Origin of the sequence: Larkinella terrae (genome assembly GCF_009668025.1) — a bacterium.
Classification (GTDB): domain Bacteria; phylum Bacteroidota; class Bacteroidia; order Cytophagales; family Spirosomataceae; genus Larkinella; species Larkinella terrae.
Map to the genome: position 1 here is coordinate 268,448 of NZ_WJXZ01000014.1, position 57,671 is coordinate 326,118.

Annotated in this window: 40 protein-coding genes and 1 riboswitch (1 of these 41 cut by a window edge); of the genes, 27 read left to right on the plus strand and 13 right to left on the minus strand. The window is 52.2% G+C overall.

The genetic code is table 11. The features are described from left to right. Window positions 1-59: 59 nt before the first annotated feature. From GJJ30_RS23145 to GJJ30_RS23165, 5 genes are all read left to right on the plus strand, one after another. Window positions 60-1,214 carry an ABC transporter permease gene (locus GJJ30_RS23145; protein WP_154177573.1) on the plus strand — a complete coding sequence of 385 codons (1,155 nt, stop codon included), beginning with the start codon at window positions 60-62 and terminating at the stop codon, window positions 1,212-1,214. Window positions 1,215-1,321: 107 nt separating this feature from the next. Continuing rightward, window positions 1,322-3,754, plus strand: a complete 2,433-nt coding sequence (locus tag GJJ30_RS23150) for an ABC transporter permease (RefSeq protein ID WP_154177574.1) — start codon at window positions 1,322-1,324, stop codon at window positions 3,752-3,754. Window positions 3,755-3,778: 24 nt separating this feature from the next. Then, entirely contained in the window at window positions 3,779-4,075 is a 297-nt protein-coding gene (locus tag GJJ30_RS23155) for a hypothetical protein (RefSeq protein WP_154177575.1), read from the plus strand. A 207-nt stretch (window positions 4,076-4,282) separates the two neighbouring features. Next, entirely contained in the window at window positions 4,283-4,783 is a 501-nt protein-coding gene (locus tag GJJ30_RS23160; protein ID WP_154177576.1) for a hypothetical protein, read from the plus strand. Window positions 4,784-5,084: 301 nt separating this feature from the next. Further along, entirely contained in the window at window positions 5,085-5,984 is a 900-nt protein-coding gene (locus GJJ30_RS23165) for a winged helix-turn-helix domain-containing protein (RefSeq protein WP_154177577.1), read from the plus strand. On the opposite strand, the gene GJJ30_RS23170 is transcribed toward GJJ30_RS23165, so the two are convergent. Then, window positions 5,977-6,453 carry a Uma2 family endonuclease gene (locus GJJ30_RS23170; RefSeq protein WP_154177578.1) on the minus strand — a complete coding sequence of 159 codons (477 nt, stop codon included), beginning with the start codon at window positions 6,451-6,453 and terminating at the stop codon, window positions 5,977-5,979. The two genes, GJJ30_RS23165 and GJJ30_RS23170, sit on opposite strands and share 8 nt — an antisense overlap. 44 nt (window positions 6,454-6,497) lie before the next feature. Here GJJ30_RS23170 and GJJ30_RS23175 point away from each other — a divergent pair, with 44 nt between their 5' ends. The 4 genes from GJJ30_RS23175 to GJJ30_RS23190 all read left to right on the plus strand — a co-directional run bounded on the left by GJJ30_RS23175 (window position 6,498) and on the right by GJJ30_RS23190 (window position 13,458). Further along, a complete protein-coding gene (locus tag GJJ30_RS23175; protein ID WP_154177579.1) occupies window positions 6,498-8,918 on the plus strand; it encodes an ABC transporter permease in 2,421 nt (806 codons plus the stop codon). A gap of 251 nt (window positions 8,919-9,169) precedes the next feature. Continuing rightward, window positions 9,170-11,578, plus strand: a complete 2,409-nt coding sequence (locus GJJ30_RS23180) for an ABC transporter permease (RefSeq protein ID WP_154177580.1) — start codon at window positions 9,170-9,172, stop codon at window positions 11,576-11,578. Window positions 11,579-11,677: 99 nt separating this feature from the next. Continuing rightward, window positions 11,678-12,847, plus strand: a complete 1,170-nt coding sequence (lepB, locus tag GJJ30_RS23185) for a signal peptidase I (protein WP_154177581.1) — start codon at window positions 11,678-11,680, stop codon at window positions 12,845-12,847. 104 nt (window positions 12,848-12,951) lie between these two features. Further along, window positions 12,952-13,458: a hypothetical protein gene (locus tag GJJ30_RS23190; protein ID WP_154177582.1), complete on the plus strand. Its 507-nt coding sequence runs from the start codon at window positions 12,952-12,954 to the stop codon at window positions 13,456-13,458. A 267-nt stretch (window positions 13,459-13,725) separates the two neighbouring features. Here the strand turns inward: GJJ30_RS23190 and GJJ30_RS23195 are convergent, their stop codons facing one another. After that, window positions 13,726-14,106 carry a DUF1573 domain-containing protein gene (locus tag GJJ30_RS23195; RefSeq protein ID WP_154177583.1) on the minus strand — a complete coding sequence of 127 codons (381 nt, stop codon included), beginning with the start codon at window positions 14,104-14,106 and terminating at the stop codon, window positions 13,726-13,728. Window positions 14,107-14,283: 177 nt separating this feature from the next. Here GJJ30_RS23195 and GJJ30_RS23200 point away from each other — a divergent pair, with 177 nt between their 5' ends. Both GJJ30_RS23200 and GJJ30_RS23205 read left to right on the plus strand, forming a co-directional pair. Continuing rightward, window positions 14,284-15,525: a sensor histidine kinase gene (locus GJJ30_RS23200; RefSeq protein ID WP_310588369.1), complete on the plus strand. Its 1,242-nt coding sequence runs from the start codon at window positions 14,284-14,286 to the stop codon at window positions 15,523-15,525. A 24-nt stretch (window positions 15,526-15,549) separates the two neighbouring features. Beyond that, the gene (locus tag GJJ30_RS23205) at window positions 15,550-16,233 is read left to right on the plus strand and encodes a response regulator transcription factor (protein WP_154177584.1); all 684 of its coding nucleotides are present in this window, start codon (window positions 15,550-15,552) and stop codon (window positions 16,231-16,233) included. A gap of 12 nt (window positions 16,234-16,245) precedes the next feature. On the opposite strand, the gene GJJ30_RS23210 is transcribed toward GJJ30_RS23205, so the two are convergent. Further along, on the minus strand, window positions 16,246-16,386 hold the full coding sequence (locus GJJ30_RS23210; protein ID WP_154177585.1) for a hypothetical protein: 141 nt from the start codon (window positions 16,384-16,386) through the stop codon (window positions 16,246-16,248). An 80-nt stretch (window positions 16,387-16,466) separates the two neighbouring features. Here GJJ30_RS23210 and GJJ30_RS23215 point away from each other — a divergent pair, with 80 nt between their 5' ends. Then, window positions 16,467-16,691 carry a hypothetical protein gene (locus GJJ30_RS23215; protein ID WP_154177586.1) on the plus strand — a complete coding sequence of 75 codons (225 nt, stop codon included), beginning with the start codon at window positions 16,467-16,469 and terminating at the stop codon, window positions 16,689-16,691. A 250-nt stretch (window positions 16,692-16,941) separates the two neighbouring features. Next, window positions 16,942-17,742: an NYN domain-containing protein gene (locus tag GJJ30_RS23220; RefSeq protein ID WP_154177587.1), complete on the plus strand. Its 801-nt coding sequence runs from the start codon at window positions 16,942-16,944 to the stop codon at window positions 17,740-17,742. Between the two features lie 30 nt (window positions 17,743-17,772). Here the strand turns inward: GJJ30_RS23220 and GJJ30_RS23225 are convergent, their stop codons facing one another. The 6 genes from GJJ30_RS23225 to GJJ30_RS23250 all read right to left on the minus strand — a co-directional run bounded on the left by GJJ30_RS23225 (window position 17,773) and on the right by GJJ30_RS23250 (window position 28,948). Beyond that, the gene (locus GJJ30_RS23225) at window positions 17,773-18,039 is read right to left on the minus strand and encodes a hypothetical protein (RefSeq protein ID WP_154177588.1); all 267 of its coding nucleotides are present in this window, start codon (window positions 18,037-18,039) and stop codon (window positions 17,773-17,775) included. A 192-nt stretch (window positions 18,040-18,231) separates the two neighbouring features. Beyond that, window positions 18,232-19,536, minus strand: coding sequence for a vanadium-dependent haloperoxidase (locus GJJ30_RS23230; protein WP_154177589.1), 1,305 nt, complete (start codon window positions 19,534-19,536; stop codon window positions 18,232-18,234). A gap of 114 nt (window positions 19,537-19,650) precedes the next feature. Further along, the gene (locus GJJ30_RS23235; protein ID WP_154177590.1) at window positions 19,651-23,073 is read right to left on the minus strand and encodes a VCBS repeat-containing protein; all 3,423 of its coding nucleotides are present in this window, start codon (window positions 23,071-23,073) and stop codon (window positions 19,651-19,653) included. A gap of 35 nt (window positions 23,074-23,108) precedes the next feature. Beyond that, window positions 23,109-23,816 carry a hypothetical protein gene (locus GJJ30_RS23240; protein ID WP_154177591.1) on the minus strand — a complete coding sequence of 236 codons (708 nt, stop codon included), beginning with the start codon at window positions 23,814-23,816 and terminating at the stop codon, window positions 23,109-23,111. Between the two features lie 86 nt (window positions 23,817-23,902). Further along, window positions 23,903-25,750: a RagB/SusD family nutrient uptake outer membrane protein gene (locus GJJ30_RS23245; protein ID WP_154177592.1), complete on the minus strand. Its 1,848-nt coding sequence runs from the start codon at window positions 25,748-25,750 to the stop codon at window positions 23,903-23,905. 21 nt (window positions 25,751-25,771) lie between these two features. After that, entirely contained in the window at window positions 25,772-28,948 is a 3,177-nt protein-coding gene (locus GJJ30_RS23250) for a SusC/RagA family TonB-linked outer membrane protein (RefSeq protein WP_438821611.1), read from the minus strand. A gap of 710 nt (window positions 28,949-29,658) precedes the next feature. Here GJJ30_RS23250 and GJJ30_RS23255 point away from each other — a divergent pair. Next, window positions 29,659-32,061 carry an ABC transporter permease gene (locus GJJ30_RS23255; RefSeq protein WP_154177594.1) on the plus strand — a complete coding sequence of 801 codons (2,403 nt, stop codon included), beginning with the start codon at window positions 29,659-29,661 and terminating at the stop codon, window positions 32,059-32,061. A 51-nt stretch (window positions 32,062-32,112) separates the two neighbouring features. Here GJJ30_RS23255 and GJJ30_RS23260 read toward each other — a convergent pair whose 3' ends face one another. After that, the gene (locus tag GJJ30_RS23260) at window positions 32,113-32,580 is read right to left on the minus strand and encodes a Uma2 family endonuclease (protein WP_154177595.1); all 468 of its coding nucleotides are present in this window, start codon (window positions 32,578-32,580) and stop codon (window positions 32,113-32,115) included. Between the two features lie 83 nt (window positions 32,581-32,663). Continuing rightward, window positions 32,664-33,134 carry a Uma2 family endonuclease gene (locus GJJ30_RS23265; protein WP_170299265.1) on the minus strand — a complete coding sequence of 157 codons (471 nt, stop codon included), beginning with the start codon at window positions 33,132-33,134 and terminating at the stop codon, window positions 32,664-32,666. A gap of 43 nt (window positions 33,135-33,177) precedes the next feature. Here GJJ30_RS23265 and GJJ30_RS23270 point away from each other — a divergent pair, with 43 nt between their 5' ends. From GJJ30_RS23270 to tenA, 6 genes are all read left to right on the plus strand, one after another. Next, a complete protein-coding gene (locus GJJ30_RS23270; RefSeq protein ID WP_154177597.1) occupies window positions 33,178-35,532 on the plus strand; it encodes an ABC transporter permease in 2,355 nt (784 codons plus the stop codon). A gap of 105 nt (window positions 35,533-35,637) precedes the next feature. Next, window positions 35,638-36,243: a hypothetical protein gene (locus GJJ30_RS23275; RefSeq protein ID WP_154177598.1), complete on the plus strand. Its 606-nt coding sequence runs from the start codon at window positions 35,638-35,640 to the stop codon at window positions 36,241-36,243. A gap of 143 nt (window positions 36,244-36,386) precedes the next feature. Further along, window positions 36,387-36,479, plus strand: a riboswitch (TPP riboswitch). Between the two features lie 83 nt (window positions 36,480-36,562). Beyond that, entirely contained in the window at window positions 36,563-37,351 is a 789-nt protein-coding gene (thiM, locus tag GJJ30_RS23280; protein ID WP_310588370.1) for a hydroxyethylthiazole kinase, read from the plus strand. A 103-nt stretch (window positions 37,352-37,454) separates the two neighbouring features. After that, window positions 37,455-38,084, plus strand: a complete 630-nt coding sequence (thiE, locus tag GJJ30_RS23285) for a thiamine phosphate synthase (protein ID WP_154177599.1) — start codon at window positions 37,455-37,457, stop codon at window positions 38,082-38,084. Beyond that, entirely contained in the window at window positions 38,081-38,902 is an 822-nt protein-coding gene (gene thiD / locus GJJ30_RS23290) for a bifunctional hydroxymethylpyrimidine kinase/phosphomethylpyrimidine kinase (RefSeq protein ID WP_154177600.1), read from the plus strand. The genes thiE and thiD overlap by 4 nt, the downstream gene beginning before the upstream one ends. After that, entirely contained in the window at window positions 38,899-39,549 is a 651-nt protein-coding gene (tenA, locus tag GJJ30_RS23295) for a thiaminase II (RefSeq protein WP_154177601.1), read from the plus strand. The genes thiD and tenA overlap by 4 nt, the downstream gene beginning before the upstream one ends. A 5-nt stretch (window positions 39,550-39,554) precedes the next feature. Here the strand turns inward: tenA and GJJ30_RS23300 are convergent, their stop codons facing one another. Next, window positions 39,555-40,769, minus strand: a complete 1,215-nt coding sequence (locus GJJ30_RS23300) for a M20/M25/M40 family metallo-hydrolase (protein WP_438821608.1) — start codon at window positions 40,767-40,769, stop codon at window positions 39,555-39,557. 314 nt (window positions 40,770-41,083) lie between these two features. Here GJJ30_RS23300 and GJJ30_RS23305 point away from each other — a divergent pair, with 314 nt between their 5' ends. From GJJ30_RS23305 to GJJ30_RS23325, 5 genes are all read left to right on the plus strand, one after another. Continuing rightward, entirely contained in the window at window positions 41,084-43,522 is a 2,439-nt protein-coding gene (locus GJJ30_RS23305) for an ABC transporter permease (RefSeq protein ID WP_154177603.1), read from the plus strand. A gap of 168 nt (window positions 43,523-43,690) precedes the next feature. Continuing rightward, window positions 43,691-46,069 (plus strand): ABC transporter permease, encoded by a 2,379-nt coding sequence (locus tag GJJ30_RS23310; protein ID WP_154177604.1) that lies wholly within the window; start codon window positions 43,691-43,693, stop codon window positions 46,067-46,069. A 159-nt stretch (window positions 46,070-46,228) separates the two neighbouring features. Beyond that, window positions 46,229-47,200, plus strand: a complete 972-nt coding sequence (locus tag GJJ30_RS23315) for an OmpA family protein (RefSeq protein ID WP_154177605.1) — start codon at window positions 46,229-46,231, stop codon at window positions 47,198-47,200. Window positions 47,201-47,351: 151 nt separating this feature from the next. Continuing rightward, complete coding sequence (locus GJJ30_RS23320; protein ID WP_154177606.1) at window positions 47,352-49,700, plus strand: ABC transporter permease; 2,349 nt, start codon at window positions 47,352-47,354, stop codon at window positions 49,698-49,700. Between the two features lie 94 nt (window positions 49,701-49,794). Then, window positions 49,795-52,212 carry an ABC transporter permease gene (locus GJJ30_RS23325; protein WP_154177607.1) on the plus strand — a complete coding sequence of 806 codons (2,418 nt, stop codon included), beginning with the start codon at window positions 49,795-49,797 and terminating at the stop codon, window positions 52,210-52,212. Between the two features lie 91 nt (window positions 52,213-52,303). Here GJJ30_RS23325 and GJJ30_RS23330 read toward each other — a convergent pair whose 3' ends face one another. Further along, complete coding sequence (locus GJJ30_RS23330; RefSeq protein WP_154177608.1) at window positions 52,304-52,750, minus strand: hypothetical protein; 447 nt, start codon at window positions 52,748-52,750, stop codon at window positions 52,304-52,306. Window positions 52,751-52,798: 48 nt separating this feature from the next. On the opposite strand from GJJ30_RS23330, the gene GJJ30_RS23335 reads away from it, so the two are divergent. Together GJJ30_RS23335 and GJJ30_RS23340 are read left to right on the plus strand one after the other, a co-directional pair. Beyond that, window positions 52,799-55,180 carry an ABC transporter permease gene (locus GJJ30_RS23335; protein WP_154177609.1) on the plus strand — a complete coding sequence of 794 codons (2,382 nt, stop codon included), beginning with the start codon at window positions 52,799-52,801 and terminating at the stop codon, window positions 55,178-55,180. An 83-nt stretch (window positions 55,181-55,263) separates the two neighbouring features. Continuing rightward, window positions 55,264-57,671, plus strand: the 5' portion of a protein-coding gene (locus tag GJJ30_RS23340; RefSeq protein ID WP_154177610.1) for an ABC transporter permease. 1 nt of this gene lie beyond the right edge of the window; 2,408 of the gene's 2,409 nt are visible here — the first part of the coding sequence; the start codon lies at window positions 55,264-55,266; its stop codon straddles the right edge of the window (only 2 of its three bases are visible, at window positions 57,670-57,671).

Genomic DNA, 57,671 nt, shown 5'->3' on the forward strand with positions numbered 1-57,671 from the left:
TTTCCTTCTTCTAGCTTGTTTCTGTTTTTTCAGGCCCCTACCCCCACCCCCCCCGCGGTATGGGACTGCGGCAGACGTTGATTGTGATCCAATTTGCGGCTTCGGTAACCCTGATCATCGGAACGCTGACGGTTTACAAACAACTCCGCTACATGCAGCAGCAGGAGTTGGGTTTTAATAAGGAACAGACGCTGGTGGTGCAGGCACCCAGCGTCACCGACGCCAGTTTCCCGACGCGCTCGGAAACGTTCAAGCAGCAGTTGATCAGCCAGAATCTGGCCGAAAGTGCAACGGGCTCGGCCTACGTGCCGGGCATCGAAATTCTGTGGACCAACAGTTTCCGGCGCAAAGACCAGAACCGCGAGAATTTCAATACCATGTTCATCACGTCGATTGACAACGATTTTCTGGACAGTTACAAAATTGGCCTGGTCGCGGGTCGCAACTTCAACCGGAGTTTCGGCACCGATTCAATGGCGGTTTTGCTGAACGAAACGGCGGTGAGTACGTTCGGGTTTAAATCGCCGGATGACGCCCTCAACAAAGAAATCGTGTCGGGCGACAACCCCCTGCACATTGTCGGTGTCGTAAAGGATTTCCACCAGCAGGGGCTGAAGATGGCCAAAGATCCGATGGTTTTTCTGTCACTCTATCGTCGGGCGGATCGGCTACGCAATCTGAGCTACTATTCATTGAAAGTTCGGACAGGCGATTTACCCGCCACGATTGCGGCCGTCGAGCGGCAGTTTGAACAGTCGTTTCCCGGCAATCCGTTCGAATATTTCTTTCTGGACGATTTCTTTAACCAGCAATACCAGTCGGATCAGCAATTTGGTACGGTTTTCGGCCTGTTTGCCGGACTCGCCATTTTCATTGCGTCGCTCGGTTTGCTGGGCCTGATTTCCTTTACCGTGGCCCGACGGACGCGCGAAATCGGCATTCGGAAAGTGCTGGGCGCTGATACCTCGACCATCGTGATGCTGCTGACGAAAGATTTTATGAAACTCGTTTTGATTGCCATTGTGCTGGCCGCTCCGGTGGCGGGATACCTGATGAACGACTGGCTGGCCGGTTTTGCCTACCGCACGTCGATGGGTGCCGGAATTTTTGCGCTGGCTGGGGTGCTGGCCACGCTGATTGCCCTGATCACCATCAGTTTCCAAAGCATCAAAGCCGCGTTGATGAATCCGGTGAAGTCGCTGCGGAGTGAATAATTAAATTCATTAACAATGAACAATTAATAATGAAAAATAGCCACTGGTATTCGGTCAGTCCCGCTCGCTTCATTCATTGTTAATTGTTCATTCTTCATTGTCAAAACATGCAAGGTAACTACTTCAAAACCACCCTGCGCCACCTTTGGCGGAACCGTTTATTTACCACCCTGAACGTGCTGGGGCTGGCCATCGGCATCAGCAGTTGCTGGGCCATTTACCGGATCGTGAACTACGAGTTCAGCTTCGATACCCAACAGCCGAACCGGAACCGGATTTACCGGGTGGTCAGTCACTTTAAATCGGATGGGGACGAACGAAAAAATGCCGGGGTGCCGATGCCGATGGCCGACGCCATCCAGGAGCAGGTGCCGGGGCTGGAGAAGGTGGTGCCGGTTTGGGACCAGTGGAAAGAAAGCGCGGTGATTCCGGGCGGAAAAGTCGGTTCGAACCGGTTTGAGGAACCGGAGAAAATCATCGCCACCAGTCCACAGTATTTCGACATGGTGCCGCACCGGTGGCTGGCCGGGAACGTGGCTACAGCTTTCGATGGCCCCAATAAAGTGGTGCTGACGCAAAGCCGGGCGGAGAAATATTTTCCGGGTGTTCCGGCGGCCAACGTGCTGGGCCGGACAATCATGTACGACGATACCGTTGCCGTCCGGGTTTCGGGCGTTGTGGCCGACCTCGATTTTCCGAGCAGCTTCGACGCCCGGGAGTTTTTTCCGGTCAAGTACAGCCAGAATTCGAATCCGAATTGGGGCGGAGTCAGTTCTCAAACGAGGCTGTACGTCCAGCTTGTACCGAATGCGTCTCCTGAGAAGGTCTTGAAGCAAATCAATGCAATTTCGGCCAAAGCGGGTGCGGAAAGTATGGAAAAATATCATTTCCAGCACTGGCATCAATTTATTCCGCTGGCTGAGGTTCATTTTTCAACGGATTACAGCGAAAACCTGCGCAAAGCCAATCCGAACGTGCTGTATGGCTTAATCGGCATTGCGGTTTTTCTGCTGCTGCTGGCCTGCATCAATTACATCAACCTGACGACGGCGCAGATGCCGCAGCGGGCCAAAGAAGTCGGGATTCGCAAAACGCTGGGCAGTTCGCGCTGGCATCTGATCCGGCAGTTTCTGGGCGAAACGCTGGTTATCACGGTGTTGGCGGTGGGGCTGTCGTTTTTCCTGTCGCGCTGGGCAATGGCTACTTTTCAGGAACTGATTCCGGAAGGGCTGGACCAATATACGGACTATGGGAAAATGGCGGTTTTTCTGCTGGTGCTGCTGCTGGGCGTTACCGGTTTTTCGGGACTGTATCCCGGCTGGCTGGTGACCCGCGTGAAGGCCGTGAGCATGATGCGCGGGCAGGTGACGACGGAAGTGGGAAAAGGTGGTTTGACGCTGCGCAAAAGCCTGATTGTCTTTCAGTTTGTGGTGGCGCAATTGTTCATTGTCGGCACGATGCTGGTTGGTCAGCAACTGCATTATCTGCTTAATAAAGACCTTGGATTCAACCGGGAAGCGGTTTTGGTTTTCAACGTACCCTGGAAACTGCAGAGCAAACCGACGTACCAGAACCGGCAGTTTACGTTGCAGCAGGAACTGGCGAAGCAGCCCGGTGTTACGACCGTTGCCCTCGGCAATCCGCCCCTGAACACCTCGTTCAACAGCAATAGTTTTCAGTACAAGCCGAAAAAAGGCGCGATCATCGAAAAGACGATGTTTATGAAGTATGTCGATACGACGCTGCTTTCGCTGTATAAAATACCGCTGCTGGCGGGCCGCAATTTAGCCGCATCCGATACTGTCCGCGAATACATCATCAACGAAACCGCCCTGCACGAATTCGGGATGAGGTCGCCCCAGGAAGCGGTTGGGAAATACATCCAGCAACTGGACGGTCGCCCGATTCAGATTGTCGGCGTCGTGAAAGATTTTCACACCGGATCATTTTACCAGAAAATAGAACCGCTGTTGCTGATGACGGCGAAAAAGCGCCTGACGACGTTCAGTGTGAAACTGGCCGCAGCGAATCCGGATCAGTGGCAGGCCACGATCAAACAGATGGAGCAAACCTGGAAGCAGTTTTACCCGACCGAACCATTCACTTACAAATTCTTCGACAGCACGCTGGAGGAGATTTATACCCGCGAGCGGAACATGTCGCGGATCATCAACCTGGCGACGGCGGTGGCTGTAGTCATCAGTTGCCTCGGGCTGTTTGGTCTGTCGACCCTGATTGCGTTTCAGCGGGTTAAAGAAGTGGGCGTCCGCAAGGTGCTGGGTGCAACGATCGTTAGTATTGTGGGCTTACTGACGCGGGATTTCCTGAAACTCGTGGTAATCGCCATCCTGATTGCTTCGCCGATTGCCTATTATTTCACCGACAAGTGGCTGCAGGCATTTGCGTACAAAGTCGATATCGAATGGTGGGTGTTTGCCGTCGGAGCGGTAATGGCCATCGGAATTGCCTTCGTAACCGTCAGTTTCCAAAGCATCAAAGCCGCTTTGACCAACCCGGTAAAAAGTCTTCGGAGTGAATAACTGAATACCCAATCTCATATAACCATGGCAGCACATATCGCTATCCCAATTCCGACGATGCCCGGTAAGCAGGACATCGAAATTGAAGTCACGATCAACGGCCAGAAACAGGCTTTGCACTACCGGGTAGAGCTGTTTTACTGGGAAGATTGCAACATTCCGAGCATCGACCGCGTGGACTGCATCCGGCAGATGCTCGCGGGCTATGATCAGGACTGGACGCTCTACTACATCGGCTCGCCCACCGATCAATTCGTCCCGATCACGTTTGTAAAACGGGAAGATCTGATCAAACAGCGCAGGTTGCTGGTTGAGTCTTAAAGTTGTTTCGCGGAGATTAGCGGAGAAAAAGGGAGCTAAGCGGAGAGGAATAAAAACCTCTGCTTAACTCCCTTTTTCTCCGCTAATCTCCGCGAAACAGCCCAAAACAACACTTTTACATTTCGTTTACAATGTTTTACCGGCCTTAATTGCCCGGTTTTTGAACACCCGATACATTTGGCCTATCACGATTTAACGAAAGCCAATATGTCACGAAAATTGATTTTCCTCGCCTTCTTTTGCTGCACGGCTTTGCTGCCGGCGCTCTACAGTAACTCCGCCCGATTGGTGGAAAACCGGGTTTCCGATTCATACGAAAACCGGAAGTCAACAGATGATAAAAAGACGAAAGCGTTTTCCGATAATCCTTTACTTTTAGATGGCATTCCGCTGGATTATTCCTTTTTCTCACTCACTAGCCGAGGCAAGTTAGCCATTGTTGCGGGTGATCCCTATTCGGCCGATGCCGTTAAAGTGCCCTTTCGGGCGTATCTGCGACGGGACGGAAAACCGCTCAACAAAGTCAAAGAAGGAACGGCCTGCGAAACGGATGAAGTGGAACTCGCCAATGTGCTGGCCTTTGCCCAGGCTGGCGATGAACTGGTGATTGAGCCGACGCGAAAAGAAGATGCTGTAGCCAGGCGCGTCATCCGGCTGAAGCTTTTCTGGTTTCTCAAATTGCCGTTCCAAAAGGGTGACGGTTGTTAAGGTGATGCCTGGGCGGTTTTTCGCAGAAAACGGAAAAGTGGATGCAAAACCGTCCAGGCACGGCCACGGATTGCGCGGGTGCGTGCGATTCGGTTCTTTATTTTGAGTATTTTAGTGAAAAAATACGATTGCAGCGTTTAACAAATGTCGTTGGCCGGAACATTGTTGCTTGTCAATCGAAAACCGGAGGTCGTTAAACGATTGAAAATCGAACTTAAAAAACGGGCAGCGATCCGTTCGTGCAAGATGAATCTGAAGAGGAATGAAGGACGTTGTTCGCAAGGAATAAAACTGAATTAAGATGGGAAAAGTAACCCGGATCATCGCACTCAGTGTTGCACTGCTAACGGCCTTGCTGTTCGTGCAGTTTGTTCGTTCGACACCTACGTCGGCACAGACCGAAAAGAACCGGTTTGCGGAGAAAGTTAACCTCGCCCTTCGCCGGACAGCCCACCAGTTGCTGGCAGCCGCCGGAGATTCCACGTCGCAGATTCCGCCCGTTCAGCAAACCGATGCCACTACTTTTCTGATTCGGTTAGACCATCCGTTCGACTACGGTAAATTGCCCGGCTTGTTGCAGCAATCCCTTCAGATTCATTCTATTAACGAGACCTACGACGTTGCCGTTCTGAACTGTGCCAACGGTAAAATTCAATTGGGGTATTCGGTTTTAGATGTTCAGAAAAAGCAGAACGTTGCCTGCAGCGGTCGGGTACAAACCAATGGCTGTTACAATCTGCAAATCAGGTTTGCAACTCCTGAAGCCGCACCCCAAACCGCCATGAACTGGTGGATGCTGGCCATCGGAAGCGTGCTGACAGCGCTGGTTTTTACGGTTTTCCGCCGGTCGTCTTCGAAGGAAGGGAACGCTTCATCGGATGCTGCACCGGTAGAAAACCCCAAGCTCCATTTCGGGAACTCCAGTCTCGATATGGCCAATCTGAAGCTGTGGTCCAATGATCTGGAACACGACCTGACGTATCGGGAAGCGAAATTACTCCGTCTTTTTGCGGGTAGCCCCAACCAGTTGCTGGAGCGCGACTTTATCCTTAAATCGGTTTGGGAAGACGAAGGAATCATTGTGGGGCGCAGTGTGGACGTATTCGTGTCCCGGCTTCGCAAACTGCTTCAGGACGACCCGACAGTAAAAATTGCCGCCGTCCACGGCGTCGGCTATCGGCTGGAAATCCGACCTATTTGAATACGGTTTTCAGATCCAGTTCAATTCCCGTTACTGGATCGTTGAAAATGCTGTCTCGAAAATATTGGACCGAATCATTCGCTAAAAAAAGCTGAACGGTTTTCACCGACGGCATCACGATCCAGGCCGACTGCACCCCCGACGGAAAATACACTTTCCGAATTTTGCTCGCCAAAACTTCATAGGCCTGCCGGGGTGACAGAATTTCGATTGTTGTAATCGGTGGTGTGGTCATTTTAATGATATCGTCATCCTCCCAATTGAATGTCAGCTTGGGATAAATGCAGATATCGGGAATGGCTGTACCATAAATTAAGTCAAGGTCAAGCTCGGTCAGGACATCAAAAGTCGACTCATATTGGTCCAGAATCAAGTGACTTAAGCGACCTTCTAAAATAGAGTGATTGCGACTGGGCATGGGTTTCCCACGTAGAATTTCGGCTTCCGTTAATTCAATGACATCATCCATAACACAGAGCGGTTTTTACAAAAATACGAAAAACAAACCAGTAAATGCTCCAAAGTTACCTCAAAATCGCCTTCCGGACGCTGTGGCAAAACCGCCTGTATTCGGTCATTAACGTCGTCGGATTGTCCGTCGGAATCGCCTGTGTGTTGCTGGCCATTCTCTACATCAAAGACGAACAAAGCTTCGACCGGTTTCACGAGCGAAATCCGCACCTCTACCGAATAACCACCACCCTGACCGAAACCAAAGGCGGGCTGGCCGAGACAAACGGTGGCACGGGGCAGGTGCAGGGCCCAACGTTTAAAGCCCAGGTGCCGGAAGTCCAGGATTACGTTCGGGTGATGGGCGGTGACATTCAGAGCACGTTTGTTGCGAACCAGAAATCCTCCATTCTACAGCCTTTTTTTGTCGATTCTACTTTTTTCAACGTATTTTCTTTCAGGTTGTTAAGTGGTAATCCCGAAACCGCTTTGCGAGGTGCAGGGACGGTGGTGGTTACCGAACGAACCGCGCGAAAACTATTCAATAGCCTTGATGTGATCGGAAAAGTGTTGCTGGAAGACGGCCCGTCGGGCCGCCGATTGGGGGCTTCCATCATCACTGGCGTGGTACAGGACCCGCCCAAAAACTCGTCCCTGCAGTTCGATCTGCTGTTTCCGTTCCGGTTTATGCAGGCTTCGTTCGATGATACGAGCTGGCTGAATTCGTACCTGAGCACGTTTGTCGTTTTACACCCCAGGGCCGATGTAGAAAAGGTTGTTAGGAAATTCGGCAAAGTATACGCCATTCACGCCCGCGATCAGGTGGCCGAAAACCGGAAAAACTACGGTTTTGATCCCGCCATCCAGTACGGTTTACAGCCCATGACCGACATTCATCTACAGCCTCTGTACCACCGCGAAAACAACCGCGAGGGCGGGGTTACCAACGGCAGTAACCCGGTTTTTTCGTACATTTTCCTTGGCATTTCAGCTTTCATTCTGCTGATGGCGACCATTAATTTCATCAATATCAGCCTTGCCAATTCGCTGAAACGGACGAAAGAAATCGGCGTTCGGAAAGTGACCGGAAGCAGCCGGAAACTCATTATTGTACAATTTCTGGGCGAGTCGGCCATTCTGTGTTTCATCGCCTTCGGAATGGCGGTTTTGCTGGTGCAACTGGCGCTGCCGGTTTTTAATCAGCTGGCCACCAAAGCAATTGTATTCCGTCAAATCCTGGACGGTTGGTTGCTGCTTTATTTTATTGTTCTGTTGATTATCAATGTATTTTTGTCGGGATTTTATCCCGCTTTCGTCCTGGCTAAATTCAAGCCCACGGAAGTACTTTACAACAAACCACGCCTTTCGGGGCGCAACGGGTTTGGCCAAACGCTGGTAATGATTCAGTTCGCGCTATCGGTTTTTCTGGTCATTGCGACTACGGTTTTTTACTATCAGATGGATTATGTAAGGACCAAAGATTTGGGTTATGATCCGTATCAGGTGATCGCAACCTACATTCCCTCCAGCAAAAACCTGAAAGGCGATCAGGCGTTTCTGCGGTCCGAACTGGCCAACGAGCCATCGATCCGGCAGGTTTCGTTTTACAGCGACCTCGGCGGGTCGTATGAGACGCGCGTGGCTGGCCGAAAAATCGAGAGCCGCTACCAGTACATCGACGAAAATTACCTGTCGGTATTGGGTATCCATCTGAAAGCGAGACGCAATCTGTTGCCCAATCTTCATTCTGATAAATCGGATGCGGTTCTTGTCAATGAAGCTTTTGTCAAGGCCGCCGGTTTGGAGAAACCCATTGGAAAACAAATCCGTCTGCACGAGAATTTTAGTCAAAAACCGCTGACCATCGTTGGCGTAATGAAGGATTTTCATGCTCGTTCATTGCGGGAGCGGATTCCGCCAATGGCGTTGTTTATTCGCGAAGACGAGGCCAGTGGAATGCTCGTGAAAATTGACAAAAACCGGCAACAGGAAGCGATTACCAGCTTGAAAAAAGTATTCGGGAGAGCCTATTCCTCGATTGAGATGGACTATGCTTTTCTGGATGAGGTGAACGCCAAAGGCTACGAGCAGGAGCAGAAATGGCTGCGAATTGTGAGCTATGCCACCGGGCTGGCCCTGTTGATTTGCGTCATTGGCGTCTTTGGACTGGCGAAGCTGGCAACCGGGCAGCGCACCAAAGAAATCGGGGTTCGGAAAGTGCTGGGCGCAACGGTACTGGACATTGTTACCCTGCTGTCGAAAGATTTTCTGAAACCGGTTCTGGCGGCCATTGCCCTGGCCTCGCCCGCTGCGGCCTGGGTGATGGGCAGCTGGCTGCAAAATTTTGTCTACCGGGTGGAGATTCAGTGGTGGATGTTTGCCGGAGCCGGTTTGCTGGCCATCGGAGTCACCCTGCTGACGGTGTCGCTCCAATCCGCCAAAACCGCTCTGCTGAACCCTGTGGAGAGCTTGAGGAGGGAGTGAGTTATTACACAGGGCTAATCAGAGGAAATCAGGGTTAATCAGGGTTTTATTTTTCTCTGATAAACTCTGATTTCCCCTGATAAACCCTGTGTAACAACCCTTGTCCGCCAGCGAACGACCAAGCGTCCGCAAACGGACAAATGACTGGGGACGGTTGTGATAAATAGTTGATAGTCATTTAATTGGGATTTGTGGTATATCGTTTGAGCATAGAAAACCGTGCCTTTTCCGGACAGTGAACGACGAACTTTATGCTGAGAAACTATCTGAAAATTGCTTTTCGCAATTTACTGAAACACAAGACATTCGGCTTTATCAATATCGTTGGTGTGGCCATCGGGCTCGCCTGCTTCCTGCTGATCGCGCTGTACGTGCGTGATGAGATCAGCTTCGATCGGTACAATGCCAAAGCCGACCGGACCTACCGGGTTTTGCGCACTTTTCTCAATTCCAACGACGGCACCGTCGAACTGAAATTAGGTACGGTGGCGCCCCCCTTCGGGCCGCTGATCAAACAGGATTTTCCGCAGGCCGAAGAGGTGGTCCGAACCCTCGGCACCAATTCGCTGCTTAAATACGGTGAGCACACCTACAACGAAAACAAGGTGCTGTTTGCTGAAGAAAATATTTTTAAAGTGCTGGATTTCAAGGTGATCAGCGGTGATCCGGCCAAAGCGCTGGCCCGGCCTTTTTCCATCATGCTGTCGCGGCCGATGGCGGAGAAATATTTCGGGAAAGAATCGCCAATGGGAAAAAGCTTGAAGAGTAACAACCAGTTTGAATTGATGGTAACGGGCGTTTTTGAACCGTTGCCGGCCCAGTCGCACATTCATCCGGATTTTCTGGTATCGTTCACTACGCTGAACGACAACCGGGTTTACGGGGCCGAGGGACTGCGGACCAACTGGGGCAACAATTCGTTTCTGACGTATGTGTTGCTGGCGCCCGGCACCGATCCGGCCAAATTGGTCAAGGCGTTTCCGGCGTTTCAAAACCGCCGGATCGAACCCAAGGCATCGACCTATTCCGTGCTGAATCTACAAAAACTGACCGATGTCCACCTGCGTTCCGACACGGATGATGCGCTGGAAGCCGATGGTGATATTCGCTACGTGTACATGTTCTCGGCGATTGGCTTGTTCATTCTCCTGATTGCCTGCATCAATTACATGAACCTGGCAACCGCCCGCTCGGCGGGTCGGGCGAAGGAGGTCGGGATGCGGAAGGTTGTTGGCGCGCACCGGGGGCAACTCGTGAGCCAGTTTCTGAGCGAATCCATTCTGCTGGTGGTTTTTGCGTTGAGCCTGGCGTTGATTCTGGTGGTTTTGTGCCTGCCATTTCTGAACGATTTTACCCAGAAACAATTGACGCTGGTCCAACTGAAGCATCCGGTTTTTCTGGGTATCGTGGCCGGTATCACCCTGTTGACAGGGCTGGTGTCGGGGAGTTACCCGGCTTTTTTCCTGACTTCATTTCAGCCGATCAGTGTTTTAAAAGGAAAAATTGCGTCGGCCATGCGGACGGGGCGGTTCCGTCAGGCGCTGGTAGTCACCCAGTTTGCCATTGCGGTGGCGCTCATTATCAGCACGATTGTGGTCTATAACCAGATGGATTTCATCCGGAATTATAAACTGGGTTATCAAAAAGATCAGATTGTTTTGCTGCGGACGGTAGACGATTCGACGACCAATTCCGAAGCGCTGAAGCAGGAGTTAAAGAGCAACAGCGCCGTGCTGGAGGTCGGGCTGTCGTCGCGGATTCCGTCGGGACGGCTGCTGGATTCCTGGGATGCGTACGTGGCCAAGGGCGACAGTATGGCACCGAGCAAGGTGATTCTGAAGGCGTTATCGATCGACCATGACTTTATTCCGGCTTACTCGATGAAAATGGCGGCCGGGCGAAACTTCTCCCGCGCTTACACCACGGACGATACGGCCGCGTTTATTATCAACGAAACCGCGGCCCGCATGCTGGGCTGGAAAAATCCCGAGCAGGCTATCGGGAAACCATTTGGCTACGGCCAACGGCGCGGTCAGGTTGTCGGCGTCACCAAAGATTTTCATTTTGAATCCCTGCGTCAGGCCATTCCGCCCATCGCCATGTTTATGCTGCCCGAGCGAAATGGCTGGATTTCGATTCGCGTGGCGGGTGGAACCGGTTTGCAAACCGCCCTGACGCACATCGAATCCGTCTGGAAGCGCCGGTTTTCAAACCAGCCTTTTTCGTATGAGTTTCTGGATCAGCGGTTTGGACGACTTTATACCACCGAGCAAACGCAGCAGAAACTGTTCGGTATTTTCGCTGGTATTGCCATTCTGATTTCCTGCCTCGGCTTGTTCGGCCTATCGATGTTCATGGCCGAACAGCGCACCAAAGAAATCGGCATCCGCAAGGTGCTGGGCGCATCGACGCCCGGTCTGGTGGCGCTGCTCTCCAAGGACCTGCTGAAGCTGGTCCTGATTGCGCTTGTGCTGGCGTCGCCCGTAGCGTGGTGGGCCATGAGTCAATGGCTGGAAGGTTTCGTGTATCGAACCAGTATCAGCCCCTGGGTGTTTATTCTAACGGCGGTTATTGCCATCGCCATCGCCTTCGCCACGGTTTCGTTCCAGAGCATCAAAGCCGCGCTGATGAATCCGGTGAAGAGTTTGAAGACGGAGTAATCCCAGTTCAAGACGATTCAGACCATTCCTGTAAAATTGATTCCCTTTAGCCCAGCGAAACGGTATTTTGCGTAGCTTAATTCGTAAATTCTGCTTCGTATGCGCAAAATCTTACCTGGTTCGGTTACAAAGCCTTCCAAACCTAAAAAATCCTTCCTGCGGGAATGGTTCGATTCGATACTGTTTGCGGTGATTGCCGCGACCCTGATTCGGTTTCTGACCTTTGAAGCCTACGCCATTCCGACGCCGGCGATGGAAAATAGCCTGCTTGTGGGCGATTTTCTATTTGTGAGCAAACTGCATTACGGTTCCAGAACACCCCAGACGCCTTTGCAAATTCCGCTGACGCACCAGAAGATTTGGGGAACCGAAATTCCATCGTACAGCGACCTCATTCAACTGCCGTCGTTTCGGCTGCCCGGTTTTACGAGCGTGAAGAACGGCGATGTCGTCGTCTTCAATTTTCCACCGCCGAAAGCCGGAGAACCGGATTATCCGATGGATTTGCGGACCAACCTCATCAAACGCTGTATCGGCATTCCGGGCGATAAAATTGAAATCCGGCAGGAGCAGGTCTACGTCAACGGCAAGGCGTTTCCGACGCCGGTGCGGGCCGAAACCAACTACTTCGTCAGGACTACGGAAGTGCTGAACGAGCGGTTTTTCCGGAAATACAACATCATCAACGACTTCAAATCCGCCGAAGGACCGTTCATCAACTGGCAACCCATCGAGGAATACAACGAAGCCAAAAAGGCTTCGGAACTGGTTGGTTACAGTGTGACGACCACGCCGGACGTGATTGCTAAATTCAAGGAATTGGATTGGGTGAAAGGCATCGAACGGATGACAGAACCGGCCGGACAACCCGCGCAGGGCATTTACGGTGGCTCAGCCTACGCCTGGAACCGCGACAATTTCGGTCCGCTGATGGTGCCGAAAAAGGGCCAGACCGTACCGATCAATCCGCAAACCATTGCGGTTTACGGCACGCTGATCAGCCGCCACGAAGACAATAAAAAGGTCGAAATAACGCCAACGAGCGTCAAAATCGACGGAAAGCCGATTACGTCGTACACCTTCAAGCAGGATTATTACTTCATGATGGGCGACAACCGCCACAATTCCGACGACTCCCGCTACTGGGGTTTCGTGCCGGAAAACCACATTGTCGGCAAGGCGGTTTTTGTCTGGATGTCGCTCGACCCCGATCCGGCTACGGTTTGGGCCAAAATCCGCTGGAACCGGCTGTTTCGGGTGATTGAGTAAAGGCGCGTCGGTAGTCAGTTGATTCGGAGGTAAACGTGTTACCGCTGATTGGTTTTTAGCGACTAATGCAGTAAAAACACAGCTAAGTACGTGGCTGACTACCGATGATAACCCCTTTTTTCTACCGGGAACTGAGCCTGAATTCCGCGATCAGCCGGAAGCAGGCCGTTGAAGCCCTTGCTGAGGTGACCGACTCCAGTTCGTTCACCCTGCGGCTATTTGAGACCAGAACGGAATTATTTCAGGGAAAAATAAGCGAAACCGGGTTTGAGATTTCCCGGATTATCCGGTATCGGAATTCGTTTCTACCACTTGTCAAAGGCCGTTTTGAATCGAATGGGATGGGTGGTTTAGATATCCGGATCGTGATGACATTGCCCCTGTTCGTACAGTTTTTTACCTGGTGTCTGCTGTTGGTTGCCGGTGGTTTTTTGCTGTACGTTGCCTATCAGCGAATCGCTACCGGCCACGTGCCCCCGGATTTGGTAAAACCCACGTTCCTTACCGTGGGCATTTATGTAGCCTTCAAGCTGGGATTTGAGTACGAAGTCTACGAAGCGACCAGGCTGTTGAAAAATATCCTGAAGGCTGAGAAGACAGAAATAAAGTGATTGTGCTTTTTTCCGTCTCGTAGAGACGAAATGTTTGTAGAACAATAGGCTTAATTTTCAATCGCCTGCCGTAGGCAACCGTTGCCTACCTACGGCAGGCGGCTTGATGAATATGAAATTACGGCTACAAACTTCAGATGCCTAATGGCATCGCAATGGAGTTCAATGTAGTGGTCCATCATTCATATTAAATAAAAACCGGGTACGTAAACCTTCGTTATACGCACCCGGTTTTTGAGTTCGTATTTGTTGTTTCTGGTACTAAAATCAGCGCACGACTTCGCCTTTGATGGTCAACACTTTCGTGCCACCTTCGGCATTGGATTCGACGGTAACGGTTTTGTTGAACGAACCGATCGAAGCGGCATTAAACGTGGCTTTGATCTTGCCGGATTTGCCGGGCATAATGGCTTCCTTCGGGAAATCGACGCCCGTGCAGCCGCACGAACCCTTCGCGTTGCTGATCACCAGCGGAACTCCGCCTTTGTTGGAAAAAGAAAACTCAGCGACAACGGGTTTTCCCTGCTGGATTTTACCGAAATCGTGGTCGGTTTCTTCCCAGCTGAAAACCGCCAGCAGCGAATGAGCAATCAGGGCGCCGGCCGCGAGCAGCCACAGAAAAGAGGTAATCGTCAGGATTCGTTTCATGGTGTTTTGTGTGTTAACGGGATTGATAAAAAGAACTTCACAAAGGTAAATTTCGCTGCAACGCCAGGCTGTTAACGGCTCGTCAATGGTTGTTAATGAGTTGTTAAGAAATTGGTTTTTAAGGGAAGAGAGCCGATTTTTGAGGTACGGTTTTAGTTGGATCAAAATTGAACACCTGTGTCCCGGCGCGTCATCCGTAGTTTAGTTATCCTGTCGGTCATTTCGATTATCGGCATCGTTACCGTCCAGATTGTGTGGGTCCGCAAAGCGTACGCCCTGCGGGAGCGGCAATTCCGGCAAACGGCGTTTATTGCCCTGCAGGACGTGGCCGACCGCGTGGGTCAACTGAACCGGATTCCGCAAAGCTGCGATGCGGTTTCGCAACTGTCGCCCGATTATTTCATCGTCAACACCGATTCGCCCATTGAGCCGGTGGTATTGGAACATTACATCCAGACGTCACTGCGCGAACACAACCTGATCACCGATTTTGAATACGGTATTTACAACTGCGAAAGCGACCGCATGCTGCACGGCGCCTTTGTGGGCACCAACTCCGTCCGAAAACCGGTCCGCACCAGTCCGAATCTGCCGAAGCTGGCGGGCAATCCGTATTATTTTGGCATCCGGTTTCCGAGCCAAGCGGGGTTCATTGCCGGACACCTCGACGGCTGGATCTTGTCGTCGGCAGCGGTTTTGCTCGTGGTTCTGTTTTTTGGCTACACGCTGATTGTGGTGCTGCGGCAACGGCGACTGACGGAGGTGCAGCGGGATTTTATCAACAACATCACCCACGAACTGCAAACGCCGGTGGCTACTCTGCGCATTGCCGCCGGGGTGCTGGGTTCCGACGCCATTCTCGACCAGCCCGAGCGCCATCGGCAATACGTCAAGGTGCTGGACGAAGAAAGCCAGCGGCTGCAAAAACAGATCAGCAACGTGCTGCAACTGTCGCGCTCGGAGCAGATGCGGTTTTGCCTGAATTACACCGATGTCGATTTGCACCAGTTGCTGACCGAGGCTGCGACCAATTTTCAGCCGCATGTTTCGCTGGAACTCCGGGCGGAAAAACCGCTCATCCGCGCCGACCGCTATCACCTGGAAAACAGCATTAACAACCTGATCGACAATGCGATCAAATACACCCGAAACACGCCCCACATTCTGATTCAAACCCGCAACGAAGGCAACACGCTGATCTGGTCGGTGCAGGACAACGGCATTGGGATTGCGAAAGAACACCTCGACGTGGTTTTCAGCCAGTTTTACCGCGTGCCAACCGGCAACGTCCACAATGTCAAAGGATTCGGATTGGGGTTGTACTACGTCCGGAAGGTGATCAAAGCCCACCGATGGCGCATTCAGTTGCACAGTGAATTGGGCGTTGGCAGCATTTTTACCGTGAAGCTCCGAACCTGATTTGGCTGACATTCTAAAACCGCTATGAAAGGCTGCATTTTATACGTCGAGGATGATGTCAATCTGAGCTTTGTGACGAAGGATAACCTGGAACTGGCTCACTTTCAGGTTGTTCATTGTACCAACGGGACCGACGCCTGGCAGGTATTTGGCCAACATCCGTTCGATCTGTGCATTCTGGACGTCATGCTGCCCCAAACCGACGGTTTTGCGCTGGCCCGGCAAATCCGTCAGGTCGATCCCGACATTCCGATTCTGTTTCTGAGTGCATTAGCCGACAAGGAAAACCGCCTGCACGGACTGCGGCTCGGCGCGGATGATTACCTGACGAAACCGTTCAGCATCGAAGAATTGCTATTGAAAATGGCGGTTTTTCTGCGCCGGAGCAAAAGCCAGACCTTGGTTTCGGAACCGACCAGCCAGTGGATCGGATCCTATCAATTCAATTTTCAGAATCTTACGCTGCAAAAGGACGGTCATTTTCAGACACTCACCCACCGCGAAGCCGAAGTGCTGAACTACCTGATCGCGCGGCCGAACCTGCTGATCCGGCGCGACGAAATTCTGAAAACCATCTGGGGTTCCAACGACTATTTCATGGGCCGCAGCCTCGACGTCTTTATTTCCCGGCTCCGCAAAAGGCTGAGCCAGGATGCGTCGATCAAAATCGAAAATCTGCACGGAATCGGGTTCCGGTTGCTGCTGTAAGGTATACCTGGTTCACGGTTCGGGGCGGTCAAACGCGATCAGCGCCGGAAACCGTATCCGTCGAACAGCTTCAGACCATCCCTGAAAACCGGTCGATACGCCGAAAGCCCATTCCAGGTTTTTGGCTGGACGGGGCTGGATGTATGCCGCCATAACCGCGCTGGTCCTGCTGAGTCCCGGGCTTTACCTTTGGCTTCCAGTCTGCAGCACTTGTTACCAGTTCGCTGGCGGTTTTGCCATTCACCAACCTGAGCGACGATGAACGGAGTTCGGTCTGCGAAGGCATCATGGACGAGGTTCATAGGTCGGTCTCGCAGATCAAAAACCTGAAGGTGATTTCGTGCTTGTCGTCGGATCAATACAAAGACACCAAAAAAAGTATTAGGCAAATTGGCGACGAATTGCAGGTCGCCAACATCCTGAAAGACCGTGTTCTTAAAACCGGTAACCAGCTTTAGATGACGGTTTAACTCATTGGTAACCAGCACAATCGGCAGTATGGATCCGTACGTACCGCTCGGATCTCAGGGATATTTTTACCGTAACGGATCAGATCGTCCGGGATGTGGTTAACCCGTTGCAACTAATGCTCCAGACATGACTACGAAATTCACTGCCAATCGTTCCCGGCAGATTGAGTTCTGCGTAATTTTTGGTAAAGTTGTCGGAGAATGACTCACCTATATCCCACTGCTAACTGAAAACCACATGGAAACCGTTGTTGACTTGAGACTTGCGGTATTGATCGACGCCGATAATGTGCCGTACGCCAATGTGCGGGGCATGCTGGAAGAAATTGCCAAATACGGAACGCCAACGTTTAAACGGATTTATGCCGACTGGACCAAACCGACGGTTGCCGGTTGGAAAACCGTGTTGCTCGAAAATGCCATCACGCCCATTCAGCAATACAGTTACACGACCGGCAAAAATGCGACGGATTCGGCCATGATCATCGATGCGATGGACATTCTGTATACGGGCCGGGTTGACGGCTTTTGTATCGTTTCGAGCGACAGTGATTTTACGCGACTCGCCACCCGGCTGCGCGAAGCTGGGATGAAAGTATTCGGAATTGGCGAAAAGAAAACACCAACGCCTTTTATATCAGCCTGTAACAAATTTATTTACCTGGAAATTCTGAAGAAAAACGAGGAAATTCCAACACTCGTGCCAGCGGCTGTCAAAAACCGGTCGCGGAAAAAAACAGTGACCAAACCGGTTGAGGTTCCGGTAAAACCGACGAAAGAACCCGAAGCGATTGGCAAAGTCAATGCCGACGTGATCAAGATGATTACGGACAGCATCAACGATCTGGCGGACGAATTCGGCTGGGCGTTTCTGGGCGAACTCGGCAATTTATTGCCCAAAAAACAGGCCGATTTTGACCCCCGAAATTACGGTTTTAAAAAACTGGTTCCACTCCTGAAAAACATCGAACAATTAGAAATCGACGAGCGGGAAACCGGCAAAGGCAATTTCAAGCTGGTATACGTTCGGGTGAAATAAAACCGGGGCGCTTTCTGCGCCCCGGTTTTATCAATGTCCACCGCCGTATGCTGGCTTATTGATTTGCGGTTTTCCGTCGCGGTTTCGGTTCGGATGCGTCTCGCGGACGTTGGCCGAAGTCTGATCCTCATCGCCGTCCAGGTATTTATCTTCGATATCGGTCGGCGCAATGTCCTCAATTGCCTCGTCCGGTAGCTGGCTGCCGGGTCCGCTGGTTCCTCCTGCTGATTGGTTGCCCAAACCCGCCGGTCCGATTGCCTTTTTGGCTTCTATTTCCTCTTTGCTCTTCTCTGCCATGATGTTGCTCTTTTCAGTGGAAAAAGGATTCATTTATCCCTTAGATAACCAGCCAGAACGGCGACTGTTTGGCCCTTTCAATCGGTTTTAGTGATTGGTCTTCCTAAATCGCAGGCACAACTAGGTGCCAAGTGCCTCTATTGGGAATTGCGGGCGTGGACAGGGAATGTTTACTTATTGCTTCCTTGTTACTCAATTCAATTTCTTCACCACCCATTCGCCGACTTTCAGCCCCTGGGCGCGGCCGTTGTCGATGGCGTCCATGAAGTGAATGCCGCCGTAAAACCGGGAGATTCCGGCTTCGATGGCGGCTTCGCGGAAGGATCGGAAGCTGCGGGCCTTCAGCCCGTAACGCTCTTCGACCGTGTCGGTATACGCGAAGTTATCGCCGAAATAATGGGTCAGAATGACTTCCGAAACTGACGAAATCGTGGAGTGGCCGCTCAAATACTCCGGGAAGGGGGGCGTTTGCAGAAACGGCTTCCAAGACTGGTCGATGAGCTTGCGGATGGCGGTTTCGGGACGGACGCGGTCGCTGCGGTATTTTTCGTCCCAGCAACAGATAAAACCGTCGGTCAAACCAATCGCCACGGCGGTGTAAATTTTCATGGTTTCGGCGAAGCTTTTGCTGGCTTTTGCGCACGCAATACCGGTAATACCCAGCCAGTGCGCACCGGGCGAGATCTTTTTCAATCCCACCATCATGTGGCCGTTGTTCTCGAGAGCGAAGGGGTTACAGTCCCAGAAAGCCGCAATCTGGCGGTGATTGTCCGGCAGTTTGGTGCCGTCTTCCTTGTAATTCTGTTCGAGTAACTGATAAAAAGCCGACTTTTTGTCCGTGGAATAAGGTGTTGGCGGAGCAGGCTTGAACTGGGATGCGGAGTCGAGCGTAAACGGGCGGACGGTTTTGAAGTACGGTTCTACCGGCGCAAAATACCCCGGCGGAGTCGGGTACCAGGTGCCCGGTTTTCCGGAAGGCGTGTAGCGCGGGTAATTGCTGATTCGGTTGTATTTATCGGCTTTGGCGTACTTCAAAATCTGCTTGGAAATCTCCAGCGCATAATGGGTCGAATTTTCGATCACGTCGTCGGAGAAACCCACCGTCCGGCAGGAATCCAGGATCTGTTTTTCAAGCGTTTCCAGCCGTTTCCCCGACGGCTGAATTTTCTGAGCGGTTTTCAGCATCGCCAGCACCGCACTGAGGTGGGTGGAAAAACCGCTGGCGGCCTGTGGTTTTTCGATCTCGGGGTAGTCGTTCAGAACCCCGTGCATGCTCCGGCAGGATTTGTCGTTCTGGGACACCACTTCGTAACCGGCCAGACAGGCGTAGGTGAAAAATCGGGCGGCCAGGGGCGGGTTGGTCACGTCGTGAATCATGACCTCGGTCATTTCACTGATGACTTTGGTGATTTCCCGGTTGCCAAGATCCGGTGTTTTCTCCTGCCCGCAACTGGTTACAACGAACAGGAGTAGAAGAGAGAGAAAGATTTTTTTCATTTCATTGGAAAGAGTTGTTTCGCAGAGTTGAGCGGAGAGAAAGGAGTTAAGCGGAGTTACAATACTCTCTGCTTAACTCTATTTTTCTCCGCTCAACTCCGCGAAACAACTAACTCATTTATACCCATAAGCTTTGATTCCCTGCTGATTAATTCCGACCAGAACCGTGTTTCCGACGGGCAAAAGACTCCGGACCGCGCCTTTAAGCTGAAAACCGGATTGCGACTGCGGCACGTACGTGAACCGACCTTTGCCATTGCCTTTCAGCAAAACGCCGTAGTTCGCGTCGTATTTCCCAAACCGCAACCGTGCCCGGTCGATGTTGCCGCAGACGAGCAAATCCTTGTGGCCGTCGTGGTCATAATCAAAGGACGTCAGGGCAAAAACCGGTGAAACCTGCACTTCAATGGGCAAGGCTTTTTCCTGCCATTTCCCTTGTGGAGTGCTTTCAAAATAGCTGGTTTTAAGCTCATTGGCTTCCAGTCGATTCACATCTTTCAGCTCATCTTCGGTGAAAACAGTCTTCATCGTGGCGTCGGCATAGCTGCTGTAATCCGGAAAGCGCGGGCGCATGATGCTCATTTGATCCAGCAGTTCGTCGCGGGTAACATACGGGTAGCTCTTGCCCTGAATGTAAAAACACATGATCGGGTCAACCGAGCCGTTGTCGTCAAAATCCTTGTAAAACAGTTCGGCAGGCTCCTTGTCGCTGGCCTTGCACTGGGTATTAAGTCCCTGATTGCCAATCACAAGGTCCGGTTTGCCGTCGCCATTCAGGTCATCCACCAGCAGTTTATTCCACCAACCTCGGTATTCCTTCTCGAAATAAGTTTTGGTCTGATCGGTCCATTTGCCGTCGCTGGTCCCGAAAACCGTTACCGGCATCCAGTCACCGACAACCACCAGCTCCGGTTTTTTATCACCGTTGAGGTCGGTCCAGGCCGCATCGGTCACCATGCCGAGCCGTTGAAGCTGCGGGGCCAGATTGGCCGTCTGATCCGTAAAATGGCCTTTCCCGTCGTTAATCAGCAGAAAACTCGGCGGTGTTTCGGGATACCGACCCGGAATCACCCGCCCGCCAACGAACAGATCCGGTTTGCCGTCGCCATTGATGTCGGCCACGCGAACGCAGCTTTTACTGGTCCGCATCGCCGGTAAGGTTCCGGCGGTTTTCGAAAAGTGGCCTTTGCCATCGTTCAGGTAAAGCCGGTCCTGAAGTCGGACATCGTCGGGCAGAAAATCGGCGTAGCCACCACTGCAAACGTACAAATCCTTCAACCCGTCGCCGTTGGCGTCGAAGAAAACCGCATCCGCATCTTCACTGGCTTTGTCGGCTTCCAGGGCCGGTTGGGCGGTTGGTAAAAATTGACCGTTGGCCTGTTGCAGAAAAACCGCTCCGGCCTGCCCACTTCCGCCCCCCACAAACACATCCTCCCGACCGTCGCCATTCACATCCGCTTTTACCAGACAAGGCCCGGAAAACGACAACGGATTGACCAGCAGCGGCTGGCGTTTGAAATCGTTGAGATTGTTTCGCGAAGATTGGTAAGCAACCGGTGATTTGATTTCGGAAAACACGGGAGGGGCAGCGGGCGTGGGGCGCGGGGTACCTTTGGCGGTTTTTTCTTTCAACACCAGCAGTTGATCGGCTTTGGGATTCGTCAGCAATTGCTGTTTGCCGGTGGGCCAAACCACCCGCAGCGAGTCGATCGTCGATTCTTTTCCCAGACCAAAGTGCAGGATAGTCGACACACTCGACTGGTAACCCCGGGCGGGCATCTGTTCCAGAAACTGTTGTTTGCCGTTTTGGTACAGCGTTACTTTAGCACCCAATCCAAAACCGTTGGCGCCGAGTCCCTCCAGTTTGACGCGCAAATAGTGGTTTTGTAAGCGGGAACTGGCTTCGTTTCGGTAGATAAAAGCCGGTTTGTTGAGGTTATTGATCACCAGATCGAGGTCGCCATCGTTGTCTAAATCGGCATAAACCGCCCCGTTGCTGTTAGAAGGCTGGTTCATGCCCCAGGATTTGCTCACGTCCGAAAACGTCAGATCGCCATTGTTTTTAAAGGCGTAATTGCTCACATCGGAGGCCGGTATTTTATAAACCAGTTCCAGAATGTTCTGCCGCTTGATATTATTCTGGTTGTTCTGGAGGTAATCGTTTTTGTACTTCATGAAATCCAGGTTGGTAAAATCCCGGACAAAACCGTTGGTGACATACAGATCTTTCCAGCCATCGTTGTCGAAATCCGCCAGCAAAGGCGCCCAACTCCAGTCGGTATTGGAAATTCCCGCCATCTGACCAATTTCGGAAAAGAGGGGCGTTTGGGCAGAGGGTGTTGGGTTACCGGTATTTAAAGCCCCCTGCCCTTTGCCCCCTGCCCTCTGCCCAAAGCCTTCGTTAATGTGCAGCATGTTCCGCATGTGCTGGTGGTAAAAACCGGAGCTCACGGAAAGATCATATTTCTCGTAGTTGTCGGGCGACATGAGCAGCTTCTGCCGCCGGTTGTCTTCGGGCAACATGTCGAGCGTCATGATGTCGGGCCGGGAATCATTATTTACATCGGCAACATCGTTTCCCATGGAGAAGTGGGAAACGTGGCCCATGCTGGTTTGTAGCTGATCCGTAAACGTCCCGTTGCGGTTATTCAGGTAAAGAAAATCGGGAACGTTATAGTCATTGGAAATATACAAATCAGGCCAGCCGTCGCCATTCAGGTCGGAAACACCCAAGCCCAGTCCGTAGCTCAATACGGAACTGCTTAAACCCGCTTTTTTGGTAACATCTTCGAACCGGTTTCCAACATTTCGTAACAATCGAACGCCGATTTCTGGGTTGTCCTGTTTCATTAGATTGGCCGTGGCATCCGGGTCGAGGATGGGCAGCAGTTGCGGGTTGTGGTTGAGCAGGAACAGGTCCAGATCGCCGTCGCGGTCGTAATCGAAAAAGGTACCCTGCGTGGTCTGACCCGGTTTATCGAGTCCCCATTTGGCGGTTTGCTCGGAAAAGTGCGGCACGCCCTGCGCATCGGGGCCGTCGTTGATGAATAATTGGGGAACCCGCTTCTGGGGCGGCAAACTTCCGGAGTACGAAACGAAGAGATCTAGTCGGCCGTCGCCGTTGACATCGGCCATCGAAACCCCCGTCCGCCAGGGGCCTTCGCGCCCGGCCACACCCGCCGTTGCGGTAATATCCTGGAACTTTAAATTTCCCTTGTTCAGGTACAACTGGTTGGGCACCATGTTGCCGCTGAAGTAAATATCTTCCAGTCCATCGTTGTTCAGATCGCCCACAGCCACTCCGCCACCGTTGTAGAAATATTCATACATCAACACATTGGTATTCAGCCCTTCGGTCAGGTTATTGGCGAAACTGACTCCGGTTTGTTCGGGCGCCAGGGAGGTGAAAAGAGGGGGCGTATTGTCCGGAGCGGTTTTCTCACTTGAAGCAGAGGACGGTTTTTCCTGACAACTGCCTAGAAACCAGCAGGTCGCAGCGAGTAAGCAACTAAACTGAATACGTGAAAGGAACTTCATAAAAGAAACAGAAGGTAAGGGCACTCAAAGATAATTTATTGCAATTCACTACAATAACGAAGTAGTTTTTTCAGATCGTCTTCCCGCTTGAAATCAATGGATTCCCGAACCAGATAGTCCGTCACCAGGGGGCGGTGTTTACCAAATACTTTTAACAGATTTGATTTCGTGGCGGAGAAAGACCGGTTATTTCGGTCAATCATAAAATAATCACGACCTTTTATCAGGACCAGATCACCTTTTCGTTCCAGCTGACTGACGGACATGTTCCCGGACGAATACGATTGATAGGTAGTAATGGCTCCCGTACCGTTCGATTGATCGTAGCCGCCCATCCGCTCGGTTCTCGCCATTTTTAATCCCTGTCGGGTCACCAGTTTGACGGTTGAATAATCCGCGATGATTTCCAGATAGCCTTTTTTTCGATCATGCAGAAATACGTCGTCGCCAACACCGACCAGCCGGACAACGGGCTCATCGGCCAGCGCCAGCGTATCCCCGCGCGAGTCGATAAACTGCATTTCGCCCAGCAGGATATTGTAATTGAACCGGGCCGTTGCTACCGTTCCGTTCAGGTACATCACCTTGCCGGATCGGAACTGCTCATAGCGGTAGCGGGCGGTAAACGGAACCGCTTTCTCTCCGCCAATTCCGCCTTTGACCCGGATCACTTCGGTCGACTGAGCCAGTATGGCACCCTGCGTCATCAACCCGATGCCTAGCGTAAACAGGACCGTTTTCATGGCCGACAAATCAATTATTACAAAAACTGGTGCCAGCGCCCGGAAAGGCACTGGCACCAGTTTTATTCAAAATCATGCTTTTAAGCTTAATAACCGGGGTTCTGGATCAGCTTCTTGTTCCGGTTCATTTCATCCCGGTTGATCGGCAGGAAGTAAATTTTGTCAGCCCATTTCCGGTTTTCCTTACCCGTTCCCAAATCCTGCACACTGTACGTATAGTTGTAGTTGTCTTTGCTGTACTTATACGTTGTGACGGTTTTACCCGGTTTCAGTTTACCCGAAACAATCATGATCTGGGCTTGTTTGCCGAACTCGACCGGTGCGGTCATCCAGCGACGGACATCGTAGAAACGTTGCTCTTCAAAAAGCATTTCGATGTTCCGCTCGTTCTGATAGCGGGTTACCAGCGCGGCACCGGTTTCCGTAATGGCAGGCATACCGACCCGGTAGCGGATCTTGTTCAACCAGGTTTTCGCATCGGCTTCCTGACCCAGGGCTAGCAAGGTTTCGACGTAGTTGAAGACCACTTCCGTAAACCGGATCTGGATCGACGGTACTTCCTGGCGGATACTCATATCGAGCAGGGTCGGATCGGGGTCCATGAATTTCCGGATTCCGTAACCCGTCCAGGTTCCGTTCCAGTTTTCGATCGAGCTGTTGCGGGTATCCAAACCAGAGTATTTGGTCGGAGCCGATGAGCTACCGACTTCATACTCACCCATCTGGATCTGACCGGCCGGGTCGATACCGGCTCCGTCCGGTGTACGCGGTTTCCACTGGGCACCATCGTACAGAATCGAAGCATAGAAGCGCGGATCGCGGTTTTCGTACGGCGCGGCAGCGTGAGTCGGGTTTTTCCAGTCGAATTTCGTACCGTCCATCATTTCGTAGCTATCCACCAGTTTCTGGGTAGGCTCGCTCGAGGTCCAGCCGTGGTAGCCATTCGGCATGTTGTTACGCGGGAACCAGGAACCACCATCGTCGAACGAAGCGCGGATGTAGTACTTCAGGAAAATACCGTCAGCTTCACCACCATTGCGCGACAGATACATGTTGATGTAGTTCTGTTGACCTTCTGCCAGGGGAACGGGAGCCGTCAGGTTCAGTTTGTAGCCGTACAGGTTCATGTCAATAACGGCTTTGGCCGCATCTCTCGCTTTCGTCCAGCGGGCAACCCGGTCGCCACTCACATAACCCAGCAGCTCCGGATTGGAAGCGGCCGCAATGACCGTCGACTTGGTTTTCGCCGTCGGGATGTCGTGCAGATCGCTGGCGGCATACAACAGCACGCGGGATTTCAGCGCCAGCGCGGCACCCTGCGTGGCACGACCGCTGGCCAGCGTTTTGCCTTTCAGCAAGATGGCGGCTGAGTCCAGGTCACTTACAATGGCATTTACACATTCTTCGTAGGTATTCCGGGCAATGGTAAAATCCGGATTGTCCAGCGTATAGGGGGATTTGATGATCGGAATCCCGCCGTAGTAGCGCAGTAATTGATTATAGTAATACCCCCGAATAAAATACATTTCACCTTTCAGGCGATCCGCAATCGTGGCATTGTCGAACTTCGGTTTTGCCAGGTTGGCAATGGCGATGTTGGCCGCCCGAATCCGGGAGTAGAGTGCGCCCCATTCCGTCATCGGCGGAACAGTTCCGATGTTCGACGGGCTCACGTTGGCTTCGTTGACATCCTGCTTACCGAAGCTGTACAGGGCATTGTCAGTCTGGCAATCGAAGTTCATCTGGGCCAGAATACCGTCGCGGAGACCGTTGTAGACGTCCGTACAAAACGCTTCTGCCAGGTTCTGATCCGACCAGACCGCTTCGCCCGATACCTTATCGAGCGGCTTGGTGTCCAGAAAGTCGCTATTACAAGCTACCAGCGTCGCTCCCAATAGCAGGGTAGACGACAGGTATTTTACTATATATTTCATAATGTGTAGTAAGCTTTAATATTAGAAACTAACTGATAAACCCGCGTTCAAAACCCGCGCCTGTGGATAGTACTGGGCGCTGCTGCTGGTTGATTCCGGATCGAACAGACCTTTCATGGCCGGAGCGTACGTGGCCAGGTTGAGTCCGTTTACATACACCCGGAGGTTGTTCAGACCAATTTTGCTCGACAGCAGGGCTGGCAACGTGTAACCGATTTCGACGTTTTTCAGACGGATATAATCCGTTTTCTTTAGCCAGTAGCTCGTACCGTTTGAGAAGTACTGATTACTCCGGTCAACGATCCGTGGGTCAACTGAACTGGGGTTATCGACTGTCCAGCGGTGATCGTAGCTCCATTTCAGGAAGTTACCAATGGTTCCCGATTCCGTTTGCAGGAAGATCTGACCACCCGTAGAAGCCTGAATCAGGATGCTGAAGTCGAACCCTTTGTACGACAGCGTACCGTTGATACCACCCTGGAACCGGGGCTGGTTGTTGCGGTCGGCCCGAACCCGGTCATCACCGTTGATTTTTCCATCGCCGTTGATATCCTTCAGTTTCATGTCGCCGGGGCGCAGCAAGCTGGCACCCACACCGCTGTAATCCAGCGTGTTTTTGTCGATATCGGCCTGTGACGTGAAGATACCGTCATACTGGTACAGGAGCGTACCGTTCTGCTGGTTCGGGTCGTTGACGTTGCTCGGAATGGGTTTGCCGGTTGATTTCTGCCACTCGGGTGCACCCGGCGTTTCGTCCCAGAACGTGATCTGGTTTTTGGCATAACCGCCGTTTACGCTCACGCTGTATTTCACCTGACCCGCCTGACCGTTGTAACCCACGCGGAATTCATACCCTTTGTTGCTCACTTTACCAATGTTGGTAGCGGGCAGGGTCATACCGGTGGTTTGCGGAATGGAAGCACTTTTGCGCCACAGGATGTTCGACCGGTTGTTTTTGAACACATCGAATTCGAAGAAAATCTTCCCATTCAGGGCCGATCCTTCCAGACCAAGGTCCGCATTTTTGGCAACTTCCCAGGTTAACGTCGTGTTCGGTACCCCGTTTTCATACAGCGTTTGCGAAACCTGTCCGCCCGTTACATACCCCCAGTTGGAGTTAACGGGGTCACCGTAAGCATACGTTGGCAGGTAATCGTATTCACGAAGTACGTCGTTGAAATAAACCTGGTCGTTACCCAACTGGCCGTAAGAAGCCCGCAGTTTGAGGGAGTTGATGACCGGAACGGCATTCTTGAAGAAGTTTTCTTCCGAAATCCGCCAGCCCGCCGATACACCCGGGAAGAAACCCCAACGGCTTGCTTTCGGGAACATGTACGAACCATCGTACCGCCACAGGAATTCTGCCAGGTATTTTTCCTTGAAGTTATAGGCAGCCCGACCGAAGTAGCTCATCCGGGCCCGTTGCCAGGCGGCTGTGGTGTTGCTGTTCTTCTCGGCGCTACCACCGGCGAATAACTGGTCGATGGCCGTTGAGGCAAAATACTTCCGATAGCCGGAGAAACCGTTCGAGTTCGAGGCTTCTTTGGTTATACCGGCCAGCAAGGTGATGCCGTGGTTACCCGCGAACATGTGATCGTAGGTCAGGATACCCGACAACAGGGAGTTGAACTGGTCGTTCGTATATTGGTTCAGCGTTGCCTGAGCCGGACCTTTGGCTACCCGCGTCAGGATCGGCTGTTTGTTGGCGTCGTAAGACGTGTAATCCCAGCTATACACGTACCAGGGTGTTTGCCAGGTTTTGCCTTGCTGAATGTATTTGTCCAAAGCCACGCTACCGCTGAATTTCAAACCCGGAATCCAGGGGTTGGTCACGTTAACGGTGGCATTGCTTTGCACGTAGTAGCGCGTATCGCGGTCATAACCGGTCGCGTTGGTCGTCACCAGAACCGGCTGCTGACCGTTTTCGATATCCGGAGCAGGTTGTCCGTTGGGCCAGAAAGCGGGTTTATTCGGATAACCGCGCATCAACATCCGGAAAATGGCACCGGCACCAACTGTTGGGAAAAACCGGTTTTCCTGACGGCCTACCACACCCACAACCGTATTGATGTACTTGTTGACTTTGGCATCCAGGTTCAGACGGAAGTCATACTGCTTGTAACCGGTTGCGGAGTTTTTGTAATAACCATCCTGATTCTGGTAGTTGGCCGACACCAGGTATTTTACGCTTTCGTTACCACCCATCAATTGCAGGGTATGTTTCACCTGCGGTGACCATTGTTTCAGGGCTGCACCAAACCAGTCGGTGTTGGGGTGTCCCCAGGGATCGGAGCCGTCGTTGAATTTCTTGATATCGTCGGGCGTAAAAGCAGCTTTGGCAATGGCACCGTTGTCCGGGCGGGTAAAGGTACCCGTGGTGTTGAAAGCGTCCGAAGCGCCTTTCCAGTACTGTGCCGGTAGGTTATACACGTTAATCTCATTATTCAGCTGAGCGTATTCGGCGGCCGTTGCCATTTTAGGAATGACAGTCGGCTGCGAAAAACCCTGGTTGAAACTGTACGACAATTCCGGCTTACCGGTTTTTCCGCGCTTGGTTGTTACCAGGATAACGCCGTTGGCAGCCCGTGAACCATAGATGGCCGCTGCCGCATCTTTCAAAACGGAGATACTTTCAATATCCGCCGGATTGATCCGGTCAAACCCCCCGGCCCGGGCCGGCACCCCATCCACAACGATCAGCGCGTCGGTGTTTCCCAGGGTGTTAGATCCCCGAATCCGGATTTTGGAACCATCATAACCCGGCTCACCACTGGAGTTGGTGGCGATAACGCCCGGCATCCGGCCCGCGATGGAGTTACTCATGTTCATGGCCGGTGATTTCACCAGATCCGTCCCTTTAACGGTTGCTACTGAACCGGTAATGGTTTCTTTCTTCTGCTCACCGTAACCCACGACAACGACTTCGTTCAGGGTACTGACGTCATCCGCCAGCTTGACATCAATGACCGAGCGACCGCCGATGGCGACTTCCTGGCTCACATAACCAATAAAAGAAAAGACCAGTGTTGCGGTTTTATTTGACACGTTGAGGGTGTACGTACCATCCGCAGCCGATGTTGTTCCCTGGGTCGTCCCTTTCACCACAATACTCACGCCGGGCAGCGCATCCCCCTGTCCACCCGTCACCTTCCCTTTGACGGTGTTTTGAGCAAACGCCCCGGTGGCCGCAACAATCATTAGATAAAGTACCAATAGATACCTATTTTTCGGAGGTACCAGATAAGTAGCCTTTTTCATACATACTAGATGGTTTAAGATTAGTTTGGTAATAATTGGTTTGTACTAACTGAATTGGCAGGTACTCTCACACGGAATTAGTGTGGACGGCAAGGACATAATCGTCAATTAGACCCCGGTGTCTGGTAACACCGGAAAGTCCACTCAGCAAGTTGTGTAGGAACTGATTACTCTGGGGGGAAATTCAAATGAAAGGAGTAGTTGTTTTTCATGATTAATAGAGATGGTTTTGGGACAAATAGAATAATGCAAAGGTAAAATAGTTGTTAACGTATTCGATATTCATTAACCGAATTTTAACATCTTTTTGCCGGGATATCACTAAAGTCTGGTAAACTATACTGTCTTCAAAAGACAAACCGGAATAGTTCAAGAAATCATTTGTATCCAAATAATAGCGTTAAGGTAAGAATAGAATATTAATTATAAAATATTGAAACAATAAAAGTCAAAAGTGAGTCAAAACCGGTTAAAAATTAGTCACTCGTCAGACAAAATAGAGCCTGTTTCTGAATTAGGATTAGCCGTCTTGAATCTGTGGAATCTCGGTTCAAGACAGCCTCTTAACTTTTATTAACACCCACAAAAAACCGCCGAACCCCGATTGCGCTACCTTTAGGGCAACCAAAAATGGCTTGCCAACGGGGCGTATGCTACAAAACTACTTCAAAATTGCCTGGCGAAATTTAACCTCCCAGCGGAGTTACACGCTGCTGAATATCCTCGGCCTTTCCATCGGCATGGCGGGCGGACTGCTGATTTTTCTGTTCGTCCGCTACCACCTGAGCACCGACCGGCACCATTCCAAATTCGACCGGATTTTTCGGGTAGTGTTCGATCTTCACCTGGAGGATGGCTCCGTTGAATACTATCCCGAAGCACCGCTTCCAATGGCGCAGGTCTTGCGGACCCAGTATCCGCAGGTCGAGCAGGCGGCTTTTCTGATCATGAACCGCGATCTGCTCGTCAGTTACCGGAAACCGGGCGACCCCGGCGTAACCCGATTTCAGGAACACACGGGCACGGGGATGACCGAACCGGCCTATTTCGATATCATGGATTACCGCTGGTTGCAGGGGAACCCGAAAACCGCCCTGCGTGATCCGAATACGGTGGTCCTGACTGAATCCTGGGCTAAAAAATATTTCGGCAATGCCGATCCGATGGGCCAAACGCTGAATCTGAATCACACCGTTAACGTGAAAGTGACGGGGATTCTGGCCGATCCGCCCCGGACGACCGACGTGGATATGCAGGTATTTGTTTCGCTGGCGACCCTCAAAGCCCTGGACCCGAAATACGACCAGACGAGCTGGGGGCAACTCAACAGTAACTACCGGCTTTTCTGCACCCTGAAAAATCCGGAAACCGTCAGCGCGCTGGAAGCCGCCATGCCCGCATTGGTGAAGAAACAATTTGGCGAAAATGCCCGCTATTTTCAGTTTCATTTTCAACCCCTTCAGAATGTCCACTTCGACATTCGGCGCGTGGCGACGGGAGCCACGGCCATTCGTCCGTCGCTGCTCTGGTCGCTGGGGCTGGTGGGGGTTTTTCTGGTGCTGACGGCCTGCATCAATTTCGTCAATCTGGCGACGGCGCAGGCGCTGCGACGCAGTAAGGAAGTCGGGATTCGCAAAACGCTGGGCAGTACGCGGGTGCAGTTAATCCGTCAATTTCTGCTCGAAACGACGCTGATTGTGCTGACGGCCACGGCTTTCGCGCTGTTGCTGGCGGTTTTGCTGTTGCCGCTCTTCAACCGCTGGGCTGGTATTTCGTTGGTGCTCCACCTCGACAGCCTGGCGCTCGGTTTTATCGGCTTATTGATTGGTGTTGTGGTGTTGCTGGCGGGGGGCTATCCGGCTGCGGTTTTGTCGGGGTTCAGTCCGTGGGCGGCTCTGAAAGGCAAGATTCCCAGCCGGAAGTCGGGTAGTCACGTGGTTCGGCAGTCGCTGGTCGTGACACAGTTTGTAGTTTGTCAGGCTCTGATCATCGGTTCGCTGGTGGTTGCGACGCAGGTGCGTTACCTCCAAAACGCCGATCTGGGGATGGACAAAGAAAATGTGGTAATTGTGCCGCTGCCCAAATCGCAGAAATCGTTGCGGGAAACGTTCAAAAATGAACTCCGGCAATTCCCCGAAATCAAGTCCGTGAGTGCCAACCACCGGCCGCCCTCAGCCCAGATCATGAACGGCGGCTCGTTCAAGTTCGAATCCGATGAATGGGCGAGTTTCCCGATTCGCGAACGACTTGCCGACACCGAATACCTGAAAACCTACGGACTCCAGCTCGTAGCCGGGCGCAATATTTCGGAGAGCGACACGATTCGGGAGTACCTGGTCAACGAAGCGTTTCTCCACAAAATGAACATTCGGGATCCGCAGAAAGTCCTGGGTCGCCGGATGCAATATTACCTCTCGTCGGAGTTGCGGCCGATTGTCGGCGTTGTCAGGGATTTCCACCTGCGCTCCCTGCGCGACGAGATTGCGCCCTGTTTCATTGCCAGTTACGCCGATCAGTACCGAAACCTGGGCATCCGGATTGCGGGAACGAATCCCTTGCAAACCGTTCAGCGCATTCGGAATGCGTGGGAGAAAGTGTTTCCGGACGAGGTCTTTGAATACGAGTTTCTGGACGATCAAATGGCCCGGTTTTACGAAACGGAACAATTGATGCTCCGCTTGGTCAACACGTTTGCTGGCATTGCCATTCTGATTTGCGGTCTGGGCCTATACGGTCTGGTGTCGCTGGTGGTCGTTCAGCGGACGAAAGAAATCGGGGTGCGGAAAGTGCTGGGCGCGTCGGTAAGCAGCATTGTGGCCCTGCTGTCGAAGGATTTTCTGAAAGTGGTGCTGATTGCGCTCGTAATCGCTTCGCCGATAGCCGGTTATGTAATGAACCAATGGCTGCAGGATTTTGCCTACAAGATCAGTCTTACGTGGTGGATGTTTGCGCTGGCGGGTGGTTTAGCGGTGGTGGTTGCGCTGGTTACGGTTTCCTTCCAGAGCATCAAAGCCGCTTTAGCGAATCCGGTGAAGAGCCTGCGGACGGAGTAACGTACTCGCGGACTGAACGGGGCCGCCCGACGGTCCGTGGGGATACCTCAACTATTCCTTAAAAATATCGGATAGGCCAAGTTGGATGTCAGTTTGTACATCGTGCAGGGTTCCATCCGTAAAAACTTCCTGCTGACCAGGCGTTAACACGGTTACCTGCCTGAACTGAGGAATAACAACCCAAACGGTACGAACTCCGGACGGGAAATAAATGTCCAGTGCTTTATCGGTCAGGTCAGTTAGCGCCTGTCGGGGTGATAGAATTTCGATCGCAATTAACGGCGGAGTCGTCAGACGAATAACGTCTCTGAGCCAGTTGGCTTTACCGAGTTGGCAAATGGCAACATCCGGTTTTGCCCGGCCGTGGGAAAGCTCGAATTCTAATTCCGGCAGAATGTCATATTGTTCATCGTATTTCCCCAGGCTTTTAGTGAGCCGGTAAATAAGCTTGGCGTGGTTATAAGACATTACATCTTCCGTTTGGAACTCCTCGAATACATCAAATTGGGGTGTTTCCATAGCGAATTGAGTTTTTATCAAATATAGCGGAAATAGAGGAGGAAGGGAAAAGGGAATAAGAAGTCTTGGCTGGACGGTAGGTGTTACCCTTCGAAAATTTCGGCTAGACTCAGTTGAACACCCGTGACGGGATCGACAACGTTGCCTTCCGTGAAGTTGGTGTGCTGACGATTGGGCTGGAAAATGGTGACGATCTGAAGGGACGGGGATACAATCCAGACGGTTTTGACGCCCGCCGGAAAATGCTTCTTGTAAACCCGCTCGATCAGCGAATTCAGGCTTTGTTCGGGAGACAGAATTTCGATGGTTGTGATCGGGACATCCTGAACAACAACCTCATCGACAAGCCAGTTGGCCTGACGTTTGGGAAGCAGGCACAGATCGGGGCGGGTTTTGCCGGAAGCAAATTCGAAATCCAGTTCAGTCAGAATGCTGTACTGGGTGCGGTAGGCTAAACGCAGTAAAAAAGACAGATGACTTTGTAGTTCTGAATGATTGTAACTCGACATTTTTTCGTCTTCAAGTTCGGTGGATAGAGCAACGGGCGTTTCCATAGCGGATTGAGTTTTTATCAAATATAACAAAAATAGCAAGTTCATGCTGAGCAACTACCTCAAAATCGCCCTGCGCAACCTCTGGCGCAACAAATTCTATACCGGTTTGAATGTCGTTGGACTGGCCGTCGGGCTGGCAGCCTGCCTGTTGATGGCTCTGTATGTCAACCACGAGTTTTCGTACGACGGTTTTCATACCAAGGCCGACCGTATTGTACGCGTAACGACCGAGATGAAAACGCCCGAGTCGCCGTTGTCGATTGCGTCCAGTCCACTGCCGCTGGCGACGGTTTTGAAACAGGATTACCCGGAAGTCGAAACGGCGGTGCGGCTCCTGCCGGCATCGGCGATGGTGCGGCATCGGGACAAGTTGCTGAAAGAACCGGACATCTATTTTGCGGATAAGGATGTGTTTACGGTTTTCACCTATTCGTTTCTGGCCGGAAATCCGGCTTCGGCGCTGGCCAACCCCAACAGCGCGGTCATTACGGAGCGGTTTGCCAAAAAGTATTTCGGAAAAACCGATGTGTTGGGAAAAACCGTTGAGCTCAATAAACAGCTTTACCAGATTACGGGCGTCGTGGCCGACCCACCCAGCAATACCGATTTACCCGTTACGGCCCTGTTGTCCAAAACGTTTACCGGTGCGCGGTCGTGGGTGGAAGACGATTTTCCGTGCTACACCTATGTGCTGTTTCGGGAGGAACCCAATCTGGCGGTTTTTAGCAAAAAACTGGCGCAACTCGCCGAGAAATACGCCAATCCCGAACTGAAAAAAATGGGTGCGGAAGGCTATTCGCTCGTCTTACCAGTCGAGCGGCTGCAGGACGTCCATTACAGCACCGGCAAACTGGCTGACACCCCGAAGGGCAATAAACAGTACGGCTATCTGTTCGCATTTCTGGCCGTTTTTGTGCTGATCATCGCCCTCCTGAATTACATCAATCTGCTGACGGCCAGGGCCACTGAACGGGCGAAAGAAGTCGGGATTCGGAAGGCCAACGGCGCCCGGCGCGGCCAGTTGATCCGGCAATTTTTGTTTGAGTCGTTGTTGCTGAGCGGTTTATCAGTTGCAATCGCCGTAGTGCTGGTGTATTCGATGATACCTTTTTTCAACGAACTGTTACAAATCCGATTGTCAATCGTCTTCTCAGAAGCCGTATCACTGAGCGGGTTTACGTGGTTGCTGGTGACGCTGGCGGGCGGTTTGTATCCGGCGTTTGTGTTGTCCAACTACCGCCCGGTCGAGGTCCTGAAAGGGCGCGTTGGCAGCTTCGGAAAAGGGGCCTGGCTGCGTCAGTCGGTTATTGTTTTTCAATTTATGCTGGCCGTGGGCATGATTACGGGTGTTCTGGTGATTCGCCGGCAAATGAACTTTATGCAACAGCACGATCTGGGTTTCCGAAAAGAAAGCATTCTGAGCGTCTATTTGCCGGAAGACTCGACGGCGCGGGCCGCAGCTGGGGCTTTTGCCGCCAGCCTGAAAAACCGCAGCGAAGTGGGCGAAGTGACGATCGGTTCCGGTTTGCAACCGTCGGGTTTACTGCCGATGGCTTCCACCACGATTCGGACCAACGGCAAAAAGCGGGAAATCATGAGCAATTACCAGTTCATCGACGATCAGTTTCTGCCCCTGCTGAACATCAAACTCAAAACCGGTCGCAACCTGTCGGCCAACATCAAATCCGACCTGAACGGCGGTTTCATCGTCAACGAAGCGTTTGTCAAAATGGCGGGGTGGAAAGATGGTATCGGGCAGACGATCGACGGATTCAATCACAAGGGAAAAGTGGTGGGCGTGGTCAGGAATTTTCATTACCGCTCGCTGCACAATCTGGTCGAACCGCTGGTGCTGGTTTACAACACTTTTCCCGCGAATAGCCTCATGCTAAAGGTGAAAGCGGAAGATTTGCCCGCCGTCAAAGCGGTTTGGGAACGCTATTACCCGCTCTATCCCTTCGATTACGCCTTTTTGGAACAATCCTTTGAGAGCCAATACCGTAAAGATCGGACGTTGGCAACAATTTTTAATGGTTTCACGTCATTAACCATCCTGGTCTCTTGTTTAGGACTCTTCGGTTTTATTACCTTTACAACCGGGCAACGAACAAAAGAGATCGGCATACGCAAGATTTTAGGGGCCTCGGTCGTTAACGTGGTGTTATTGCTCTCCAAAGACTTTCTCAAGTTAGTTATAATTGCCTTTGTCATTGCTGCTCCGGTTGCCTGGTTTGCGCTGGATCGCTGGTTGCAGGATTTCGCATACCGTGTCGGATTGGAAGGTTGGATTTTCGCCCTGGCAGGCAGTCTGGTGATCCTGATTGCGTTGCTGACGGTGTCGTTCCAGTCCATCAAAGCCGCCCTGGTGAATCCAGTAAAGAGTTTGAAAAATGAATAGCACGGGGCAGTGAGCGTTGGGCATAGGGTAAAAGCTCCTTTTTTTTACCCTACGCCCAACGCCCCATACCCTCTGCAATACTTCCTACAAAACCAGTAAACACACATGAAAACAGCAATTACTCTTGCACTCTTAGGAATCAGTGTCGCGGCCATCGGGCAGGATCGCTCGACGATTAGCCGGAGCATTAACGACAACGGCAAAACGGTACGGATTAAAATCGACGTGGAACAACCCAGCCGTACGATTCACTACGACCAGGAATTTGATGCGTCGGGCATGAGCAAGGAGGAAAAAGAATCGCTGATCAGCTCGATTCAGGATTCGCTCGGCGTACACATTGTTGTCAGTCCGCCCCGCGCGCCCAAACCGCCCGTTGCGCCCCGTGGCGTTGTCAGAACCTCGCGCTACGAGTCGGGTGAGGTGGCCGTTGCTGCCAAAGGAACCGGTCATTCCGGCAACCGCTCGAAAAATGAAGACAGCAACCTGCCGAAAAACGTCATTGTAGCCCCGGACGGAACGCCGTATACCAAAACCGTCATTGAAGACGCCGAAAATAGCCGCGTCAAACTGAAGTACGAATACAAGCTCGACGGCGAAGAACACGTCTTCGAGCGGACGCTCAACGTACAGGGCAAAAGCGAATCCGAACGCCAGCAACTGATTGCCGAAACCGAGCGTGGGCTGGGCCTGTCGAACGCCCGGAAATAATCCGGCAGCGGGCTTGGGGCGTTGGGCAGAGGGTAAAAATCAGAGACTTGTTCCCCTCTGCCCAACGCCCCATGCCCGCTGCCATTTCACAAAAACAATAAATCTCTTCCTGCCGTAAATTTTAACGCGTACCTTAGCGACCTGAATGGCTTTGGGGGTGTCCCGCGCGGACTGAGATTAGACCCTTCGAACCTGACACAGTTCATACTGTCGTAGGGAAAAGCTGGAGAGAACGCTGCTTCTTTCTTTTTGATTTCCGTACCGGGAAACGCACCCACGCGTCCATTCTGCTTTTTGCTCACGTCAAAACCGGTACGTTGTGAATACCCTAGAAACTGATTTGAATGCCTTGCGGGCGTCGGCTCCGCTCGTGCACAACATCACGAATTACGTGGTGATGAATTTTTCAGCCAACGCCCTGCTGGCCGTCGGCGCGTCGCCGGTGATGGCGCACGCCGTTGAGGAAGTGGAAGAAATGGTTGGCATTGCTAGCGCCCTGGTCATCAACATCGGAACGCTTTCGGCGCCCTGGGTGCTGGCCATGAAACGGGCGATGAAAAAAGCCGCCGAGCTGGGAAAACCCATCGTGCTGGACCCCGTCGGTGCGGGCGCAACGAGTTACCGCAATACGGTTTTGGCCGAACTGCTGGAAACCGCTTCTCCTTCGTTAATTCGCGGAAATGCGTCGGAAATTCTGGCGCTGGCCGGTTTGGGCGGGCAGACCAAAGGCGTCGATAGCACGGCGTCGTCCATGAACAGTCTGGAAGCGGCCCAATCCCTCAGCGAACGGTTTGGCAGTGTCGTCAGCGTCAGCGGGGCCGTTGATGTCATTGTGCAGAAAAACCGGCTGGCGTATATCGAGAACGGACATCCGCTCATGACCAAAGTAACGGGCATGGGTTGTTCGGCTTCGGCCATTGCCGGTGCATTTTGCGCGGTTCAGCCGGACGTTTTTCAGGCGGCTGTTACGGCGGCAACCACGATGGGCGTTTGTGGCGAAATCGCTTTCAGCAAAGCAACCGCGCCCGGCAGTTTTCAAATCGCTTTCCTGGATACGCTGGCCGAATTGACTTCTGATAGGCTTACGGAATTGGCGCGGATTAGATAAAAATAGATAAAAGAGTAGAGACAAGAGAAGTGAGACTAGATCATTACTTTTAACGCATGCCCCTGTCTCTATTCTCTTGTCTAACCTCTCTTGTCTACACAATATGGACCTCTATTTAGTAACCGACGAAGCTGCGTGTTTGGGCCGGGATTTGTTCTGGGTGGTTGAAGAAGCCGTGAAAGGCGGGGTGACGATGGTGCAACTGCGGGAAAAATCGCTCGCAACGCGGGCGTTTGTGGAACGCGCCAACCGCCTGAAGGAACTGCTGAAACCGTATCAGGTTCCGCTGATCATCAACGACCGCGTCGACGTGGCGCTGGCGAGCGATGCCGATGGTGTTCACATCGGCCAGAGCGATATGCCCTACGAAACCGTTCGCGCACTGCTGCCGCCCGGAAAAATCATCGGTTTATCAGCCGAAACGCCGGAACACGTTCACGAAGCGGAAAAATGGGATTTGGCTTATCTGGCTTTAAGTCCTTTGTACGCAACGCCTTCCAAAACCGATCACGCCGAGCCCTGGGGATTGACCGGTTTGCAGTGGGTGCGCGCCAACAGCCGCCATCCGCTGGTGGTCATTGGTGGATTGAATTTGCAAAATACGACCGAAGCCATTGAACATGGAGCCAACGGAATTGCGGTTATTTCGGCGATTTGCAGCGCCGAATCGCCCCGAATGGCGGCTTCTCAACTGAAAAACCGAATACAGATCGGACAAACGAAAACCGTATGAAACGTTACCCAACCGTGTTAACCATCGCCGGGTCGGACAGTGGCGGAGGGGCTGGCATTCAGGCAGATTTGAAAACAATTGCGGCCCTGGGAGCTTACGGAACCTCGGCCATTACGGCGCTGACGGCCCAGAATACGCGGGGTGTTCGGGCGATTCATGCCGTTCCGGCCGGTTTTCTGCGCGAACAACTGGAAGCGGTTTTTGAAGATATTACCATCGACGCCGTCAAAATCGGGATGATCAATACCGTCGAAGTGGTGGAGGTCATTGCCGACGCGCTGGACCGGTTTCGGCCCGCTTTCGTGGTTTTTGACCCGGTGATGGTGGCAACGAGCGGGGCCAAACTGATTCACGACGAAACGATCGACGTACTGAAAACCCGGCTTTTTCCGCGGGCCACGCTCATTACGCCCAACCTCGACGAAGCCCGGATTCTGCTCCAAAAACCGATCGAATCCGTTGATCAGATGCGGGAAGCCGCCGAAGAACTGATTGCGCAGGGTTGTCCGGCGGTTTTGCTGAAAGGCGGTCACCTTGTGGCGGCCCGGCTGTATGATGTGCTGGCGGTGCGCGGAGAACCGGTGCAGGTGTTTGAGTCGGACTACATCGACAGCAAAAATGTTCACGGAACGGGCTGCACGCTTTCGTCGGCCATTGCGACGCATCTCGCGTTGAATTACCCGCTCAGTGAAGCCGTTGCGCTGGCGAAAAAATACGTTTCTGAGGCTATTCAGGCCGGAAAAGACGTTACGACCGGCCACGGTTCCGGCCCCTTGAATCATTCCTATTCTCAAAAACCGATGGTAATCCGGTCATGACATTCACCGAACATTTGTGGGAAACCGCCCTGCCGGTTTACGAAAAAATTCAGGCGCATTCGTTCAACCAGGAATTGAAAGCCGGGACTTTGCCGGTCGAAACCTTCAAGTTTTATATTTACCAGGATTCGCTGTACCTGGCGGATTTTGCGCGGGCGCTGGCCGTTGCGGGAACCCGCGCCGGAACGAGTGACGAGTTGCTGGCATTCCTGCAGTTTGCGCAAAACGCCATTTTAGTCGAGCGCGCTCTGCACGAAAGCTATTTTTCGGAGTACCGGATTGACTTCCGCAGCGGCAAGGCGCCGGGTTGTTTTGCGTATACAAATTATCTCCTGGCCGCCAGTTCTTACGAATCCTACGAGGTGGCCGTGGCCGCGTTGTTGCCCTGTTTCTGGATTTATAAAAAGGTCGGGGATTACATTTACGCCCACCAAACCGCCCCGAATCCATATCAGAACTGGATCGATGCCTATGCCGGGGAGGAATTTGCGGTCGCTGTGAATAAAATCTTGACCATCGTCGATCAGTTGGGCGAACGCGCATCCGAATCCGTCAAAAACCGCATGACCGAAGCCTATCTGACTTCCTCCCGGCTGGAATATCTATTCTGGGACAGCGCCTACCGCCGGGAAACCTGGCCGGTTTAAACCGCTTATTTCGCAACGCCCGCTTCGGCCAGCAGCACCAGCAGCACATTTTGCAGCCCCAGAACGCCTTTGTCGTTCAGCCACCATTCGTTCAGGGCGTGAACGTTGCCGCCGACGCCCCCGCTGCCGATCGTGATGGCGGGAACGCCGAGTGAAATAGGCGTATTGGCGTTGGTCGAAGAAACTTCCAGTTTCGGAACCGCACCCAGGAAGGTCGAAACCGCTATCGCCCGTTGCACCAGCGGTACTGTCGGTTCGATTTTTCCGGACGGACGATCGCCGATTTTTTTGATGTCAACCGTCAAATCAGGGCCGCTGCGTTTCAGGCTGTTTTCTTCTTTCAACGCCCGCTGAACGGCGGTTTGCAGCAACTGATCGATGCCTTTGAGTCGTTCCGGACTCTCGGAGCGCATGTCAATTTCCATCCAGGACTCAAACGGAATGGCGTTCACCGACGTTCCTCCGCCGATCACGCTGACGCTGTAAGTGGTTTTAATGCCCTGTCGCGTGAATTTGTCGGCGTCGTTCGTAAAGTAATAAATGGCTTTCCCGAGCGCGCTGTGCGGATTGACAATGCCAAACGCGCCGTAGGAATGGCCGCCCGGCCCTTTAAACGTAACCCGGTAGCGGTACGAGCCCAGGCCCCGGTGGACGATTTCGCTGATACCGTCGCCGTCGACCGCGATGTAGGAACTAAATTTGGAACCGTTGGTTTTGAACAAATGCTTGACGCCCCGCAAATCGCCCAGACCTTCTTCACCTACCGCGCCGACCAACCAGACGTCGGCATCGGTTTCGATCTTCGCTTTTTCCAGTCCTTTCAAAACCGTTAGAATGGCCACCAGTCCGCGGGTGTCGTCGCCAACGCCAGGGGCGTAGAGCGTGTCGCCTTTCTGCTTCACTTTCACGTCGGTCCCTTCCGGGAAAACCGTATCGAGATGCGCTTCCACCACCACGGTTTTTTTGCCGGAGCGGCCTTTGCGTTTCGCGATCACGTTGCCGATTTCGTCGATCCAAACCGAATCCGCCCCGGCTTCTTTCAGCATCGCGGCATATTTTTTGGCTTTGGCGGTTTCTTTAAACGGCGGGGCCGGGGTTTCGGTGAGGGCAATCAGATCCTGTTTTGTCTGCGGTTCCAGCTCCTGAAACGTTTGAAAAACCGCCTTTACCGCCGGCCGATTCGCCAGCGCCTTGATCTCGTCGGTGTACCGTTTTTCCACGGCGACGGATTCCTGAGCGTACAGGAACGATGTTGATATACAAAAGAAGAAGCAACTAAAAACCGCTGATCTCATGGATTTGTGATGAAGAAAAACTTAAAAATAGGGATTAAAACGGAGAGTTTTGATAGGAACGGCGACCCAGCCGTGTTTCTGTCAAAATTTATAAACTGTCCGAAAGTGAAAGATGAAACCGTCCATTTGCGGACAAATCAATAAATAACCTTTAATTAAATAATTTGTAATCAATGAGTTAATCTTTTTGGTATACCATTTGGGATAATTTATATAATTGCCAATAGACCTAAACGACCATGTACAAAAACTACCTCAAAATTGCGCTCCGCAACCTGTTGAAGAATAAGGTTTTTTCGGGCGTAAACATTGCCGGGCTGGCGCTCGGTATAGCTGCTTTTGTACTGATTCTGGAATACATCAGTTTTGAAAACAGTGTCAACGGTTTTCATAAAAACCTGCCGACGCTGTACCGAATGTTGTGGCAGAACAAAACCGGCGACGTTTGGACGGACATGCCTCCGGCGGTGGCGACGCTGATGAAGGAAAAATTTCCCGAGGTGACCGATTTCTGCCGGGTGGTCGATAGTTCCATTTCCGGCATCGTAACCTCCGCCACCGGGCAAAACCGCCAGTCGCCCCGGTCGTTTCGGGAGACGGAAATTGCGTACGCCGACGCCAGTTTTTTCAGCCTTTTCAGTTTCCCGATTCTGCAGGGCGATGCGGCCACGGCACTGACCCGTCCCAATACAGTGGCCGTTTCGGAGTCGTACGCCCGGAAATATTTTGGCAATGCGAAGGCCCTAGGTCAGGTGTTGACCTTCAACAACCAGTTTGGCGAAGCGCTTTACACCGTTACGGCGGTTTATGCCGATATGCCGCAAAACTCGGATTTGAAGTTTGGAATGGTGTTTTCGCTGCAAACATTTGCGAATCCGGCCAACCTCAACGGCAACGACTGGGCGCGGCTCGACAGCTTCGACGGCGCCTATCTGATCACCTATTTGCAGTTGCCCGAAGACGCGGATTACCGGAAACTGGAGGATAAATTCGATCAACTGAAAAAGAAAATCCGGCCTGAAGACGCCAACCGGATGGTGCTGCAACCCGCCAAAAATATTCACCTGGGGGCGTCGCTGAGCGATCCGTACCCAACCACCGGCAACCTGGGGTTTGTCTATTTACTGGGCGGTATTGCGGTTTTGATTCTGGTCATTGCCTGGTTCAATTACATCAATCTTTCGACCGCCGGAGCCTTGAAACGGGCGAAGGAAGTGGGCGTCCGGAAAGTAATCGGCGCGGGGCACCGGCAGTTGATCGGGCAGTTTCTGGGCGAATCTTTTTTGCTGAACCTGCTCGGTTTCGGGCTGGCGCTGATGCTGGTAATGACGCTGCAGCCGGTATTCAACGAACTGATTAAAAAAGAGTTGTCGCTGAATCTGCTGACGTCCAATGCGTTCTGGCTGGCCGGTTTAGGGCTGCTGCTTTTCGGCGCACTGGCATCAGGTGGGTATACGGCCTTTGCCCTGACGTCGTTCCGGCCGCTTCAGACGTTGAAAGGGGCTTTTGGGACGAGTGCAAAGGGCGGTTCGCTGCGGAAAACGCTGGTGGTTTTTCAATTTAGCGTGTCGGTAGTGCTCATCATTTGCACGTTCGTGTTGTACCGCCAGTTGCGGTTTATGCAGAACCAGAATCTGGGCGTCAAGCTGGATCAGCGCGTGGTGATTCACGGGCCGGAAGTGGGGAAAGATTCGACGTTTAAAGCCCGGACGGCGGCTCTGGAACACGAACTGGACCAGTTGCCGTACATCAAAAGCTTTTGCAGTTCGGGCACCGTGCCGGGGAATTACTACAATTTTTCGACCAACGGTATTACCCGCCAGAATCCGGCTTTGGGCGACGATAAGAAAACGTATTCGATGGGTTTCATCGACGCGAAATTTTTACCGACCTACGGAATTGCCCTGGCGGCAGGCCGAAATTTTACGACTACGGAATGCGAAGCGGGTTACGTAAAAAGCGGCAAACTGCTGGTCAACGAAAAGGGAGCGAAGTGGTTGGGTTTCAAGCCGGCGGCCGATGCAGTGGGCAAAATCATCAACTGGGGAAAACCGTTTGAAATTGTCGGCGTCGTGAACGATTACCACCACCAGTCGCTTCAGAAAGCGATTGATCCGATCATTTTCATGCCCCAGAATCACGGCAACTGGCTGACGATCCAGCTTTCTACCGACCGTATTCAAACCAAAATAGCGGATCTGGAGCGGCTTTACAAAGCGAGTTACCCGGGCAATCCGTTCGAGTTCTTTTTCGTGGATGAGAATTACAACAGGCAGTACCAGACGGAGCAGCAATACGGCCGAATTTTTATTACGGCTTCGCTGCTGGCGATTTTCATTGCGTGCCTGGGCTTGTTCGGACTGGCGACTTTCCTGACCGAGCAGCGGACAAAAGAAATCGGCGTCCGGAAGGTGCTGGGCGCGTCGGTGGGCAGCATCGTGTCGCTGCTTTCGAAAGATTTCATGAAGCTCGTTCTGCTGGCGTTTGTGATTGCTTCGCCCATTGCCTGGTACGCAACCCGCTACTGGTTGCAGAACTTCGAATACAAAATCGATCTGGAATGGTGGCTGTTCGGCCTGGCGGGCGGTCTGGCCGTCCTGATTGCGCTGGCGACCATTTCCTTCCAAAGCATTAAAGCCGCCCTGACGAATCCGGTTTCCTCGCTGCGCTCGGAATAGAAAGCAATTAAAAATGAACAATTAACAATGAATAATCAAAGGGTGCCATTCGGATTCACCTCTTCATTATTCATTGTTAATTGTTCATTTCAATCAAACTTAACTTTTTTTAACGTCCCCATCTTCCGGCTTGTCCGTACCTTGGCACCCGGATCATGATGGACGACCATGCTGCAAAATTACCTGAAAATTGCCTGGCGAAGCCTGCGGAAAAACCGGGGCTTCAGCTTTATCAACATTCTCGGGTTGGCCGTCGGAATGGCGGTGGCCATGCTGATTGGCTTCTGGGTCTGGGACGAACTGACCTTCGACCGGTTTTATAAAAACGAAGCCAACCTGTACCGGGTGATGCTCAACCGGACGGCCAACGGCGAAACCACGACCCAGCCTAACGGCCCCCTGCCGCTGGGCGATGCGCTCCGCAACGAAATCCCGGAAATCAGGCGCATAACCGAATCCCTCAATACCAATATGCGGGCCGAAGCCGGTCTGAAAGCCGGTGACAAAAAACTGATGCGCAAAGGGCAGAATGTGGGGAGTGAATTTTTCGGGATGTTCGATCTGCCGATGCTGTACGGCAACCCGACGACGGCGCTGAAGGACCTGAATTCCATCATTCTGACCGAGCAAACCGCCGAGGCTTTGTTTGGAAAAACCGATCCGCTGGGAAAAACCGTTCGGCTGAACGACGCCTTTGACCTGAACGTGACCGCTGTACTGAAAAAGTTACCGGGTAACACCGCCTGGGATTTCGATTTTATCGTGCCGTTCAGCCATCTGGAAGCCAATACACCCTGGATGCAGAGCAGCCGGACGAACTGGAACAATAACATCATCGAATACCTGGTCGAGCTGCACCCGAATGCCGACCGGGCCGCCGTCGATTCCAGGCTGAAAGGCATTCTCAAACGGCACAATCCGGAGTCGATTTTTGAAGCTTTTCTGCATCCGGTCGAACGCTGGCATTTATACGGCGAGTTTGAAAACGGCAAAAATACCGGCGGTTTTATTCGCTACGTGCGGCTTTTTGCGATGGTCGGCTTAGCGGTTTTGCTGATTGCCTGCATCAATTTCATGAACCTGGCCACGGCGCGGTCCGAAAAACGGGCGAAGGAAGTGGGCGTCCGGAAGGCGGTGGGCTCGTTTCGATCGCAACTCATCGCGCAATTCCTGAGCGAGTCGATGCTGATTGCGGGTCTGGCACTCGTGCTGGCCTTGGCGCTGGTACTGGTTTTCCTGCCGGTGTTCAACGAATTTACCCAAAAACAACTGCGGTTTCCGTGGCTGCAAACCGGTTTCTGGCTGCTGGCGTTGGGTTTTACGATCATTACCGGCGCGTTGGCGGGCAGTTACCCGGCTTTTTATCTGTCGTCATTCAACGCCGTGCGAGTTTTGAAAGGCAGCAATCGGGCGGGCAGGAATGCCAACTGGCCGCGTAAAGTATTGGTCGTGGCCCAGTTTACAGGTTGTATTGCCTTCATCATCAGTGCGATACTGGTTTACCAGCAAATTCAATATGCGAAAAACCGCCCGATGGGTTACAACCCTGACCGGTTATTGACGGTGGCGCTGACGAACGATCTGAACCGGAATTACGACGCCGTTCGCAATGAACTGCTTCGGTCGGGTGCGGTCGAAAATGTAACCAAAGCCTCCAGTCCGGCAACGACGATTACGGGCGACACGAGGGTGGACTGGTCCGGAAAAGCGCCCGACGAAATCATGCGGCTCAACCTGATCGGCGCATCGCCGAATTACCTGCAAACGATGGGCATCAAGCTGAAAAGCGGCCGCAATTTTTACCCCAATAATTCCGATTCGTCGGCGGTCATTCTGAACGAAGCCGCCGTTCGGGCGATGCGGCTGAAAGAACCGCTGAACCAGGAAATGACGATGGTCTGGAATCCGGGCCGGAAACTGCACGTGATCGGGGTGGTCGAAAACTCGATCATCGAATCGCCGTATACGCCCGTCCATCCGCTGATGTTGCTGCCCAGCCAGCCTTTTGAAAGTTACCTGATTTTTCGGCTGGCAAAACACCTCAACACGGCGGAAGCGCTGGCGCGCATCGAACCGGTTTTTCAGAAACTCAACCCGGCTTATCCGTTTGATTATCAGTTCGTCAATGATGATTATAACCGGAAGTTCCGGCAGGAAGAACTGGTCGGAAAACTGGCGGGCGTTTTTGCGGTTCTGGCGATTTTCATTGCCTGTCTGGGCCTTTTCGGTCTGGCGGCTTCCCTCGCCGAACAGCGTACGAAAGAAGTCGGAATTCGCAAAGTGCTGGGGGCCAGTGTGGTGAGTTTGTGGGGGTTGCTTTCCCGCGAGTTTGTGGGGCTGGTGCTCATCGCCTGTCTGCTGGCGTCGCCCGTTGCCGCTTACGTCCTGAACAACTGGCTCAATCAGTTTGACTACCGCATCAGCCTGCCTCTCTGGGTGTTTGCCTTGTCGGGCGGTTTGGCTATTCTGATTGCGTTACTAACGGTGAGTTTTCAAAGTATCAAAGCCGCACTCATGAACCCGGTGAAAAGCCTGCGTTCGGAGTGAAAAGAATAGGGCATGGGGCAGAGGGGTTTGGGCCAGGGGTCGTTTCCAGTTCAGCCGATTTCCCTTCTCTCCATGTCCTTTAAACCCTTTGCCCCAACCCCTCTGCCCCATGCCCTAAAATTCGTATCTTTAATGATCCGGAACTCAACTGCAAAAGCTATGGATGCGCGGGGTTTGATTTGGTGTGTACTGGGGCTGGCCGTCTGGCAAAACGCAGCCGGGCAGTCGAAGGTGGGGGTTGCCAACGGACTGAAAGGGGAGTATTTTGTTGGGACTAATTACGAACGCAACGTATTTACCCGAATCGACCCGGAAGTCAATTTTGACTGGGAATACGGAACTACGCCGGGCCCCGGCATCGGGCATTCGTATTATTCGATCCGCTGGACCGGGAAATTGTACGCGCCGAAAACCGGTAGTTATAAATTTATGGCGACCGTCGACGATGGCATCCGGCTTTGGGTGAACGGCAAAAAAGTCATTGAAGTCTGGGAACTGAATGATAACAAGACGTTCCGGGGTGAAATCCGGCTGGTTGCGGGACGGTATTATGACCTGCGGGTCGATTTCTTCAACGCCCAGCACGGCGGAAGTATTAGCCTGTACTGGATACCGCCCAACCAGACCGGCCTGACGAACCTGACCCGCGACTTTTTGTTCCGAACGGCACCGCCTAAAACCGTGGCTTCCACGGGTGGTAAAAAACCGCTGCCGGTTTTGCCCAAAAAGCCAAAGGCCACGGCAGTTGCCACCGTTCCGAAAACGCCGGACTGTTTTGAGCGCCTGAAAACCGGTGATAAACTGGTACTCAATCAGGTTTTTTTCGTGCAAAGTGAATACCGTCTCCTGCCGGAATCGTACACGGAACTGGATAAACTGGTTCAGGCTTTGAGTCGAAATCCCGCGCTGCGAATTGAAATCAGCGGGCATACCGACAACGTAGGTGATCCGCGGCTGAATCTGGCGTTGTCCGAAAACCGGGCCAGTGTCATTTCGACGTACCTAATCCGCAACGGAATTGATAGTCAACGAATTGAAGCCAAAGGCTACGGCGGAACCCGGCCCATCGCCGACAACGCTACGGAAACAGGCCGGTCGAAAAACCGCCGGGTCGAGTTTGTGGTGAGATGAACGCCCTCTGTCCGCAAATGGCCGGAAAATCGTCCGTTTACGGACATTTTATTTGATCAATAAGAGTGTAAGATATTGACAGCTAGTAAGTTGTTTTTTCTGGTATACCGTTTGGGAGAGAAAGGAAACGATCGACTTTTCTTCTTAACCCATGCTACAAAATTACATCAAGATTGCCTGGCGGAGCCTCCTCAAAAACCGGCTTTATTCGTTTATCAATATTTTCGGCCTGGCGCTGGGCATGTCGTGCAGCCTGCTGGTCGGGCTGTGGGTAAACGACGAACTGAGCTATGACCGGTTTTTACCGCATCTCGATGATATCTACTATGTGCGGACGAACAGTGTCAGTGAAGGTAAAACGTATACCGGTACGCTGACGCCGGGTCCGGTGGCTGGCGTCCTGAAACGCGATGTGCCGGAAATTCAGTACGCAACCAAAGTGCAGTTTCCGGAGGAAAAGCTCATCAAGGTGGGTGAAAAATCGACGAAAGAAAAAGGCTTTTTCGCAACGAAAGACTTCTTTCTGGTGTTCGATTTTCCGGCCATTGCGGGCAGCCCGCTGATGGCGCACGCCAAACCGGATCAGATTATCGTTACCCGCAAAATAGCCGAAAAATTCTTCGGAACGACCAATGCCGTGGGCAAGCGGCTGCATTTCGACAACACGACGTATTACACCGTAGGAGCGGTTCTGGAAGACATTCCTCGTAATTCGAGCCTGCGGTTCGACTGGCTCATCAATTACGATGTGCAGGAGCAGGACTGGAAAAAAACCTGGGGAAATTTTTCGTTTCTGACCTACGTGCGGCTGGACGGAAAGGCGACACAGGCCAGGGCCGAAGCCAACATGAAACCGATTTTCCGGCGAAATACGGACTGGAAAGAAGCCCCGACGCTGGTTCTCCAGCCCATGAAGGAAGTGTATCTATACGCTGAATACGAAGACGGAAAAGCGGTGGGCGGGCGCATCGAATACGTCCGGATTTTTGCGTTGGTGTCCGTATTTATTCTCTTGATTGCCTGCGTAAACTTCATGAACCTGGCGACGGCCCGTTCGGCCGGGCGGGCGAAGGAAGTGGGCGTGCGGAAGGTGGTTGGGGCGCTGCGGTCGTCACTGATCGGGCAGTTCATCAGCGAGTCGGTACTGACGAGTTTGCTGGCGGTTTTGCTTTCATTGGCGTTCGTGCTGCTGGTTTTGCCCACATTCAATGCGGTTTTTGCCAAACAACTTACCCTGAACCTCGCAAATCCGGTGCTGTGGGCGGGCATGCTGGCGTTGGTGCTGATCACCGGTTTTGTATCGGGTAGTTACCCGGCTCTGTTTCTCTCTTCGCTCCAGCCGATCCGGATTCTGAAAGGGACCCTGAAATTTGGCGTCGGGGCGGCTTTGTTTCGCCGGGCACTGGTCATTTTTCAGTTTACGCTGTCCATTTTCCTGATCATCGGCATGCTGGCCGTGGAATACCAGATGGACTATATCCGTACCATTAACCTCGGGCTCGATCGCGAAAACGTCCTGTACGTACCGCTCGAAAACGAAACGTACAAACGGATGGAAGTCTTCCGGCAGGAACTGATCCGGACGCCCTCCATTGCGTCGGCTTCGGCGAGTATGAGCCTGCCCATGAACATCGAAGCCACCTCCGGGGATTTGACCTGGCCGGGTAAAAAGCCCGATCAGGGCTCCAACGTATCGACTATGTCGGTGGGTTACGATTTCCTGAAAACCATGAACATCAGGCTGGTCGACGGACGCGATTTTTCGAGCGACCGTAAAGCCGATTCGGCCTCGTACATCATCAACGAAGCGGCCGCTAAAATGATGGGCATGAAGAATCCGGTGGGCAAACAGGTCGGTTTCTGGATGGGCAAAGGACCGATCATTGGCGTCATGAAAGATTTCCACCTGCAATCGCTGCACAGCCCGATTACGCCCCTGGTGCTGACGTTGATACCGGTGAACACGAGCTACCTGCTGGTGCGTCCCGAAAAAGGCAAAACCGCCGAAGCCATCGCCGAACTGGAACGGGCAACGAAGGATTTCAACCCCGATTATCCCTTTGAATACCATTTTCTCGACGATGCCTACGAGCGGATGTACCGCAGTGAGCAACAGGTCAATACGCTGATCAACTACTTCGGGACGCTGGCGATTCTGATTTCGTGCCTGGGCCTTTTTGCGCTGGCGGCCTTCACGGCGGAGCAGCGCAAAAAAGAAATTGGCGTCCGGAAAGTGCTGGGCGCGTCGGTGGGTAGTCTGGTTGCGTTGACCTCGAAAGACTTCCTGAAACTGGTGGTGGTGGCAATGGCGCTGGCGTCTCCATTGGCGTGGTGGGCGGTTTCGAAATGGCTCGAGACATTCCAGTACAGCGTCCAGTTATCCTGGTGGCTCTTCGTCACGGCGGGCGTGCTCGCCTGTTTGATTGCCTTTTTAACGGTCAGTTATCAGTCGGTCAAAGCCGCATTAACGAATCCGGTGACCTCACTTCGTTCGGAATGAACAATGAATAATTAATATCGGGCAATTAATCCTTGACTGTCAGCAGGTTAGCCTGTTCATTGTTCATTATTAATTGTTCATTCTTACAACAACAATGCTAAAAAACTATCTTCTCACCGCCTTCCGCGCCTTTCGGCGCAACTGGAATTATTCCGTTATCAACGTTATTGGACTGACACTCAGTCTGGCTTGCTGTCTGCTGTTGTTCGTGGTGATTCGCTACGAACTGAGTTTTGATCGACACCACGCCAACGCCGACCGGACCTACCGACTGGTGCGGCACTTCACCAAACCGCAGGACGGTTTTAACGTGGGAATACCGCTGCCGGTGCTGGCGGCCATGCGCAATGATTTCCCGGAATTAAAGCACCAGGTAACGTTTATCCACGACGTTCGAAGCCCGCTGATTGCCGCCGAAGACGTTCGGGCGAAGGGAACGATGCGCCGGTTTCAGGAAGCAAACGGAGTCGCTGCTTTTGCCGAACCGGAATATTTCCGTCTGTTCGATTACCAGTGGATCAGCGGCAGTCCAGCTACTGCCCTGAATCGTCCCGGCGCGGTAGTGCTGTCGGAGGAACTGGCGCACAAGTATTTCGGCGAAGCCGATCCAATGGGCAAGAAGTTGAAGATCAATAACAAACTGGATGTGCTGGTGGCAGGCGTCGTAAAAAATCCGCCGGCGACCAGCAGCATTCCGTTTCAGATGCTGGTGTCTTTTGCCTCGTTGAAACAATACGGTGCCAACACCAATTGGGACGATTGGGGCTCCTCCTACAGCGGGGCGCAGCTTTACCTGATGTTGCCCGAAAATACCTCGGCGGAGGCTATGGAACGCAAACTGGTTCCTTTTCTCCATAAATATGTCAAAGGAGAAGATGCCAAAAACCAGCTTTACGAACTGGACCCGCTGACAGAAATTCACTACAGCACCGAATTGAGTAACTACAGCGAACGGACGATTGGCAAGGAGATGATCTGGGCAATGGCCCTGATTGGTCTGTTTTTGCTGATCACGGCCTGCGTTAACTTCGTCAATCTGGCAACGGCGCAGGCCATCCGGCGGTCGAAAGAAGTGGGCGTGCGGAAAGTGCTGGGAAGTTCGCGCTTGCAACTGGTGCGGCAGTTTCTGGGCGAAACCGGTTTTCTAACCGGCGTGGCGGTTTTACTGGCCCTGCTGATTGCCAACTTCTCGCTGTCGTCCGTTGCCGAACTGCTGAATATCAAATTACAGCAGACCCTGTTTTCTGACCCGATGGTGCTCGGGTTTTTAGTATTGCTGGCGGTTTTTACAACAGTTCTGGCGGGTTTCTATCCGGCGCTGGTGTTGTCGGGTTATCAGCCGGTTCTGGCGTTGAAAGGCAAAATGAAAGGATCGGGGAGTGGCCAACTGGCGCTGCGCCGGAGTCTGATCGTGCTTCAGTTTACGATTTCGCAGACGCTGATCATTGGTACGGTGATCGTCTACAACCAGATGGATTATTTCCGGAATGCCGATCTCGGTTTCCGCAAAGAGGCCATTGTGATGGTGCCGATTCCGGAGAAAAATCCGGGTCAGCTGGAATCGCTAAGGGCCAAACTAACGGGTTTGCCCGGCATTGGGTCGATGAGCTTCGGGATTTCGTCGCCCTCGGCCCGGGGCAACTGGTGGACCGGTTTTCGCTACGAAAACCGCGAAAAATACGAGGATTACAGCGTTGTCATGCGGCCAGCGGATACATCCTACGTTCGGACATTCGGCCTGAAACTGATTGCCGGAAGGGTCAATTTACCAGCTGATACCATGCGGGAAGCCGTTGTCAATGAGAAATTCCTGACGAAACTGGGCCTGAAAAAACCGGATCAAATTCTGGGTAAACTAATTGAAGTAAACGATCGGCGAATTCCGGTGGTGGGTATTGTCAAAAACTTTAACACCAATTCGCTGCATCAGGATACCGAACCGTGCATCATCACAACGCACCGGGATGCTTACGGAAATCTGGGCATTCAGGTGACGGGCAATTCGGCGCAGGTGAGCGAGACGATGGCGAAAGTGGGGGCGGCCTGGTCGGAAACATTCCCGGAATTCCTGTTCAAATACGATTACCTCGACAAAACCATTGCCAATTTCTACGCGGCCGAAGAACGGCAGTATGCGCTGTTTCGCCTGCTGGCCGGTATCGCTATTTTTATCGGTTGCCTGGGTTTATACGGCGTGGTGGCTTTCATGGCCGAATCGCGGACGAAGGAAATCGGTATCCGGAAGGCCCTGGGCGCATCGACCTCGCACATCTTCGGCTTGTTTTCGCTCCAGTTTCTGAAGCTGGTTTTTGTGGCCTTGTTGCTTGCTGCGCCCATTGCCTGGTATTTTACCGACAAGTGGCTGCAGGATTTTGCGTATAAGGTTGATATTCAGTGGTGGATGTTTGCCTTAGCGGGCGTGATGGCGGGTGCCATTGCCTTAGTGACAGTCAGTTTCCAAAGCATCAAAGCCGCTTTGATGAATCCGGTGAAGAGTTTAAGAACGGAGTGAGATAGGAACACTGATTGAACGGATGCAACGGATTAGAAGAGATAAAATCAGTTTTAATCCGTTACATCCGTTCAATCAGTGTTCCTATCAATCAATTCAAAAATGAATTCAAATCGAGTTGAAGGATTTCGGAGAAGGAAGAGTTTTCGATCAAACCGCCATCGCCTTTGCGGTAACGAAACCACTCAGCGGTTTTGTAATTGTAAACAAAGCCTTCGAGGATGCCGTAGAGATCCTCATCGATTAGTTTGATAATTTTAGTGAGGTCGCGTTTCTGTCCACTGGTTTGACATATCTCGATAATGATGCGGGTTTGTTCCTTTTCATACTCGTAAAGCAACACATCAGGAACCGGAGTCGCGTATCCCTCAGTGAGCATCATTTCAGGCAGTGGCTCGAACGGTATCTTTCCTGTTTTATAGAGCGGATAAAGACCTGCCGTAAGTTGTGCAATGGTTCGCTGATGAATAAATGGTGCGTTGACACCCATTTCATCCTCATGTACCATTGAAGTTAATGGGAATTTATTGGTGTACATGGTCGGGCTTTAGAATGATTTGATTAAACAAACATACCCAAAAACCGTATGCTTCGCAATTACCTCAAAACTACCTGGCGCAGCCTGATTCGCAACCGGAATTATGCACTGATCAACCTCATCGGTCTGACGTTGGGGCTGGGCGTGGCCATTGTGTTGTTCTGGATTGTGCGGTTTGAATACAGCTTCGACCGATATCACGCGAAAGCCGACCGGCTTTACCGGCTCATTGCGAAGGATAAGTTCGGCGAGATGGGGACCTCGATTCCGCAGGGCGTGATCAAGGCGCTCAACGAACGGGTGCCGGGGGTCGAGAACGCGGCCAATGCCTACGGTTACGGTTCGGACGGGCTGCGGGTGGGGCAAACGGTTTTCAACCTCAAACACGTTTTTTTCGTACCACCGCAGTTTCTGGAAATGATCGACGTGGAGTGGGTACAGGGTTCGGCGCAGCAATCACTGAGTCGGCCGTTTCAGGTCGTACTGGACGAGCCCACGGCCCGGCGGTTTTTCAAGAATGCGGACCCCATTGGCAAAACCATCCGGTATAATAACCAGTTTGATCTGGTCGTGTCGGGCATTATTCGCAAAGCGCCGGTCAACTCGGAGTTTCAGTTGCAGCTTTTGACGTCCCGCGAGACGCTGAAACGCATCCAAAACGAATACAGCAACGAGGAATACTGGGGCGGTGGCGATTCGATGCACCACGGCTACGTCGTGCTGAAACCGGGCGTTTCGCCCTCCGCCATCGAGGCCGCGTTGAAAAAGCTGGCCCTGCAACACCAGAACGAGTCTGCGATAGTTGCGTATGAGCTGCTGCCGATCACGGAAGTGCATCGCAACACGGAAACCGATCCTGATCCGTTCAATTACGTCATTCCGCAGTGGATGCTGAACACCTTAATGGCCATTGGTTTATTTCTGATCGTGATTGCCTGCATCAATTTTATCAATCTGGCCACGGTGCAGGCTGTTCAGCGGAGCCGCGAAATTGCGGTTCGTAAAGTGCTGGGCAGCAGTCGGAAACAGTTGATGTACCGGTTTTTCGGGGAAACGGCTTTTCTGGTTTTTGCCGCCATCGGTCTGGGTGCTTTGCTGGCTACGCAGTTGATTCAGAATGCCGACCAGTTGCTGAACACCCAGGTGGCGCAGTCACAGGTTTGGGACGGCGGTGCGGTTGCGTTTCTGTTGATGCTGGGATTTCTGGTAACTTTTCTGGCGGGATTATATCCGGCGTTGGTGCTTTCGGGTTTTCAACCGGTGAAGGTCTTGCGGGGGCGGTTTTCCTTAGCCCGGTCCAACGGTTTTTCGCTGCGATCATCGCTGGTCGTTACCCAGTTTGTTATCGCCCAGGTGCTGGTCATCTGTACGTTGATTGGCACCCGGCAAATCCGGTATTTCTACGAGACCGACCTGGGCTTCGACAGAAAAGCCATTGTTACGGTCAAAATGCCGGATCGGGGCAATGCGGTTTTGCGGGAACGGTTTCGGCGGCAATTGCTCGATCACCCGGAAGTGAAAGATGTGGCTTTTGCCCTGACCACGCCCTCAAGTGCCCACAACTGGTGGTGGCGAACGATTCATCACCACAACCTGCCCAATGGCGAGCAGACTTTCCGCATGCAATATGTGGACACAAACTACTTCCATTTTTTCAAAATTCCGCTGATTGCCGGTCGGTCGTGGACGCGGGCGGACACGAATACTGTCGCGATTATCAACGAAAAAGCCGCCCGCGATCTGGGCTTCAGGAATCCGGAAAAAGCCATTGGCGAACGGCTCAATCTGGAAGGTAACCAGCCGTTTACCGTCATGGGCGTCGTGAAAGATTACCATTCGCAAAGCCTGCGGTCGACCATTGTACCGCACGTCTTCCTCTATGCCGACTGGAATTTCCAGCTGGCCAGCATCCGAATCGATCCGAGGCAGCAACCGAAGGCCCTGCAACACATTGAACAGTACTGGAAAGCGATTTTTCCCAACTACTATTTTGAAGCCAGCTTTCTGGATCAGGATTTGAAGGCTTTCTACGACGACGAACAAAAAATGACTAACTTCTTGACACTCTTTGCCATCGTGGGCATTTTGATCGGTTGCCTGGGCCTGTTCGGCCTGGTGTCGTTCGTCGTCACGCAGCGGACGAAGGAAATTGGCGTTCGGAAGGTGCTGGGGGCGACGATTGTCAGTATTGTATCCCTGTTGTCGAAAGATTTCCTGAAACTGGTTGGGGTCGCTTTTGCCATTGCGACGCCCATTGGCTGGTACGCCATGAGCCGGTTTTTGGAGGAATACACGTACCGGATTGACATTGACTGGTGGGTATTTGCGCTGGCCGGGAGCCTGGCCGGAGCCATTGCCTTACTGACGGTTTCAGTCCAATCAATAAAGGCAGCTTTGACGAATCCGATTACCTCACTTCGTTCGGAATGAACAATTAACAATGAATAATGAACGATAAATACTGGACTATTACTCTGTTCATTATTCATTGTTAATTATTCATTTAAAAAAACATGCTACAGAACTATCTCAAAATCGCCTGGCGGAATTTGTGGAAAAACAAGGTTTTTTCAGCCATTAATATCGTTGGTCTGGCCATTGGAATGGCCGCTTGTATCATGATCATGCTGTTCGTGAATTACGAGCGCAGCTTCGACGGTATTCACCAGAAAAACATCTACCGACTCGACGAGGTCCAGAAATTTCCGGGTATGGTGGCACCGCAAAACGTGGCGTTGTCCATGTTCCCGATGGGGCCAACATTGGTGAAGGAATATCCGGAGATTCGCAATTTCGTTCGCGTTCGACCCAGCAAAAAAGTGGCGCTGACGTATCAGCAAAAAAAGATCGTTGTGCCCCAAATCCTGTGGGCGGATTCTTCTTTTCTGCAACTGTTTGATTATAAGTTGATCAAGGGCGATAAACAAGCAATTTTAAAAACGCCGAACAGCATTGTACTGACGGAAGAAACCGCTGCTAATTTCTTCGGTAAAGAAAATCCGATGGGAAAAACGCTGGTTCGGTATGATTCGGATACGATCAGTTTTAAAGTAACCGGTATCATCGAAAATGCGCCCAAAAATTCCCATTTGCAGTTCGACGGGTTGGTCTCGTTCAACACATTTGTTAAAGCCGACGCCATGAATAACTGGGGCGGAAACTGGCTGGTTACGTACCTGGAATTAGCGGACAATACGAACATTGCGGCCCTGGAGAAAAAATTCCCGGCCTTTCTCAAAAGCCATATGAACGGCGAGGGCTGGAAATTCTACGAGTTGTTCCTGCAGCCGCTGCGTGACGTACACGATAATTCGACGGCGATCACGCACGATTACATCAATTATCAGAAATTCGATCAAAGCTATACGTATATCTTTTCGGTCATTGCGCTCATTGTATTGCTGATTGCCTGCGTCAATTTCATGAATTTGTCCACCGCCAAATCGTCGGGTCGGGCGAAAGAGGTGGGTATTCGAAAAGCCACCGGGGCCGAACGACCGCAACTGGCGGCTCAGTTTATCGGCGAATCCATTCTGTTGTCGTTCATCGCCTTAATTTTTGCGCTTTTGCTGGTTAAATTATTCCTTCCGTACGTGGTTGAATTGAGCCAGCGGGAACTGGATCTGGCGTTATTCGGAAATCCGTTGCTGCTCCTTTTATTCGGTGGCTTTGCGGTTTTAATCGGCCTGGTTTCCGGTATTTATCCGGCCTTTTTTCTTTCCGCGTACCAGCCCACCAAAGTGTTGAAAGGAACGCTGGAAACCGGTCGAAACAAAGGGCGATTCCGGAATATGCTGGTGATTGGGCAATTTACCGGAGCGGTTTTCCTGATCATTGCCACCGCCTTTGTGGTGAAACAATTGCGCTTTATGCAGGACCGCGACCCTGGTTTTACCCGCGAGCAGGTAATGGTTTTGCCGCTGAATTCAACGACCAATCCAAAATACGATGCAATCAAGCAGGAACTGTTGTCCAATTCGCTGATCACTGCCGTAACGGCTTCGCAACAACGGCTGGGGAATAACCTGCACCAGACCGGTGTTAAGTTTCACGGCGACGGGCCGGTTCGCGAAATGGCAACCTCACAGGTCATCGTCGATCCCGACTACCTGACGCTGTATAAAATTCCGATTATTGCCGGTCGAAACTTTTTAAAAGACAGCAAAACCGACAACGCGAAAGCCTACATCATCAACGAAACCCTGGCTAAAGAACTGCTGAAAGAGCAGCCCAAAGCCACGATGCAATCGCTGATCGGGCGCAATTTCGGCTTCGGCGGCATGGATTCGTTAGGTCGGATTGTTGGTGTGGCGAAAGATTTTAATTTTAACTCGCTTCACCATAAAATCGAGACACTTTGCATTTTCGATCAGAAGGACTGGGGCTTTGACGAAATCTCGATTCGGATCAGCGGCAAAAACAACCCGGCCGCCATCGCATTCGTAAAATCCGTCTGGGCAAAACTGGCACCCGATCAGCCGTTTGACTACACTTTTCTGGATGAACACTTTGCCGAACTGTACCGCGCCGATGAACAGGTGAGCGAAATTGTCGGCATTCTGGCGTCTCTGGCCATTATCATTTCCTGTCTGGGGCTGTTTGGACTGGCCTCGTTTTCGGCCGAACGGCGCATCAAGGAAATCGGGATTCGGAAAGTCATGGGCGCTTCCGTGACGGGCATCATCGCGCTGCTCTCGAAAGACTTCTTGAAACTGGTGTTAATCGCCATCCTGATTGCGGCTCCGATTGCCTGGTATGCGATCAATAAATGGTTGCAGGACTTCGCTTACCGGATTTCCATCGATTGGTGGGTGTTTGTGCTGGCGGGCGCGCTGGCTATTCTCATCGCCCTGCTAACGGTTTCGTTCCAGTCGATCAAAGCGGCTTTAATGAATCCGGTGAAGAGTTTGAAAACAGAATA

Bases quoted from the DNA above. Each gene is read 5' to 3' on its own strand.
- GJJ30_RS23210 (WP_154177585.1), bottom strand. From the start codon at position 16,386: ATGGCGGCATACATCCAGCCCCGTCCAGCCAAAAACCTGGAATGGGCT.
- GJJ30_RS23275 (WP_154177598.1), top strand. From the start codon at position 35,638: ATGAAAACAGCAATTACTCTTGCACTCTTAGGAATCAGTGTCGCGGCC.
- GJJ30_RS23220 (WP_154177587.1), top strand. From the start codon at position 16,942: ATGGAAACCGTTGTTGACTTGAGACTTGCGGTATTGATCGACGCCGAT.
- GJJ30_RS23250 (WP_438821611.1), bottom strand. From the start codon at position 28,948: ATGATTGTTGCGGCCACCGGGGCGTTTGCTCAAAACACCGTCAAAGGG.
- GJJ30_RS23235 (WP_154177590.1), bottom strand. From the start codon at position 23,073: ATGAAGTTCCTTTCACGTATTCAGTTTAGTTGCTTACTCGCTGCGACC.
- GJJ30_RS23195 (WP_154177583.1), bottom strand. From the start codon at position 14,106: ATGAAACGAATCCTGACGATTACCTCTTTTCTGTGGCTGCTCGCGGCC.
- GJJ30_RS23145 (WP_154177573.1), top strand. From the start codon at position 60: ATGGGACTGCGGCAGACGTTGATTGTGATCCAATTTGCGGCTTCGGTA.
- GJJ30_RS23150 (WP_154177574.1), top strand. From the start codon at position 1,322: ATGCAAGGTAACTACTTCAAAACCACCCTGCGCCACCTTTGGCGGAAC.
- lepB (WP_154177581.1), top strand. From the start codon at position 11,678: ATGCGCAAAATCTTACCTGGTTCGGTTACAAAGCCTTCCAAACCTAAA.
- GJJ30_RS23170 (WP_154177578.1), bottom strand. From the start codon at position 6,453: ATGGATGATGTCATTGAATTAACGGAAGCCGAAATTCTACGTGGGAAA.
- thiE (WP_154177599.1), top strand. From the start codon at position 37,455: ATGGACCTCTATTTAGTAACCGACGAAGCTGCGTGTTTGGGCCGGGAT.
- GJJ30_RS23305 (WP_154177603.1), top strand. From the start codon at position 41,084: ATGTACAAAAACTACCTCAAAATTGCGCTCCGCAACCTGTTGAAGAAT.
- GJJ30_RS23335 (WP_154177609.1), top strand. From the start codon at position 52,799: ATGCTTCGCAATTACCTCAAAACTACCTGGCGCAGCCTGATTCGCAAC.
- GJJ30_RS23230 (WP_154177589.1), bottom strand. From the start codon at position 19,536: ATGAAAAAAATCTTTCTCTCTCTTCTACTCCTGTTCGTTGTAACCAGT.
- GJJ30_RS23190 (WP_154177582.1), top strand. From the start codon at position 12,952: ATGATAACCCCTTTTTTCTACCGGGAACTGAGCCTGAATTCCGCGATC.
- tenA (WP_154177601.1), top strand. From the start codon at position 38,899: ATGACATTCACCGAACATTTGTGGGAAACCGCCCTGCCGGTTTACGAA.
- GJJ30_RS23205 (WP_154177584.1), top strand. From the start codon at position 15,550: ATGAAAGGCTGCATTTTATACGTCGAGGATGATGTCAATCTGAGCTTT.
- GJJ30_RS23155 (WP_154177575.1), top strand. From the start codon at position 3,779: ATGGCAGCACATATCGCTATCCCAATTCCGACGATGCCCGGTAAGCAG.
- GJJ30_RS23330 (WP_154177608.1), bottom strand. From the start codon at position 52,750: ATGTACACCAATAAATTCCCATTAACTTCAATGGTACATGAGGATGAA.
- GJJ30_RS23175 (WP_154177579.1), top strand. From the start codon at position 6,498: ATGCTCCAAAGTTACCTCAAAATCGCCTTCCGGACGCTGTGGCAAAAC.
- GJJ30_RS23245 (WP_154177592.1), bottom strand. From the start codon at position 25,750: ATGAAATATATAGTAAAATACCTGTCGTCTACCCTGCTATTGGGAGCG.
- GJJ30_RS23180 (WP_154177580.1), top strand. From the start codon at position 9,170: ATGCTGAGAAACTATCTGAAAATTGCTTTTCGCAATTTACTGAAACAC.
- GJJ30_RS23265 (WP_170299265.1), bottom strand. From the start codon at position 33,134: ATGGAAACGCCCGTTGCTCTATCCACCGAACTTGAAGACGAAAAAATG.
- GJJ30_RS23160 (WP_154177576.1), top strand. From the start codon at position 4,283: ATGTCACGAAAATTGATTTTCCTCGCCTTCTTTTGCTGCACGGCTTTG.
- GJJ30_RS23315 (WP_154177605.1), top strand. From the start codon at position 46,229: ATGGATGCGCGGGGTTTGATTTGGTGTGTACTGGGGCTGGCCGTCTGG.
- GJJ30_RS23325 (WP_154177607.1), top strand. From the start codon at position 49,795: ATGCTAAAAAACTATCTTCTCACCGCCTTCCGCGCCTTTCGGCGCAAC.
- GJJ30_RS23320 (WP_154177606.1), top strand. From the start codon at position 47,352: ATGCTACAAAATTACATCAAGATTGCCTGGCGGAGCCTCCTCAAAAAC.
- GJJ30_RS23225 (WP_154177588.1), bottom strand. From the start codon at position 18,039: ATGGCAGAGAAGAGCAAAGAGGAAATAGAAGCCAAAAAGGCAATCGGA.
- GJJ30_RS23240 (WP_154177591.1), bottom strand. From the start codon at position 23,816: ATGAAAACGGTCCTGTTTACGCTAGGCATCGGGTTGATGACGCAGGGT.
- GJJ30_RS23260 (WP_154177595.1), bottom strand. From the start codon at position 32,580: ATGGAAACACCCCAATTTGATGTATTCGAGGAGTTCCAAACGGAAGAT.
- thiD (WP_154177600.1), top strand. From the start codon at position 38,081: ATGAAACGTTACCCAACCGTGTTAACCATCGCCGGGTCGGACAGTGGC.
- GJJ30_RS23165 (WP_154177577.1), top strand. From the start codon at position 5,085: ATGGGAAAAGTAACCCGGATCATCGCACTCAGTGTTGCACTGCTAACG.
- GJJ30_RS23310 (WP_154177604.1), top strand. From the start codon at position 43,691: ATGCTGCAAAATTACCTGAAAATTGCCTGGCGAAGCCTGCGGAAAAAC.
- GJJ30_RS23270 (WP_154177597.1), top strand. From the start codon at position 33,178: ATGCTGAGCAACTACCTCAAAATCGCCCTGCGCAACCTCTGGCGCAAC.
- GJJ30_RS23255 (WP_154177594.1), top strand. From the start codon at position 29,659: ATGCTACAAAACTACTTCAAAATTGCCTGGCGAAATTTAACCTCCCAG.